Source organism: Candidatus Limnocylindrales bacterium (genome assembly GCA_035571835.1).
Taxonomy (GTDB): domain Bacteria; phylum Desulfobacterota; class Binatia; order UBA1149; family CAITLU01; genus DATNBU01.
The window spans coordinates 115,343-173,013 of record DATNBU010000027.1; the positions used below are offsets into that span (position 1 = coordinate 115,343).

Annotated in this window: 33 protein-coding genes (2 of these 33 running past the window's edge); 16 read left to right on the forward strand and 17 right to left on the reverse strand. The window is 63.1% G+C overall.

Annotated features, from left to right (window positions below):
• The 7 genes from VN634_11150 to VN634_11180 form a co-directional block, all read right to left on the reverse strand.
• Positions 1-1,461, reverse strand: partial view of a hypothetical protein gene (locus VN634_11150; GenBank protein HXC51433.1) — the 5' portion only. Its footprint begins 120 nt before the window's first position; 1,461 of the gene's 1,581 nt are visible here — the first part of the coding sequence; the start codon lies at positions 1,459-1,461; its stop codon lies beyond the left edge, outside the window.
• Positions 1,462-1,490: 29 nt separating this feature from the next.
• Complete coding sequence (locus VN634_11155) at positions 1,491-2,357, reverse strand: hypothetical protein (protein HXC51434.1); 867 nt, start codon at positions 2,355-2,357, stop codon at positions 1,491-1,493.
• Entirely contained in the window at positions 2,354-3,391 is a 1,038-nt protein-coding gene (locus VN634_11160; protein ID HXC51435.1) for a hypothetical protein, read from the reverse strand. Before VN634_11160 ends, VN634_11155 begins: the two co-directional genes overlap by 4 nt.
• A gap of 2,659 nt (positions 3,392-6,050) precedes the next feature.
• Complete coding sequence (locus VN634_11165) at positions 6,051-10,859, reverse strand: GMC oxidoreductase (GenBank protein HXC51436.1); 4,809 nt, start codon at positions 10,857-10,859, stop codon at positions 6,051-6,053.
• Between the two features lie 174 nt (positions 10,860-11,033).
• A complete protein-coding gene (locus VN634_11170) occupies positions 11,034-14,447 on the reverse strand; it encodes a hypothetical protein (protein HXC51437.1) in 3,414 nt (1,137 codons plus the stop codon).
• 67 nt (positions 14,448-14,514) lie between these two features.
• Positions 14,515-15,639 carry a hypothetical protein gene (locus VN634_11175; GenBank protein ID HXC51438.1) on the reverse strand — a complete coding sequence of 375 codons (1,125 nt, stop codon included), beginning with the start codon at positions 15,637-15,639 and terminating at the stop codon, positions 14,515-14,517.
• Positions 15,640-15,655: 16 nt separating this feature from the next.
• A complete protein-coding gene (locus tag VN634_11180) occupies positions 15,656-17,362 on the reverse strand; it encodes an alkaline phosphatase D family protein (GenBank protein ID HXC51439.1) in 1,707 nt (568 codons plus the stop codon).
• Between the two features lie 494 nt (positions 17,363-17,856).
• Here VN634_11180 and VN634_11185 point away from each other — a divergent pair, with 494 nt between their 5' ends.
• The 6 genes from VN634_11185 to VN634_11210 all read left to right on the forward strand — a co-directional run bounded on the left by VN634_11185 (position 17,857) and on the right by VN634_11210 (position 25,055).
• Positions 17,857-18,843 carry a M12 family metallopeptidase gene (locus tag VN634_11185; protein ID HXC51440.1) on the forward strand — a complete coding sequence of 329 codons (987 nt, stop codon included), beginning with the start codon at positions 17,857-17,859 and terminating at the stop codon, positions 18,841-18,843.
• 142 nt (positions 18,844-18,985) lie between these two features.
• Positions 18,986-20,611 (forward strand): MFS transporter, encoded by a 1,626-nt coding sequence (locus VN634_11190; GenBank protein ID HXC51441.1) that lies wholly within the window; start codon positions 18,986-18,988, stop codon positions 20,609-20,611.
• 206 nt (positions 20,612-20,817) lie between these two features.
• A complete protein-coding gene (locus VN634_11195) occupies positions 20,818-21,741 on the forward strand; it encodes a hypothetical protein (GenBank protein ID HXC51442.1) in 924 nt (307 codons plus the stop codon).
• A gap of 132 nt (positions 21,742-21,873) precedes the next feature.
• Positions 21,874-22,320, forward strand: a complete 447-nt coding sequence (locus VN634_11200) for a hypothetical protein (GenBank protein HXC51443.1) — start codon at positions 21,874-21,876, stop codon at positions 22,318-22,320.
• 170 nt (positions 22,321-22,490) lie between these two features.
• Positions 22,491-24,329, forward strand: coding sequence for a hypothetical protein (locus tag VN634_11205; GenBank protein ID HXC51444.1), 1,839 nt, complete (start codon positions 22,491-22,493; stop codon positions 24,327-24,329).
• 33 nt (positions 24,330-24,362) lie between these two features.
• Complete coding sequence (locus VN634_11210; protein ID HXC51445.1) at positions 24,363-25,055, forward strand: NUDIX hydrolase; 693 nt, start codon at positions 24,363-24,365, stop codon at positions 25,053-25,055.
• Between the two features lie 18 nt (positions 25,056-25,073).
• Here VN634_11210 and VN634_11215 read toward each other — a convergent pair whose 3' ends face one another.
• Positions 25,074-26,360 (reverse strand): cytochrome P450, encoded by a 1,287-nt coding sequence (locus VN634_11215; GenBank protein HXC51446.1) that lies wholly within the window; start codon positions 26,358-26,360, stop codon positions 25,074-25,076.
• 94 nt (positions 26,361-26,454) lie between these two features.
• Positions 26,455-27,375: an SDR family NAD(P)-dependent oxidoreductase gene (locus VN634_11220; protein HXC51447.1), complete on the reverse strand. Its 921-nt coding sequence runs from the start codon at positions 27,373-27,375 to the stop codon at positions 26,455-26,457.
• A gap of 174 nt (positions 27,376-27,549) precedes the next feature.
• Between VN634_11220 and VN634_11225 the strand changes: the two genes are divergently transcribed.
• A complete protein-coding gene (locus VN634_11225) occupies positions 27,550-28,701 on the forward strand; it encodes a hypothetical protein (protein ID HXC51448.1) in 1,152 nt (383 codons plus the stop codon).
• A gap of 39 nt (positions 28,702-28,740) precedes the next feature.
• Here the strand turns inward: VN634_11225 and VN634_11230 are convergent, their stop codons facing one another.
• The 4 genes from VN634_11230 to VN634_11245 all read right to left on the reverse strand — a co-directional run bounded on the left by VN634_11230 (position 28,741) and on the right by VN634_11245 (position 34,606).
• Complete coding sequence (locus VN634_11230) at positions 28,741-30,663, reverse strand: PQQ-dependent sugar dehydrogenase (GenBank protein ID HXC51449.1); 1,923 nt, start codon at positions 30,661-30,663, stop codon at positions 28,741-28,743.
• Positions 30,664-30,755: 92 nt separating this feature from the next.
• Positions 30,756-31,433 (reverse strand): DUF3047 domain-containing protein, encoded by a 678-nt coding sequence (locus tag VN634_11235; GenBank protein ID HXC51450.1) that lies wholly within the window; start codon positions 31,431-31,433, stop codon positions 30,756-30,758.
• A 58-nt stretch (positions 31,434-31,491) separates the two neighbouring features.
• Positions 31,492-33,417 (reverse strand): ATP-dependent zinc metalloprotease FtsH, encoded by a 1,926-nt coding sequence (gene ftsH / locus VN634_11240; protein ID HXC51451.1) that lies wholly within the window; start codon positions 33,415-33,417, stop codon positions 31,492-31,494.
• 166 nt (positions 33,418-33,583) lie between these two features.
• Positions 33,584-34,606 carry an AraC family transcriptional regulator gene (locus tag VN634_11245; GenBank protein HXC51452.1) on the reverse strand — a complete coding sequence of 341 codons (1,023 nt, stop codon included), beginning with the start codon at positions 34,604-34,606 and terminating at the stop codon, positions 33,584-33,586.
• Positions 34,607-34,972: 366 nt separating this feature from the next.
• On the opposite strand from VN634_11245, the gene VN634_11250 reads away from it, so the two are divergent.
• From VN634_11250 to pbpC, 4 genes are all read left to right on the forward strand, one after another.
• Positions 34,973-35,794 carry a fatty acid desaturase gene (locus VN634_11250; protein ID HXC51453.1) on the forward strand — a complete coding sequence of 274 codons (822 nt, stop codon included), beginning with the start codon at positions 34,973-34,975 and terminating at the stop codon, positions 35,792-35,794.
• Positions 35,795-36,388: 594 nt separating this feature from the next.
• Positions 36,389-37,699 carry a hypothetical protein gene (locus VN634_11255; GenBank protein HXC51454.1) on the forward strand — a complete coding sequence of 437 codons (1,311 nt, stop codon included), beginning with the start codon at positions 36,389-36,391 and terminating at the stop codon, positions 37,697-37,699.
• Positions 37,700-38,141: 442 nt separating this feature from the next.
• The gene (locus VN634_11260) at positions 38,142-44,747 is read left to right on the forward strand and encodes an MG2 domain-containing protein (GenBank protein ID HXC51455.1); all 6,606 of its coding nucleotides are present in this window, start codon (positions 38,142-38,144) and stop codon (positions 44,745-44,747) included.
• Complete coding sequence (pbpC, locus tag VN634_11265) at positions 44,744-47,113, forward strand: penicillin-binding protein 1C (protein HXC51456.1); 2,370 nt, start codon at positions 44,744-44,746, stop codon at positions 47,111-47,113. The genes VN634_11260 and pbpC overlap by 4 nt, the downstream gene beginning before the upstream one ends.
• 61 nt (positions 47,114-47,174) lie before the next feature.
• On the opposite strand, the gene VN634_11270 is transcribed toward pbpC, so the two are convergent.
• From VN634_11270 to VN634_11280, 3 genes are all read right to left on the reverse strand, one after another.
• Positions 47,175-49,502: a DUF11 domain-containing protein gene (locus VN634_11270; GenBank protein HXC51457.1), complete on the reverse strand. Its 2,328-nt coding sequence runs from the start codon at positions 49,500-49,502 to the stop codon at positions 47,175-47,177.
• Positions 49,503-49,660: 158 nt separating this feature from the next.
• Positions 49,661-50,005 carry a hypothetical protein gene (locus tag VN634_11275; GenBank protein HXC51458.1) on the reverse strand — a complete coding sequence of 115 codons (345 nt, stop codon included), beginning with the start codon at positions 50,003-50,005 and terminating at the stop codon, positions 49,661-49,663.
• Positions 50,006-50,026: 21 nt separating this feature from the next.
• The gene (locus VN634_11280; GenBank protein HXC51459.1) at positions 50,027-50,899 is read right to left on the reverse strand and encodes a ferritin-like domain-containing protein; all 873 of its coding nucleotides are present in this window, start codon (positions 50,897-50,899) and stop codon (positions 50,027-50,029) included.
• A gap of 235 nt (positions 50,900-51,134) precedes the next feature.
• Here VN634_11280 and VN634_11285 point away from each other — a divergent pair, with 235 nt between their 5' ends.
• From VN634_11285 to VN634_11305, 5 genes are all read left to right on the forward strand, one after another.
• Positions 51,135-51,659 (forward strand): VOC family protein, encoded by a 525-nt coding sequence (locus VN634_11285; GenBank protein ID HXC51460.1) that lies wholly within the window; start codon positions 51,135-51,137, stop codon positions 51,657-51,659.
• A 57-nt stretch (positions 51,660-51,716) separates the two neighbouring features.
• On the forward strand, positions 51,717-52,178 hold the full coding sequence (locus tag VN634_11290) for a hypothetical protein (GenBank protein HXC51461.1): 462 nt from the start codon (positions 51,717-51,719) through the stop codon (positions 52,176-52,178).
• A 160-nt stretch (positions 52,179-52,338) separates the two neighbouring features.
• Positions 52,339-54,492, forward strand: a complete 2,154-nt coding sequence (gene ligD, locus VN634_11295) for a non-homologous end-joining DNA ligase (protein HXC51462.1) — start codon at positions 52,339-52,341, stop codon at positions 54,490-54,492.
• Positions 54,493-54,591: 99 nt separating this feature from the next.
• Positions 54,592-56,493 (forward strand): ATP-binding protein, encoded by a 1,902-nt coding sequence (locus VN634_11300; protein ID HXC51463.1) that lies wholly within the window; start codon positions 54,592-54,594, stop codon positions 56,491-56,493.
• 60 nt (positions 56,494-56,553) lie between these two features.
• A complete protein-coding gene (locus VN634_11305; protein ID HXC51464.1) occupies positions 56,554-57,264 on the forward strand; it encodes an SDR family NAD(P)-dependent oxidoreductase in 711 nt (236 codons plus the stop codon).
• Between the two features lie 99 nt (positions 57,265-57,363).
• Here VN634_11305 and VN634_11310 read toward each other — a convergent pair whose 3' ends face one another.
• Positions 57,364-57,671: the end of an ATP-binding protein gene (locus VN634_11310; protein ID HXC51465.1), read on the reverse strand. It continues 826 nt past the right edge of the window; 308 of the gene's 1,134 nt are visible here — the last part of the coding sequence; its start codon lies beyond the right edge, outside the window; the stop codon is at positions 57,364-57,366.

Sequence of the window (57,671 nt, forward strand, 5' to 3'; positions counted from 1 at the left end):
GCCCTTCGCGATGTATTTCTCGGCAGCTTCGACGCGAATCTTGACGCTATCGTCGGCGGCCCCCGTCTTAAGATAGCCTTCGGACAGCAGCGAGATGGCCTGTGGCGGCAACTCGAGCTTCTGAGAAGCCGGTGCTGTTCTGTTGTACTCGGAAGCCTTTTCCTCGGCGTGTTTCAGTTGCCAGACCGCGCCGGCGGGTGGGAACTGCGGGTCCGACCACTTGCCGAGATAGCCGTACATGACGCCGAGCGCCACGTGGAACTGATAGATCTCGGGTATGTATCTTCGATCGTACGCAGTCGCCTTTCCGTTGAAAAGCGCTTTCTCGTACTGCTCGCTGATCCTGCGGAGCTCGTCGCTACGACCGGTGTTGGCAAGGATCGTCGCCAGCGACAGGAATGCTCGTGGATCTGCGGTTGCGCCGGTGAAATCGATTGCGAACCGATAGTAGGCCTCGGCGCAATCGTACATGTCGGAGCCGGCGGCGTTGCAGCGATCCCCCAGAGCGCGGGACAGATCGAGAAGTGCCGCCGCACGCGTACCGGGTCGGGACACTTCATGTTCGTCGAAATCGCGTCTCCACCAGAGGAACGACTTCGGGTCCTGCGGTTTGGCATAAAGACCGAGAAGCTCCCGTACCCCTGCGCCGATATCCGCTTCTTCTTTCTGTTTCTCGAGCCTCTGCGCAATGGACCCCTTGGCGAAGTCAGCTGCCGAATCTCCGACAACTGGATTGGCGAGTGATTCCACCAGCGCGACCAGGACGGGCTCACGTCCACTACGGCGCGACTCGATTTCCGCAAGCGCTGTTTCCTGCGCGCGCTGGACGAAGCCGGCATTGTTCAGGTCGCGAACATACTGGACGAGCTCGCCGGTTCCGGTCTGATTACGCAATAGATCCACAGTGACCACGTGCGCGGCCTCGTTGCTCTGATCCTTCAGCGCGATTGCTCGGCTCACCTGTAGCGCTTCTGATGGCCGGCCCTGATCCGCGAGGAGCTTTGCGCGATTGATCTCGTAGACGTCGGTACGCCCATCTCGAAGCTTCACGGCTCGATCCAGCAACTCTTTCGCTTTGGCGCGCGACGAAGGATCTGTCTGGTAAAGTTGCGCGAGGTTGTTGAGAACGCCCCCGGAAGTCGGGTTTGCTGCGAGGAAGGTTTCATACGAACGAATGGCTGCGAGTCGTGCGGCGCTGCGCGTCGCTTCGTCGAGCGAACCGTCTTCGGAGCGCTTCTGTTCCATCAACGCCGAATAGAAGAGAAGCTGGCTCTTCAGCTTCTCGTCGTCCTCGGATCCTGGCGCAATCCCATCCAACGCCTGTTTGGCGGCCTGCCAGTCGCCTCGGACAAGCGCTGTACGAGCCTCTTCGATTGCAATCGTCATTTTGGACTGATCCGCCGATGCCGTCGGCAGGAGCGCAAGATCCGGCGCCAGGCAGACGGCGAGAACGACGAGCATTCGCGATGCGATTCTACGAATTCCCGCACTCATGGTGTCACCGCCGTTCCATCGCGCGATGCCAGTCCGGCATGGGCATCGAATATGTATTTTTTGACTCGCACAGAGAGGGGTGGCGGGTTGGCAGCGAGCAGAATGCCGACGCACTTGTTCCAGACGACATCGCTCGAAACGGATGTTCCATCCTCGAAGCAGTCGGACGGTTTGCATTGTGTATTGCCTGGCATCGGCGGGCCCCGCCGCTCAGAGACCCCGTCGAGTTTGATCCGGAATCCCGCTGGGGGAGTTGCCGTTGCGAACTCGAGTTGAAACTCCGTATCGTCGCCAAGCATGGCTCGCTTCCATTCCAACGGGATGACGATTGCTCTCGTTGTGCTGTCGAATTCGACCTTGTCTGCGAATGAGACCTGGGTAACGAAATCCTGATGCAGCTTGGCTTGACCCGCATCCGTCTGAATCCAGGCCGAAAGCTTCGCGTTTACATCCCGGATGAGTTGTTCGGGATTGTGGTATGGTCTGTCGAGCGCACTGGCTCCGTAGACGCCGATGGTATCGAGATGGGGAGTCGAGACGAGAGTATTTCCGATGCGTGCGCTCCACTGGATCTTGATCTCGGGAATTGGCGTCCCTTCCTCGACCAGGATGGCGCTAAGCGAGCCCGATTCCGGAGTCGATGGCGCCGTCAACCAATCGAGAAGAGGAAACGGCGCCTGCAACTGCACGGCAAGCCTGCCGGCAAGATCTTCCTCCACCCGTTGCCGGGCGGTGCCCAGGCCGCGTTGGAATTCGGATGACGCGATCGTGAAATTCACGCGGATCTGTCCTGGCGCCGCCGCCGCGGTGGACGCCGACGCGATGAGTGCGAGGACGAAGCAAACTGCTCCTCGCCTGGTCATGCACATTTTTTCTCTCCAGGGCCGACCATGAAAGTGTGCCGATCCGCGACGGCATTCGGGATCTTTATGCTGCATCTGGTCTCCATCGTGTGACCCGTGGAAGATTCGTCCAGTACACCGATCTCCACTTCGACGACGTCGCCTGCTTTGAGCTCGGGCGAGGCGACTCCCATCGGCGGCGCATCCATGAGTGATGCAACAGCGTTGGCGTCGGAGAAGTAATCGCTGACTTCCTGCCGCAGCAGAAAATTGCGGGCGATGGCCGTGTCTCCCGGCAGGTCGGGAGAGGTCACCCCTGTGACCATGATTCCCCTGTATACGTCTTTATACTGTGCTTCGGTCCCGTTGGACCGCACCGTGAGATAATAGCGGTCGCCAACGGATTCGCCCTGCTTCGGAAGCCTCGTATACCAGAGCTTCCCGGGCACGAGGTACAGATAGTGAAGATTTTTGCGCTGGAAGTCGCCGGGGACTTTGTATTTGTGTGCGCCCCACGGTGCGAGCTTGGCATCGATGGGCCGGAAGCCGCTCGGAGAGGCGATTTCGTAACGCAGCGGTTCGTTGCCGAAACGGAAGAACATCGGATAGGCGACGTTCTTGTCGGGCGTAACATCGAATGGGCCTAGAAATATCTCGTCTCCGCTCATGACACGGACAGTGAACGACTCTCCGTCGCCGGAGCGCGCGCCTCCATATCGGAGAGTGATCGAAGACGTGCAAACATGCAGCGCCAGCACAACGAATGCCGCAAACGTCAATGCTCGCAGCGAGTCACGATGACCAAGGAGCCTTCGCGTAAGACCCGCGCGCTTCTCGCCGCTTGCGTCTTCGTACATGGACCAGCCAAGCTTCCACAGACCCCAGAGGCTCATCGTGCCGCCGATGATCAGCGTTTCGTTGACGAACGGCTCGATGTGGCGTTGGAACCAGAAAACCACGGCCGCTGCGACGACGGCGAACAGCAGAAGCGTCGCACGATAACGTCGAGGCCCCGCGATCGGCGGGATCTCGCCAACCGGCGCGTTTCCCATCACGATTGGGACACGTCCCGAAGATCGCGCCGCGCGATACTGTCGGGGTCGTTCCGGTCCCGGCGCCAGACCGGATGGTGGAAGTGGATCACGAAATCGCCATTGTACGACGCCGCGGCTTCATGGAAGACCAGCTTGCCGATAACGGTCCACTCCTGGCCTGTGACCTTCTGAAACAAAGTGCGTTTTCCGGACTCGGATACTTCTATGGTAAATTCGAGATCACGCTGTTTCTCCCGGTTGCCGGCGTCGTACATCATGCCCAGGATTTCATTCCGAAAATCAACCCCTTCGTCTCCATAATCCTTGGAAGGTGCGACGAGCTGCAATCGCATGAATCGCGGACACACCGTAGGCTCACCCTCTGGCTTTCCGAGTTCGGCGACTTCGTACAACTGCCGCTCGGCCGGTTCCTTGTCCGCTGTCATGAGCGCAGCGATCACTGGAATGAACGCGAACAGGCCACTTCCGCGTTTGTGCAACGTCACGGGCGGGGCGTTGGTGAGAATGGCCTCCGTAACGGAGTTCGTGAATGCTCCACCAAGGTCTTCCTGCGTAATGAAATGCGCCCGTCGTGTGGAACCATCCACCGCGTCCGAGAGCGGAAACAGTTTCCCTGCAAGGCCGAGCGAGCGATTGTGTCCGCCTTCGGTCTGATTGCCGCCGAGTGAGTAACGGGCGATGACACGGCCTTCCGCACCAGGCTGAAAATACCCGGTGTAATCCTTGTATGGCGAGTTTTCTTCGATCTTCCACGTTCCCGCCAGACACACACCCATCGGATGAACCAGCCGACGGAAGCCGTTGCGGTCGGCTCCCCAGCGCAGATCGCCGTGAGTCCTCACGGTACGGCGCGCCGCACGCAGCATGGCGAATTCTTTCCCGCTCAGGCTCAGCAGGCCGGCGGTGACGCTTGCGAAAGTGGTCTTGTAGATGGGCAGGTGCGTCCCTTTCGCGCCGTTCCAGACGTCGTAGTAGGGGCGGCTCACTGCGGGAACGAACAGCGCAGTATGGATCTCTTTGTAACTCGATTCCTTGAAGTCATTCGAGATCGGGCCTTGGCGATCACGTGGGAAAGCCTGCTGCGGCACCGCGGATCTCGTGCCCCAACGATGGCCGAGAGCGAAAACCAGTCCGATTGCATATGTGACGATCAGACCCAGCCCGAACACGAGTCGATGGATCTTCGCATTCGGCTGCATGAGATCCGTCGCCTGGTTTTCCTTGTAGACATCCCAGAGAAAAACGAGGCTGATGGCTGTAACAACTACGATTGCACCCCGAAGCCGGTTCGACGGGACTGCAAAGAGGAGTGCGAGGGTCAGCAGCGCGATGGCGACAACCTCGAGCCAGAACAATTTGCGCCACACCGAATTGTCCAGATTCGGCGGCGAGACTGCAGCTCCGTCTGCCGCGCGGGGGACGCGGAACGGCGATTGCAGCGCGGAGCCATTCGCCGCAGTCAGGACACTGCCGGCGGGCTCGGCTGCCTTGACCTCGTCGGCTGTCCACGGATCGGCGAGATACGGAAAGTTGCCGCGAAACGGTTTGTCGTTGGTCGTAGCTCTCGGGAATTCGCGTGATTCTGCGTACGACAGCTCCAGAAGCAGCGTCTCTCCGGCATCGGCGAGCGTCTTGGACACATCGTCCTCGAGCCACCGGCCGTTCGGGAAGCGAGCCGGTTTGCGTAGATCGTAGATCATCACGTCCGGGACAGAGTCGTAGTGACGATGGGCGAAGAGCGGCGCAACGGCGCTTCCCAGAAATGCTTCCATGATCGTCGGTTCGGCATGGACGCGGGTGATCGCTCGAACGTGCTCCGACGGAGGCTTGTCGTTGAGATGGCCGAAACGCGGAAGCTGCGTACGAAGAGAGCGGCCGACGTGATCGATCTGCCTGTTTCCGTCGTGGGTCGTGGCCCAGAGAAGAATCGGCGCCGGACCGTCGCCGGGCGGCGTCGGCATCAGATTCGACATGGGAATGCTCGTGACGACTCCGACGACGTTGCGCCGGAAGAATCGCGGAAAAATGAACGGGTCGTCGAATAGCCCGGTCGTGATGCGGATCGATGACGGAGATGACGGCTTCTGGTCCTTTGCCAGAACCTCGAAGCTGGTCGGTCCGCGCAGTCCCCACGCCGTCTTGTCCGCCAGTTCTATGTACGGTTCCTTGTCCGCGTTCGCGAGGTTGAGCTCGAACTCGAGCACCGCCGTCTCGACGATATCTTCGGGATGGGTGATGATTCCTCCGTACAGGCTTTGCATCGAGAGGTCTGTCTGCGCTTTCGCGAGCGCATCTTTTTCTTTTCCGTCAATGACGTGCGGATCGACGAAACGTACCTGCGGCGCCAGATCGAGGTGCACGCGAAACGTGAATTTCTTCAGATCCAGGCTCTTCTCCTGGCCGGGGCGCAGCGCGCGGCGCACGCAAAGACTGATGACCAGCCGGTTGCCCGCCGCGAAGGCGTCGCCGCCGGTAAACAGCTTGCCGTCGCCATCGACCACGAACGCGTGCAGGTCGGTGATGTTGGCCTCCGGGTCCGGCTGGACCGCGAAGACATTTGCACTCATCGGATCCGCATGATCGGACGCGCTGCTCGGTGCGTGGGGCAGCACCAGAGACAGGATCGCGGACAGGAAGCCCCAGCAGATTCGTGACCGAGTCATCGTGCTCTCCTTTGCAACACCCGCAGACCGATCTGCTGACCGAGCGCGCGGTAGCTCTCCCATTGTTTGTCGTCGAAGACCTGATCGAACGTCGAGTCCTGGGGGAACGCTTCGCTTGAAGCCGCGTGGTTGCTGATGTCCTGCGACAACCCGTGCCCGAGGCTCGGTTTGATCATGAGGATCCAGCAGACATCGCTTCCCTTCGCATAGCGGACACGCGCGAATGCGGCGGGATAGGATCCTGAGCGTTGTATGCCGGTGATCGGGCCGATGGCGGACGGGTCCCTGATCCAATTCTGGATCCAGTCCGGAAGATCATACGGAAGTCTTCCAGGTTCCGACTTGCACCACTCGATGTCCGCGCCAAAGTCGAGGCGCACCTGCTGGGTGAGCTGCGCCAGATCGCCGAACGTGTAGTCCGGATCCTCTCCGCCATCGCTCAGGATTACGAATGGAACGCGCCGCCGGAGCAGCTCGTAGAGTCCCGTTACCTCGAAATGACCCCCGTCGCTCAGATACCAGAACCATTCTCCAGGTCCGCGGAAGAGGCCCCACCACTCGGCAAACAGCATGCTTTGCATTCCGAACACCTGTGCAGGCAGCCGCTTCAGTTTTCGCCAGAGCGGCAATGGATAGCGGCCAGGTCGCTCGGACCGGAGAATCCCCGAGTCCCACCAGTAGCCAAGGCGAATGTTCGTCAGGCCCATGAAGAGCGCGAGCGGAAGTGTAGTTCCACGACCTGTGCCGGTGGTGAACGCCGCTCCCGAAATTGAAGTCCAGGTGGCGAGAGAGAGCGGTTCGACCTCGGCGCTTTCGCTGCTCTTCGATTTCAGGACATGGAAGGCATTTGGATCACTCGCCGTGCAGATCGCCTTGAGGGCGGTGCGTCGGTGCCCTGACGCGTCGTCTGCATCGATCCCTTGAAGCCATCGTCGAAGCTTTTGCCAGCGCGGCAGTGAGTCCGGGGATGACCATTCCGCGAAGTGGCGGCGACCGACGATGACGCCATGCGGTGTGACACACATCGAAATGCCCTTGCGCTCACGGATCTCGCGTTCGGAAGCGGCGTCAATCGTCTCGTTGACGCAGACATTGATGAGATGAAGCGGGCCGCCGTGGTATTCGGGATGGTACTTGTCGTGAGGTAGATCATCCTCCGAATGTGCGGACTGTACGTCCTGGTTGTCTTCGTTTGATGCGCTGAAGACGCGCGCAGGGTTCGATGCGCCAAGGAACGTCCGCGACAGCCGTGAGGAGTATGTCGCGCGTAACGACGAGAGATTGAGAAAGTCGAACGCGCGCCCGAGCACGACGGCAAAAAGCGCGCTCAGAGGAATCAGCAGGTGCGCTTCGCCGGGATAGTCGAGCAGAAGTCGATGCGCGAGAACATCGATTACGAACAGCAGCAGGATCGCCAAGGGAATCGCAATCAGCTTGGCGATGCGGATCAGCGACGATCCTTTGGCGCCAGCGGCCGAGATCTGGTGAAGTGCGCCGGTTCCAACGTAGCGGAGGACTGGCAGAGCCGGAGCAAAGGCGACCATGAGAGTGGTAATCGCGCCATTGCCCGGCTGTTTTGCGAACAGATACGAGAAGGTGTCGAGCACTACGAACGCGAGAAGCCATCCGAAAATTGTGAGTGTCTCGCCAAGTGCACGCGTCATTCGGTTGCGCACGATCGTCCCCAGAAGCTGTCGCGTCGCAGCTTCCTTGCGCCACAGCTCCTGCTTCTCCGCATCGGTAAGCGGCCTGCGTCTCGAAACTTGGCGGAAATGTTTGCGCAATGCCTGAAGTTCTTTGTCGGGCGCTGCTCCCCATCGTGCAACGTCCTGCCAGAGCCACGCCAGCAGTACGACCAGCAATGCGGCGCCGGCAAAGGGACGGCCGTGGGGCAATTGGAGCATCCAGAAGGCCGCCGACAGCATGACGACCCATGCGATCAATGCGTGGTATGGATAGGGCCGATAGGATCCAGCCTTAGGTGAAAGCCAGTACGCGATGGTCGCGGGCAGCACGCCCAGGACAAGCGCAGTCGCCGGCATCCACCACCACGGCGATAAATCTATCCCGAATTTCTGGACTGGATATGAGATCGGCCAGCCAGCCAGGCATGCAAGCGCCGAGAAGGTCGCGAACAAAAGCGTTCCGGCGATGACATGGACACTAAGGATGTTGCGCCAGAAGACGGCCAGGTTCTCACGGAGATCGACAGACCCGTTGGCGAAGATGTAGTTCGCCTGTCGCCGGAGCCAAAGGAGCGGTCCGGAGCGCGCGTTCGTCAGAATCTCCTGCACCCTTCCGACGGGATCTTCGGACTCGGTCACCATGTCTCGCGTGAAAAGCCGGCCGAGAAAACTTCCGATGAAACCGCCGCCCGACACTGTGGAAAGAAAATCTACGTCCCGCAGACGGTCGCGTTCCGCGATTGCCTGGAGAAGACCGAGACCAAAGGTTGCGCTCCGAATTCCGCCGCCCGAGATGGCAAGACCGACCGTGCCGCGATCGGAAGCGGCTTCGACATCGTGCCAGTGGGCCCTTGCGCGACGCACCTCGACGGCTGCCGTTTCCTTCGCACGAAACGTCGGCACGTAGACCTCGTCTCCGCAATCCTCCAGCACCACATCCGCGGCTTTCTCGCTGATCATCAGGATCGGTGTGAGAATGAAGTAGCCGGGTATCCTGGGGAACACCGAAGCATCGACGATGCGAAGGCCAGCGACTCCATGAACCCGGAAACGGCTGTCGACAACCGCAGAACGGTCGTGGAGCAGCGACGGATCGGACTGCCAGGTGTCGGATCCCATTCGGCAGGTGCAAGACGCATGATGGCCCCACGCCTGCGTGCGGATCCACTCTTCGAGCTCAGCGGACTTGTTTGCGAGATGCGATCCCGGCTGGATCTCGCGGACGAACTTCTGCGGGTTGCGTGCGTTGACGTCGCGTATGAACTCGACGGCGTCCATGAGGGCAAGGAGGTCCCGCTTGCCATCGGTGCGGATCCTCTCGATGTCGGCGATTCTGGACGCAAGATCGGCGGGCAGCTGTTCCCCCGAATCGCGATACGGTTTCGCCAGCGCCCCGAGCTCTGCCGCGTCCCGCTCGGCTTTCTCATTGAAAGAATCGAAACAGATCTCCGGTTGAGCGAACGGATCCGATGAGCGAATCGTGACCTTTCCGCTGTTGTTCCGAGTGTACGCTTTGAGGATGATCCAGCTCCAGAGATTGCGCTGGTCCGTGGGTGCGCCGAGGGTCCGTCTCAGGAGCTCTTGCGACCATCGCCAATAGTATCCGCGAAATGCGGCCGGGGCACCGAACGCAAAAAGATCCGGCTCAGGCCAGTCCGCAGGAAGCGCCTTCGAGCGTTTCAGAATCGCGAGGGTTCCACCGTTGGTGCGATAGAGACCGTCACCGGTATTCATCCATTCCGTTCGCACCGGGTCATTCGCGTCGCCGGGTGTGAAGGTTGCCCCACGGAGCGTCGCGAATTCTTCGTCGAGCTCACTGATGACGCTTACCTCGTATCGGTCCTGCAGATTGCAGCCGACGCCCGGGAGGTTGATGCGTCGCGCGGATCCGTCCTCTGTGCGAAGGGGCAGACCATCATGCCCGTGGAGTACGCATTCTTCGTCGCCGCGCGCTCCATCGCCGTTGCGAGCTGTCGCCTTGGCGAGATCCTGCACGTTTCCGATGCCGGAGAGATTCAACAGTTGCGGCGTATTGAACGCGCCTCCGCACAGGATGACTTCACGCCTGGCAAAGTATCGGACTCGCGCGGAAGGCGGCGCCACCTGGAGAGGGCTTGCTTCGTAGAGATGAACGCCCTCGGCGGCTTCTATCCCGATCGCCCTGGGTTCCGAGTCCGTTTCCTTTTCCTCGAACAGCACGCGCGTCACGTGCGTTCGCATCTTGATCACAAGGCGGTCCGGATACTCGTCACGTGTTTTCAGCACGAATTCCCGAACGCCTGCACGTCGACCTTTCACGCGAACGTCGGGTCGATCCGGGCTGTCTTCTGCGTCAATCCCGGTCGGAATCAGAAATGCACCTTCGGGGCTGGTTCTGCGCGTATTGGAGTCGTTGGGATCGATATGCTGAACGATGCGCAACGCCAGTAGCGAGCGCTTGAGCATGCCAACCAGCCGGTTGTCGCTGTGGAGGACGGCAAGCGCGGATTTCATCAGTAGTGAGACGAAATCCCGGTCGGTCTTCTGGATGCCTTCGATCAGCGTGGGATCGATGAAGCTCGTCGGCTGCCAGCCCTTGGAGCCGTGGCCGCCTTCATCCAGCACAGCCTTCGGATCGAACAGGAGCACGATCCATTGCCAGAGATAGTAGATCGGCCCGAGCAGACGCTGGAACCACTTCTTGTAGTCGCGAACGTAGAGGCAACGCTCGAGGCGCGCGAAATACCCGCGCATGTTGCTCGCGCGCCACGATTCGTCGCCGGTAAGATCTGCAATGTAGTCCCAGTCGCGGTCGTTCGGGACTGCGACGATCATCGCGTGATGCGACGTGCAACCCCCCAGCGACGCGCTGCGCGGGTAGAGGATTCCCCCTTTGCCTCGTGCGCCCTGCGACTCTGGATCGAGAAAGCGTTTATCAGCGTTTAGTTTGTTGTATTTCTCATCTTTCTGCTGGCGCTGCGTATCGGAATAGTGCCGCACCGAGAACTGCCACGACACGGCCGGGTCTTCCGTCGCGGCGGCGTGGTACCCGGGGCAGCTGTATACTTCGCCGGGCTTGGCTTCGGGGTAGAGCGTGGACTTCTCGTGCGCGGGATCGGTGCCGGCCTCGATCAGAAGCACGCTCCGTCCGCCGAGTACCAGGCGAGCAGCGAGTGGTCCACCGCCCGCACCGGATCCGACGATTACGTAGTCGAACGGGGTTTCCTGCGCGCTGCCCGCAAGACGAAGCAGTCTTTCGTTTTCGTTCTCCGTCGGCGGAGAGTTGGTATCCGTCTGTCCGTCGATCATGGAAGCTCAGATCGTTTCCAGGAATGCGATCAGGGCATTCTTCTGGTCGTCGCTCAGTTTCTCGCCGAAGTAGTGCCCACGGTCGACGACGAAATCCGGCACTTTGCTTGCAGCCATCAGTGGTGCCCCGGCGATGTCGCTGAATACTTTGTATGCCTTGTCGCCCGTGAGGCCTTGCTTCCTGACCTCCGACATTCCACGTACGAGCGCCACGATTGCTGCGGGGAGCTTGTCGGTCTTTTCCGGGTCGATGTTCATCAGAAGGTTGACGGGTGTCCCACGCGGTAGTGGGCCGATTTTGATGCCGTCGTATTGTCCGTTGAGAAATCCGTGTACGAAGATGCCGGCGGCGAGTGTGGCCACCGAGAGCGTCGCGAAGACGCCTCGCGTAAAGACTCTCCATTCCTGACTCGTCAGCAGTAACCAGAGTCCGACGACGAGAAGCACGCCCACGGCAACCCACAGCCACAAGGACGACATCGACAGCAGCGTTTCCGCTCCGAGCATCATGATCGCCCCAGCCGTCGTACCGCCGTAACCGCCGGCCCCCGTCACACCGAGAACGACCGCCAGAACGATCGCGAGGGAAAGGACGAGTATGCCGACATGGCGAGCGCGGCCGCGCATCACGCCAACCACGAAAAATGCCGCCAGTGCGAGCCAGAGTCCCCAGCTCAGAAACCCGAATGCGATGCATCCGCCGACGCGACCGAGATACCCGGAAAGAATCCCGACGATCAGCGGACGGATGAACGGCGGAGCGAACGAAATCTCGCTGTCGTTTGGCAATCTGTAAATGAATCCCGGATCGCCCGCCGCCGGTTGAGGCACGCCGCCTTTGCCGCTCGTGTCGTCGTCAGAACGCAGGTCGCCAGGGCGCCGGTATGGATCACCGGGCTTCGATGCACGTTCCTTGTTCCAGAGGAGCTTGCGAATGCCATCGTGGAACGCTTCGAGCCGACCTTTGACGGACGGATCGTGAGTGTAGATGCCCAGCTCGTTGTTGTGGAAATACGGAGCCGTGGCCCAGACACTGATCAGTGACGGTGGACGCAGATATCCCGGCCCGCCCATTGTCCGGCCGTCGCTGTAGGTCGCGTTGTTCCCATACTCGTCGATCGCTGCTGCCGTGCTGTAAGGGTTGTAGTAACGAATTGCACCGACCGAAGGCAGTGCCTTGAACGAATCCGAGGAGAAATTGTCCCAGACCTGGCCGCTCATGGCGTTGGTGGCCATCGCGCGACCGGAATACGTGCCGACGAGCGTGATGGGAACGCGCAGCTCGTTCGACAGGTAGTTGTCCTTGAGGAATGGATCGGTCGCTTCGATACTTCCGTCGGGTGCAGGTTTCAGCAGGTCATCGATCTGACGCAGCTGCCTGACGTAGTCATGGTAAGCCGGGCTGCGTTTGAACTTCTCCCAGTCGGCATAGTCCGACGGGAGTGTGTAGTGAAGGCGTGCCGGACCGTCGCCAGGAACGGGCGCTTTGTCCCACTCCACGTCGATCTTGCGACTGAAACCGAGGTCGAATCCCCTCGGTTGCTTGCTCGAGTGACAGATCGCGCAATGGTCGATGAATACTTCGCGACCATTCCGGCGTCGCTCGTCGTCCGGCCCGAGCTCTGCGATGCCGGCATCACCTGCGTGCCGGAGAAGCATCGGTGCCGTGCTTTTTGGCCGGATGCCCTTGCTGCCGACCTGGAAGAAGTCCGCCATGTATTTGACGCGGTAACGGTCGTTTACGTTCCAGTTGACCGAGTTGCTCAGGTTCGAAGCGACACTGAAGGGCCGCTGCGGCGTGAACCCGATGACGGGATTGTCGATTCGCAGCCACTGCTCGCCGAACAGGCCGATGTTCAGCGGTACTCGCGCGAGCGCCCCGAAGACGCCGACAGAGTCCTCGCCGGGAAATAAAACCGTCGCAAAATGCCGGTCTTTACTCGTGCTGCCGTTGTCCTCGAGGCTGCGCAGAAGGAGATTCGCGTCGCTCTGGCGCTCGGTAGGCTTCTCGAGCGCACGCTTCAGTCGCGCGGGAACGTCGAACACCGCGTTGATCACGTTCGTGTTGTTGATCTGGTCCGTACTGACGAGAGACGTGTCGATCGTCCCGGGCGCCTGGCTCCGAAGGAAGTGATACAGGAAGTTCGATCTCTGCAGGAGCGTGGCAAACGCCGGTTGTGGATCCCAGTACTGCCCGCCGATGATTCCGGACAGATTCTCCCATTCGGGATGTTCCGGATCCGCGGGCGGGTTGAGAGGATGTGGCCCGATGTGGCAGAAACCGCACGACATGCTGACGCGGAAGGGACGCACCAGGCTCGGATCGGAACTGAGTGTCGAATCTATGTAGTACCGGTCGTTGGTGTCCTCGACTTTCTGCTTCCAATACTTGCGCGCCTCTTCAGCCGCTTCGGTATTCGCGAAGAAATCGGGATTGAGGAAAAGCCGCAATCCGAAAATGCCGCTCGGATAGCCGTAAACGGAGGGATCGAAACCGTCCTGTACGAGCTGTTTTCTTACGCGGTCCGGAATGTAGTTGTCGAAGGGCTTCGGGTTGGACGGGTCGGCCTCCTTCTCGGTCTTCCACGGAGTGAAGAGCGGAGTGGGGTACTGTCCCGAATGCACCGGGCGTGGGACCGGCTCCCGCAACTCCCGGCCACGCGCATCGTAACGCTCGGCCTCGGCCTCCGATTGGTACGGATCGTACTGCGTCGACGGCTGGTAAGCTTGAGCATTGGTGGACGCGTCGTACGGCTTGTATCGGTTCGTTTCCGAATCCGCTTCCCGGTTGGGGTCGTATGGCTTGAGCAGCGCGGAGCCGGGCTTCTGCTCCTGGTCCAGATAGAGGCCGAGGATTTTCTTCTGCTTCTCCGTGGTGGACTTGAATCCTGGCTGATTGATCAGGCCCGTTCTTTTGAAACGAGTATCGCGCTGCCGCGAATCCAGCAGGATCATCAGATCTGTAAGCCCGTACCCCTCCTGCTGCAGCCAGTTCCAGAACACCTCGTCGCCTGCACCCCACACCAGCCACGTGTTGCGCCCGCGGATCGCGTTGCGTTCCTCGTTGTCGACAACGCCATCGCCATTCTCGTCGAAATCGATCGGCTCGAGCTTACCCTCTTTGGGATCCCAGACCTGATCCATCTGCCAGAGCAGATCGCGGGGCTCGGCTGGAAACGTCGCAACCAGCTTGTCCATGACCTCCTTCGGATCGTCACCGGACGCCTTGATCCCTCGCTGCGTGACGGGAGTACCGTGAAGTGTCTTCTGCGAGAGTAGCTCGTCCCTGGCGTCGTCCGGCCCGCATCCGTAAAGCGTGAAGACAAACAGAAGCACGAACGCCTGTTTTCCGAGGCCGCAGATGTTCTGTCGCCGGCTGCGAGTTGTGCTGCGTCCCGATGTTTCCTGACTACGCTTCATTGTTGATTGTTCTCCGCATCTCGCTCGTTGGTCCGTGGTCTGGGCCGGTCGGGCGGCCGCCAGCCGTTCACAACTCCGAGAGCCGATCGAACAGCCGCCGATAGAAGCGCCGCTGTGGTTTGATCTGATCAGGCTCGGGGAAAAGTACGATGTCTCCGTGGTCGGTGTGTTCGACAATCTCGTGATACCAGCGACCTGGAGACGTGCTCGAGAGATCGCTGATCGGGCCGCCAACCGGATGATTGCCGCTGATGCGTGGGTAGAGCTGCGAATAGACCGAAACGAGCCCGTCGTTGTGCCACCAGTCGCTGGCGCGGAACTCCGGATAGAACGGATGCGCATACGACGCCCGACCCATGTAGAAAGCGGTCGGGAACAGGAAAGGATTCATCCAGAATTCCGGATGATGGTACCCGCCGAACAAGCCCTCCGCGGTCTGCTCCGTGGCGTAGGAGAAGTAGAATGTGTCTGGATTTGTCCGGCACACGGCGTTCTGCTCGAGCAATGCCTGGATGGTCAGGCTGTATGCGCCGTGATCCCTGCCTCGAAACATGGGAGAGCGTGCGAGCTGAGCCATCAGCCGATCGAGCGGCTGGCCCGAATCGATGCCCCATTGATCGAGCTGGAAATCGTAAAGACGGTCGAAGAGGTCTCCCGCCACTCGCACCTGCAGCTCGATCGCACTCGACAGGAAGTGCCCGATGCTGAAATCGTGCAGCAGACCGGTTCGCTCGTCTGCCCCGAAGAAGTAGGTAGCCGTGCTGCCGTTCAATACTCCCGAAATGCTGGTGAGCGACTTGACCCAGTTCGCATTCGATCCCCAGCCGAAAAAATCGCTTGCGAGCAGATGCTGCAGCAGCCAGATCGTCGGCGCACCCATGCTGTGTCCGACCAGGTGCACCGGGTTGCTTTCGGACCACTGCGGATGAAACGGCGTGGAGTATGTGCGTCCGAACTGGGAATGTCCCTCGGTGCGCGCGTGGGCGCTTCCAAAATCGACTCGTCCGCCTTTGATCTGATAGGCGAGCTCGCATGCCCGGTCGTGTGAGCTGCTGACGGGGCCGAGCATCGCGACGAACTTCCGGAGCGTAGTGTTCAGCTTCTGTGCGACGCCCCAGTACGGGAGACCGAAGAGCTCGTCCGGGCCCCAGCCAAGCAACCCAGGTACCAGAATGACGGGATGATCGTTCATCGTCGGCGTTCCGCGGCTACCATCGGGCGAGAGGCAGGACGTTCGTATCCGTGTAACCTTCGTCTTTCCCTGTAACGCCGAGAAGTTTTCCGTTCCTGTCGAAGTATTGGACGGTCAGCGCGCTCGTAGGCCGATCGACGTAGATGCGGCAGAAGTTGTCCTCCTGCGTATAGGCCCACGACGTGTAATGCATCTCGCCATCGTTCAGAGGAAAGACGTCGAACTGACCCGGAGCCCGCGAATCGTGGACGTAGTTGTTCGGATCGCCGTCGGCAAAGGGAAATGGCCAGTAAAACGCGGACGAGGTTATGTCGTACAGATGTAACCCAAGCGACCTGGCTGCAGGCTGTTTCGCATTCACCTCGATTTCCATGCGCGCAATGTTTGCGCAGTGAATGTCTCCGGTCAGAAAAACGACATTCTCGATGTGATTGTCGACGATGTGCTGCAGGATGGCCTGTCGTGTGCGCGGATACGCCGGCCACGAATCGCTGTCTCCCCTGCGCTTTTCATTTCCTCTGAAAAGATTTGGAACGCCCTCGCCCGAAAGGCGCTCGTCCATCGCGTTTGGAGCGAAGACGCTCGAGGAGCCGATGAACTTCGGAACATTACCGCGCAGCTTCTGCTGGTCGCTCAGCCAGTTGAGCAGCTGCTGCAGCTGACCAAGATGCTGCCGGTCGATTTGCGGCCGGCCAAGCATGTGGTTGTCTTCGAGTCCCTCGGCATCATCCTTGAAGCGCTGCGTTCGGGTATCGAGTACAAAGAACGGATAACCTCCACAGTCGAATTTGTAATAGAGAAGCCGTCCCCACGTACGAGGGCTGTGACTCCACTCGTAGCTCATGTAGGCGCCGATCGCGTAGTTGAAAAGACGATGCTTCCCGGCATCCCGCAGTTGATCCTGCGTCCAGTTGTCTTCGATCTCGTGGTCGTCGAGCATCATGTATGTCGGAGATGTGCGCAGCAGACGCCGCATGTTCGGCGAGCCGAATGCGGTCTGGTAGCGCTCCTGGAATTCCTCGTACGTATCGGCGCGCCCGACGGGTAACAGGCGGTTGAGCGTATCTGCGTACACCTGATCGCCGATCATCAGTGTGAAGCGCGCGGCGTCCGGTCCGCTGTCGAAATGCGACAGCATCGGTCCGAAAATGCGGTCGGCTTCCTTTATCTTCCAGAGCAGACCCGGGTACCTGCACGAACCCAGAAGGAACGAGACCTTGTCCTGGATACTGTCTTTGTCGGGGAAAGTGCGGAACGTGACTTCGTAGTCGTCCAGTTCCTTGCCGAGGAGCATGTCCTGGATGTTCTCGATGTCGGGAAGACGCTTTGCGATCTCCGCATCGCTCGGCGAGTCGTCGTCCGGCCTCGGATCGTCGACCGAGAGAGTAGCCATGCGGACGACATACTCGCTATCCGGCCTGAGCTTGTACGGCTTGTCTATCTCGGCGGGCGCGACTCCGTCACTCTCGTGACGACCGAGCGCAACGTCCTCTCCGAGCGTAAATATACCAGTACGATCGAACTCGCGCTGCAGCCGAAAATAGTAAGCCTTGAGGATTTTCCTCTCACCAGAGAGCAGGCCAATGACACCGACAGTGCGCCGATCCGCAGCAGCGCTGCGTGCCAGATCCATTGGATTGTTCGCCTGGATCCACAGACGGCAGGAGCTCTCGGTCGTATGTCCGACGATGGGGCCGAGTCCCGGTGGGCGAAGTGCTGACATTCGGAGGTCTCGCTTCTGGTTGTCTCGAGAGCGCAGAAAAGAAACGCGGTATTCCCCTCGAGCGGCGCAACCGTGAGAGAACGAACTACCTCTGTCAAGAAAACGGACGGCGTGGAGCGTTCGCGAGGTGACGACGATCACGCGACACGCATTGGCATCGTGAGCGCGTTGCGGAAAAGACCTGGCTTCAAGAGCCGTCGCGCATTGTGCATGGGCGACGCCCACGGTGCATCAAACAGAGCGCGAACCGTGCCGGGAACAGTGACCGCGCTTACCCACGTCGACAAACTTTTGTAATCGACGATGGCGATTCGTTGACACGCTTTCGGGAGAAGTCCTACGATTCGCAGCGCAGTCCCAAGTATGGTGGAGGACCTTTTATGGCGCGCCCCCGAAAAAAAACGACCGTCAGAAAGGCCACTCGAAAGAAGAACGCGATGAAGCCGCTTTGCGGGAATGCCGCCCGGGCCACACCGCAGCTATCGGATTCTGTAATGATGGATCCGCGTCGTGCCGCGGCCATCCTGTCGACGCGATCGAAATGGGCCAACGGAACTGTACTGCACTACTGCTTCTTTACCGGCAGCTCGCGTTACGCAGTTCCCAAGACTCAGGCGGATGCGGTTCGACAGGCGTTTGCCGTCTGGAAGTCCGCCGGCATCGGTCTGGATTTTCAAGAAGTAAAAAAACTGAGCGAAGCCGAGGTACGAATTGGCTATTCGACTGCCGACGGAAGCTCTGCATCCGCGGTGGGCCGCGATGTTCTCGACGTCCCTCTCAATCAGCCAACCACGGTCTACGGATGGGATCTGACTACTCCGTACGGCAGAGGAACTGCGCTCCACGAGTTAGGACACGTGCTTGGCATGGAGCACGAGCACCAGAATCCGTTCGCCGGGATCACGTGGCACGAGGAAGCCGTGTACACCTCGCTTGCGCAGCCGCCGAACAGCTGGTCGCGTGAGAAGACCTTTCACAACATCCTCGAAAAGCTGAGCACGCAGCAGGTGCAGGGCTCAACATGGGATCCGGATTCGATCATGGAATACGAATTCGAGCCCGGTCTGATTGACGAGCCCCAGCAATACGATGAGAAGGGCCTCTATCCGCCGGGCAAGCTTTCGAATGCCGACAAGTCCTGGGCGCAGAAATGGTACCCCGGCGCCACGTCGCAGCCATCCGTTCTCGAGCCGTTCCAGTCGGCCGCCATCGAGCTTGCAGCGGGCCAGCAGGTCGATTTCGTGATTCGTCCGCAGGAATCGCGCAAGTATACGATCGCGACCAAAGGAGCTTCCGACACTCTGCTTGCGCTCTTTGAGGAAATTTCGGGCCAGCCTCGATATCTTACGGCTGACGATGACAGCGGCGAAAATCGCAACGCGAGCATCTGTTACAAGCTGTTCGCGGGTCGCACCTACTATGTACGCCTCCGGCTGTACTATCCGGGACAATCGGGAATGACTTCCGTATTGGTCTCATAGCCGCGCGCCATCGGTTTCCAGCGGCGTCTGTTCGTAAAGCCGTTGCCGCGTAGCTCGCCACTGTCGCCCAGCAGAGGTTCGAAACGGGAGTGAGTACGCCCGCGCTTGCCTTCCGCACGGCCACGGCCAACCGTTGGGCTTGATGCCCCCCGGACTAAGCGACCCCGCGCCCGTCGATGCGCTGACACCCTCCGCGCCAACCCTCTGGACTCCGCTCGGCCACACGCTCTTCCGCTGGCTCTGGATCGCCACCGTCGTCTCCAACATCGGAACATGGATGCAGGACGTCGGCGCGTCGTGGCTGATGACGTCGCTTGCGCCTTCACCGCTGTGGGTTGCGATGGTCCAGGTCGCGACGACGCTGCCGGTCCTGCTCCTGTCGATCCCGGCCGGCGCACTCGCCGATGTCGTCGACCGAAGAAAGCTGCTGCTGACAACCCAGACGGCAATGGTTGCCACCGCGCTGGCGCTTGCCGCGATCACGATGTCGGGCGCGATGACGCCAGCATTGCTTCTTGCGCTGACGTTCCTCATCGGCACCGGAGGCGCGCTCACGGCTCCAGCTTTTCAGGCGATCGTGCCGGATGTCGTGCCGCGCGCCGAGTTGCTCTCGGCGATTTCGCTGAACGCGATGGGATTCCACCTGTCGCGAGCCATCGGTCCGGCGCTCGGCGGCATCGTCGTTGCTGCCGCCGGGCCGGGCTTCAACTTCCTGCTCAATGCGGCATCGTTCCTCGGCACGATCGTCGTGCTGTCGCGTTGGCACGCGGCGGAACGCGAAAGCCTGCTTCCGCCGGAGGACCTTCGCGGCGCGATGCGCGCGGGTCTTCGCTACGCCCGCCACGCGCCGGCACTGCATGCGGTGATGGCGCGCGGCGCGGCGTTCACATTCGGCGCGAGCGTAGTGTGGGCGCTGCTTCCACTGCTCGCCCGCGAACAGCTCCATCTCGGCCCGCACGGATATGGTCTTCTTCTCGGGAGCATGGGGCTCGGCTCGGTCGGCGGTGCCCTGATCCTTCCGAAGATCCGCAACCGCGTCACGCCGGATTCGATCGTCATCGCCGCAAGCCTCGTCTTCGCGCTCAGCTGCTTTGCGATTGCGCACGTGACGAAGCCGCTTGCGGTCGGTTTGCTGCTTCTGCCGGCCGGCATGGCCTGGATTGCAGCGGCGTCTACCGTGAACGTCTCGGCGCAGAATTCTGTTCCGGCCTGGGTTCGCGCACGCGCACTGTCGCTCAATCTTCTGTGCATCTTCGGCGGCATTGCCACCGGCAGCATCTGCTGGGGATGGCTCGCAGGAAGAGTCGGCGTGCCGCTTGCGCTCGATGCCGCGGCCGTGAGCCTCATCGGCAGCCTTGCCGTTGGCAGATTCGTGCGTCTTCCCGACGCAGGGCCGATCGACCTGAGGCCCGCACCTACAGCATGGGTCTCCGATTTCGCCGAAGAACCGTCACCCAACGACGGCCCCGTGCTCGTCACGATCGAGTACCGGATCGATCCCGCCAATACGCGCGACTTCGTGCGGAGCATGGCGAGTCTTCGCCGCATTCGCCGCCGCGATGGTGCGATTCGCTGGGCGCTGTGGTCGGATCCTGCGCACCCGGGAAATTATCTGGAAAGTTTCGTCGTGGCTTCGTGGATCGAGCACATGCGCCAGCACGAGCGAATGACCAAAGCCGATCGCGAGGTGCAGGCAGTCGCGACTGCATTTCATCTCGGCCCCGGTGCACCGCTCGTCATGCACCGCATTCACGCGATAATGGGTTGAAACCTCATAAGACGCTGCGCTTACAGACGAATTGCAGAAGCTGCCGGCAGCAGCAACGATATCGACCATGCGTTCGTGGAGATCGTGGCGCGCTACGCCGTCGCCGAGACAAAGCAAGCCGGATGGACACCGGAGCAAGTTGAGAGGACAACGTAGGGATGCTTACACCTACCCCGAGATCTGCAGCGACCCCCAAAACTTTAGTGATGAGACTGGAAAGCCAACCGGGCTGGGGCGCAGGTCTCGTGGTGCGCGACCTGCCGCTGCACTGGGAGATGTACTTCGAGCACGGCGGTGAGCGAAAGTTCGTCAAGAGCCTGGCAACGACTCTGGTGCCCGTGACGCTTTCGCCGTCGGATCTGACCGCGCTCGAGATCAAGGCGTTCGCACGCCACTCCAGATCCGACCTTCGGACGACGAGCGTCGCACGCGTTCGCACTCCTGCGGCAGCCAAGGCGCGATTCGCGTCGATCGACGAACAGATCGCGTTCTTCGAGAAGATTTTTCCCGGCGGTTTCCTCGGTGACGTCTTCACGACCGAAGAGCGTGGAGTTCTCGGGGCAAAGGGAAAATTCGGCTACAAGGAAGCGGCCATCGCCCTCGCGCAGCAGGAGCTTTCTCTCGAGCGCTTCGAAACTGTCGAAGCGGCGGCGCTGTTCGACAGCGCAAAGAAGGTCCTGCAGGCAACGAGCATCGTGTTCCCGATGGAAGGCCCCATTCCGTTCGCGGCCATGGATGACGAGAATCGGGCATCGACAGTGACCGCCCTGAAGGATCTGCTGTACGGCGAAGGCGAGTACGGCAGCCGCCTGCAGGCGTTCGTCGGCGCAATCCACATGAAGGACAAGAAAGGCGAGCCGAAGGCGGCGTCGTGGCCGCTGGCGACGATCTTCGCGGCGTATGTGCGGCCGAACGAATGCGTCTGCGTAAAGCCCACAGCTTTTGCGACCCAGTCGGCCACTCTCGGCATGTCGGTCGAAAAATCGCAGCCGGTGACCGCTTCCGGATATCGCGACTTCGCCGAGGTCGCCACGAGGACTCGCGATGCGCTGACGGCAGCCGGTCAGGAGCCTCGCGATCTCATGGACGTATATTCGTTCATCTGGCGGACACACGCCGAGAAGGCGTAGCCCTCGACGAACGAACAGTCACCGGCAAGCGCCTGGTGCTGAAACCGGGCCGGCCCCGGTTTCAGCACACCTGCGTCATTGCCGATGCGTCGCTGCCGCTGCACGATCGCGGCTTCCCGAGAGAGGAAGCACGTGACGACCGACGAACAGCGGCTCATCGAAAAACTTCGGCGCATCGAGGCGCTGTTCTCGCGGCCCGGGACCGACGGCGAACGCGACGCGGCAGCCCATGCGCGCGACCGCATCCTGAAACGCCTCGGCGAATCGATTGCGCATGCGTCGATCTACGAGGATCCGCCCGTCGAATACCGGTTCTCGCTCGCGGATCCGTGGTCCCAGCGTCTGCTCTTCGCGCTGCTGCGGCACCACGGAATCGCGCCTTACCGGCGCCGCGGCCAGCGACGCAACGTCATTACCGCACGGGTCTCCCGGCGTTTCGCCGATGAAGTCCTCTGGCCGCAGTTCCGCGAGTTCGAACGCGAGCTGCGAGAGTACTTCGATCAATGCACGGACCGCATCATCGATCAGGCGCTGAGCAGCGCGAGAAGTGGGCGAAGTACCGCATCGGGTGGGCGCTGAGAAATGTCGATCCCGTTCTGGCGCACCTTTCCTTTGCAAGTGTGAAGGAGGTCGCGTCGCTGAGACTGCAGATTGCAGGCCCGGAATGCGATTCCGCACTGGACTGAACCCCGGCAACTCCCTAGAACCCGCGCAGCGAACAAGACGTCCGTTCTCTGGGAGGATCACTCATGAAGATCTCGAAGCGGAACATCTGGCTGCACTCTGCCATCCTCGGCGCTTCTTTGTGGACGACATCGGCGGTCATCGCCGGGCCGAGCAGCACGACCTGCGTCGTCGACAACACGCTCGATACCAACGCGAGCCTGCCACCGGTGGCAGGCTCGCTTCGCGACTGCATGACGCGGGTCATCGCCGGCGACACGATTACGTTCGACCCGGACGTCTTCGATCTCACGAATTCAAATGCTGAGACCACGATCAACGTGCAGGATCCGCTTCCCGCCCTCGACGACGGAAACGTCACGATCGATGCGTCCGACCGCCGGGTGACCATCAACGGCTCAGCGGCAGGCAGCTCGGTGGGCATCGACATGACATCGAGCAACAACCAGGTCCTGGGTCTGACCATCGTCGGATTCAGCAGCTCGGGAATCCGGATCACCGATGCGGCATCGAACACGATCGGCGGACCACGTTCGACCGGCATCGGACCGAACGGGCAGGGAATGCGCATCTCCGCATGCGGCTCGTTCGGCATCGAGATCTCGGGCGGCGGCAGCACCGGCAACACCGTAAAGGGCTGCTGGATCGGTCTGGACGCGTCCGGCGCGGCGCCGATGCCGAACGTTGCGGGCATGATCGTTCAAGGCGGCGCCCATGCCAATACGATCGGCAGCGTGGTCGCCGCGGAAGCCAACGTGATCAGCGGCAACACGTTCGAAGGGATTACGCTTTCCGACGCCGGCACCGACGACAACGTCGTCATTGGAAACGTGATCGGTACGACGGGTGCAATCGACGGCCCGATCCCGGGTCGCACTTCGACCGCCGGCAATGGCAGCGCCGGTGTCTTCCTGTCGCGCGGTACGCAAAGCACCAAGGTAGGCGGTGACAGTTCGGGCGAGTCGAATGTCATCGGGTTCAACGGCGGCAACGGCGTCGAGGTTCGTGCGACGGGAAGCAGACGCAATTCGGTGCAAGGCAACCGGATAGGCAAGAACATCCGCGGCGGAATCGCGCTCTTCGACGGCAGCAACGATGCGGTCCGGCCGCCCAACATCACCAGCGTCCAGGAAATCGGCGCCGGCTCGACCGGTTCGGGAGTAGCGCTTCGACTCACGGGGACGACGCCGGCCAATGGCGGCATCGAGGTCTTCAATGATCCGTCCGATCAGGGCGGGGCGTTTCTCGGGCGCAAGGATGTGCTGAGCGGCGCCTGGACTACCGATGTCGATGGCACGAGCGGGGAGAATCTGTCGGCAACCCTGACCGACGATCTCGGCAACACTTCGCGCTTCGGGGTCTTCGGCCTCACGTCGCTCGATACCGACGACGACGGCGTGTCCGACGTGATCGAAACGCTCGCGGAGACGGATCCCGCCGACCCTGCGGATACGCCCACGCTGCTCCACGAAGCACTGAGTGTGAGCAAGATGTCGATCAGGCTGAATTTCAAGAGCAGCGGCCGCGACTCCCTCAAGTTTGCGGGCGGCCTCACGTTGCCGTCCGGCTTCACGCCGGACAGCTCGAGGCTGGGCGTTTACGTTGCCGGTCACTCCGACCATCTCAATCTCGATAGCGGTGGACACGGCTCCTCGGCGAACAGCAAGGTGTTGTTCAAGACGTCGTCGATGACGGGTCCTGTCGTCAAGTACGGGATCAAGCTGGCTCCGCTCAACGGCGGGTTGGAGACGAGCGGGATCTCTGAGAAGACGACTACGGGTGATGGAGAGCGATGGGTACTTCCGGTTGCTGTAACGCTTGGGAGCTCGGTTGCGTACGGCACTGTCACGGTGACGTACAAGGCGACGCAGGGAAAGTCGGGCAAGGCTTCGATGTCGAAGTGACGCGCTCAGGGGCGGCGTCGTGAAGAGCAGATGATGTCCGAGTCGCGTCCTGCTTCCGAGCCGAAAGAAAAACCTGCGCGTACGATTCGCCCGAGAGACGCGGCCACGCTGATCCTGGTCCGCAGCGACGGAGCGAAGCCGCGAATCCTGATGGGCCAGCGCTCGCGCGGCCACGTGTTCATGCCGGATAAATGGGTTTTCCCGGGCGGGCGCGTCGATCGCGCCGACCTGCGCGCACCGGCAGCAAGCGAGCTTCGTCCGGAGATCGCACAGCAACTTTCCGCGGGAAGAGTTCGAAGGCATCCGCGTGCGCTCGCACTGGCTGCGGTGCGAGAGACGTTCGAGGAAACCGGGCTCGTTGTCGGCAGGGCCGGCGCGCTGCAAGGGCGCGTGCCGCCGGCATGGTCCGACTACGCGAGCCACGGCGCGGCGCCCGATCTCGCGCAATTTAACTTCGTGGGCCGTGCGATCACGCCGCCGGGAAGGCCGCGGCGCTTCGATGCACGCTTCTTTCTTGCCGAAGCCGAAAAGGTGCTGCTCGACGAGAGGCCGCACGCGAGCGGCGAAGAGCTGCTGCACGTCGAATGGTTCGAGCTCGAACAGGCCGAAGAGCTCGACCTGCCGATGGTCACGCGCTTCGTGATCGGGGAGGTGCGGCGCCGGCTTGCCGGCGAGAACGTGGACGCGCCGTTCCTGCGCTGGTCGCGTCGCCCGGTCCGCGACTGAAGCGGGCGAGCTGCGGCTTCAGGCCACCCTGGCCACACGCCCCGGCGTGAACTCGCACGGCATCCGCTTGATGCCGTTGATGAAGTACGAGACCAGCCGGTTCGGCTCGCCGGTGATCTCGAGATCCGGCAGCCTGCGGAAAATCTCGCGGAACATCACGAGGATCTCGCGGCGGGCCAGGTTCGCCCCGAGGCAGAAATGCGGCCCGGGCCCGCCGAATCCGACGTGCTCGTTCGGCGTGCGCCCGACGTCGAACCGGTACGGATCGCGGAAAACGGCGTCGTCCCTGTTCGCCGAGTTGTACCAGAGCACGACCTTGTCACCGGCAGCCATCTTCTGGCCGCCGACCACCGTGTCCTGCGTGCACGTACGCCGCATGTGAATCACCGGGCTCGCCCAGCGGATGATCTCTTCGACTGCGGTCTTTGCCATGCCGTCGAAGTCCGCGGCCCAGCGCGCGCGCTCGTCCGGATAGTCGCAAAGCGCCTTCATGCCGTGGCTGATCGAGTTTCGCGTGGTCTCGTTGCCGGCGACCACGAGCAGGATGAAGAACGAGCACAATTCTTCGTCGGTCAGCGCGCCGTCTTCCTGGCTGGCGTCGAGAAGCGCCGACGTCAGGTCGTCTTTCGGCCGGCGCCGATGCTCTTCGGCCAGATCGCGCATCAGCTGGGCCAGGTTCGCGCCCGCGCCCATGATCGCCATCATCGCGTCCTCGCCGTTGGAGGTGAATTCGGGATCGCCGATGCCGAGGATGATGTTGGTCTGCTCGAAGACCATCGCCGAGAGGTCGGCCGGAATTCCCATCAGGTCGCAGATGATTTCGAGCGGAAGCGGCGCCGCGATGTCGGCTACGAAGTCGCACGCGCCTTTCTCGATCACGCGATCGATGATGGTGGCCGCTCGAGACTGGACGCTGGCTTCGAGCCGTGCGAGCGCGCGCGGCGTGAAACCTCGCGAGACGATCCGGCGCTGGCGCGCGTGCCGCGGGTCGTCCATGTTGATCATGCCGCCGAAAAACTCGTTGAAGTCCGACGGAAGGTCCGGGATCGACGTGGCGCCGCGCGCCGAGCTGAAGATCTCCGGAGTGCGGCTGGCGAGCAGCACGTGCTCGTGGCGCGTCAGGCACCAGAAGCCGGGACCGGTCTCAATAGGGAAACCCGGGATCTCGTGCTCGCGAAAGAACGGTATCGGTCGCTCCTCGCGAAGCGTATGGAAAGCGCCCTCGCGATCTTCGAGGGGCATTGCCCAGAACAGGAGGTCGTCGAGGTCGATCTGGTCGGCAGTAAGACTTTTTCTGATGTTCACTGTTTGTCTCGCTGAAATTTGTTCGGGCCGCGCTTGCGGCGCGCGAACATGCTCCAGATCGATTGCGAACGAAAATACGCGACGGGATGGCGCTTCAGAGCTTCGCGACGATCTCCTCGGTGACCGACCACAGGCGGTCCGCCATCGCGGCGTCGCGTCCATGACGCGAGGATTTCCCAATGTTGCAATCGTAGAAATACTCGCCCGAAACGCCGGCCAGCGACGGATGAGCAGTTACGAAGCACTGGGTGGCGGCGCCTTCCGGAATGCTCTTGAGCGCGATCGCCGAAGCCAGGCCGAGGGCAGTGCGCGCGATGACGTTCATGTGGCGGCCGAGGTTGGTTGCGATCACGCCGGGGTGCAGTGCATTGGCCGTCTGTTTCGTGCCGGCGAAGCGGCGCGCCAGGGATCGCGCGAACAGGAGATTCGCGAGCTTGGATTGCCCGTAGGCTCTCCATGGCCGGTAGCCCTTCTCGAACGTAAGATCATCGAACTGGATACCGGTCGCGGGCGCCATGGTGTGCGCGTCGCTCGAAAGCATCACGACTCGCCCCGCCGGCGCAAGCCGGCCGACGAGGCCCGTCACGAGCAGGAAATGACCGATGTGGTTGGTGAAGAACTGCAGCTCCTGTCCGTAGTGAAGCTCTCGTTTCGGCAGCGCCATGATTCCCGCGTTGCACAGAATCGCATCGAGCTTTGCGCCCGTGCCCTTGACGGTTTCGACGCATGCACGGACCGAGTCGGGATCGGAAAGCTCGCAGGCGAGCGGCACAGCGTTCTTTCCGAACGCGCGGCACGCCTCCTCCGCCTTCGCAGGGCTGCGCGCGGCGCCGAAGATCGTTGCACCGCGCATTGCCAGCACGCGGGCGCTTTCCTGTCCGAGACCCGAGCCGACGCCGGTGATGAGGATGTTCTGCCCGCGCAGGTCGAGGCCGTCGGTGACTTCCTCTGCGGTCGAAGCATAACCGAAGCCGTTGGCGCCGCGCCGGCCTTTGATTGTCGAGAGCAGGGACATCTTGATTCCTCCGTGCAGCGGTACGCGCCGCTACGTTTTGCTCGACACGGCTCCGTCGTTTCAGTGATGAAAAACGGCGGTCGCGGACAGCGGCAGCTTGCAGGGGAAATGGTGTGATCGCCAACGGCGGTTGAGCCGCTTCGCTGCATCGCATAGCCGTTCACGATGGCGGTCTTGCGGAGAGCCGGAACGACCGGCGGCGGCCGGCAGGGTGGCGCCGAAGACACACCCGCGTCGCCGGGATCCTCCGATCTCACGATCCGTCCGGCGGCAGACAAACCACTCTCTAAGGACGAGCGCGCCTTCAATCGTCTGACGGCGCGCATCGGCGAGCTCGAACGAGACATCGCCGCCGAGCGCGCGAAGCTCGAGAGCTTCCTCGACCGATACAACGAAAAGGTCCTGCCGCTCGAGCAGGCCCTGGCACGCAGGCAGGTTGAGCTTGCGCGTGCGCTGGCTGACGCCGCCGAACGGCTGGCACTTCGAAACAAACAGAAAGACGCGCTGCGCGAGATGCTGGTCGACCTTTGCCGCGAAGCATTCGACGTCGAGAAACCGGATGCCGGGACCGAAGCGTTCTACGACGAATGGTCCGAGGTTCGCTACCGCGAGGAGCTGCGCCGGGAGGCTGACGACCTGAAGCACGAGCTGGCCGACGACCTGCGGTCGCGCTTCGGCATCGACGTCGACGTTCCCGAAGGCACGTCGCCGGAGGCGATGGCGCGGTTCTTCCACGAATTGAAACAGAGAGAACGAGCAGCAGCCCAGTCGTCCCCTGAAGAAAACACAAAGCGGGCAGGGCGCGCGGCGCGCCGTGGACGCGGCGCGGCCACGGCTCGCAGCCTGCGCGAGATCTATCTTTCGCTGGCGAAGGTTCTTCATCCCGACGTTGTCGCGGGCGACGAAGGTAAACTCCGGGAAGAGTCGATGAAGCGGGCGATCACGGCCTACCGCGACTTCGACGTGACCGCACTACTTGACCTCGAGCTGCGTTGGCTGGCCAGGGACAGTGCGCGCGGAGCACTCCCGGACGATGCGCTCCGGCGCTACATCCCCGCGCTCAGGCAGCAGGCGGCGCGTCTGGAGCAATCGCTCGAGGAAGAGAGTCGCGATCCCCGCTACGGGGCGATTCACTTCGTCGCATTCATGGACGAACGCTGGGGTCTGGCCGAGCTGAAGAAGCATGCCCAGGAATTGCGCGAGGCAACCGAGAGCGTCGAGCAGATGCTGCGGTACGTGAAACGGTGCGAGGCAAAAACGGAGCTGCTGCGGCTGGTCGCCGAATATCGCGAAGGCATGCGCCGCGAAATCGGGGACAGACACTGATTTCGCAGTCCTGCGAAATCAGTGTCTGTCCCCGAATTCCTACTGCGGCTCCATGCGGTAGATGCTGTTGTTGCCGTTGATGATGTAGATCTCGCCGCGCGCATCCTGGCCCCACGAAACCACGCCGACGAACGTAGCCCCCGCCGACTTTGCGTCATTCGTTCGATCGGTGACGTTCGTCGCCGCTCCCCCGGCAATCTCGAACGTGTGGATGAACGCGCCGCACAGGTCCGAGAAAAAGTAGGTTCCCTGAAGGTCCGGCATCGAGCAGCCGCGGTAGACATAGCCGCCCATCACGGCGCAACCGCTGGCATGCGTGTATTCATGGACCGGAAACGTGAAGCCCGTCGGCGGGTCCGGGCACGGCGGGCTGTGGCAGGTGGACGCTTCGAAAATGTTCCAGCCGTAGTTTTCACCGCCGATGCTCGACGCCGGAGAGTAGTCAACTTCCTCGACGGATCCGGCGCCGACGTCGCCGATGTAAAGATCACCAGTCATGCGGTCGAAGCTGAAGCGCCACGGATTGCGCAGGCCCTTCGCCCAGATGTACTCGAGCTCGCTGGCGCCGCCCGCGTAGTGCGGGTTGGTCGCCGGCACGGTGACGAACGGCGCAGAGTCGTGGTCGACGTCGAGGCGCAGGAGCTTGCCGAGCATCGAAGCGTCGTCTTGCGCGTTCACGCCGGATCCTCCGTCGCCCATGCTCCAGTACAGGTAGCCGTCGCTGCCGAACTGCAGCTGCCCGCCGTTGTGGTTGGCCGCGCCCGGATGCGGCACGAGCACGAGCTCCTTCCTCGTCGATTCGTCGGCGGTGTTCGGATCGGAAACCTCGTAGCGAGCCAGCACGAGATCGCCCGAGGTGTTGGTGTAGCTGATGAAGAAACGCCCATTGCTCTCGTAGTCGGGATCGAACGCCATGCTGAACAGGCCGCGCTCGCCGCCGTTGGTCGTCAGGTCGCTGATGTCGAGGAACGGCGTCGGATCGATCGAGTTGTCCACGAGGTTGAGGATGCGAATGAGGCCGCCCCGTTCGACGACGAACACTCGCCTCGCATCGAGACGCGGCGCCGTGAGGAAAATCGGGGCGATGAAGTCGCTGCTGACCAGAATCGCGTCGATCGAAGTACCGGCGGTCGTTTCGACACCGGTACAGAGCGCGCTCGCATTCTCGAGCTGGCACAGCGCCGAGCAGCCGTCTCCGTCGGTGAGGTTCCCGTCGTCGCATTCCTCGGGCAGCTCCGCGACGCCGTCTCCGCACTCGGGAGGAATGACGCAGATGCAGCTCTGGCTGCACAGGCCCGGACAATTCCCGTCGTCACCGATCTCGCACTCCTGAGTCGGGCCCTTGATCGCGTCGCCGCAAACCGGCGACAACGCCTGCACTACACTGCGGGCAGCGTCTTCGTCGAGATCACGAACGGCGTCGAGCTCGCCCGTCGTCGTGCATCCCCCGCGGGTCTCCGCGCTGGAGAACGCCGAGACCAGGCGCTCGTAAGCCATCTCGAGGCATTCGTCGTTCGGACCGAAGCCGCGCGCGGCGGGCTTTCCGTAACACGCCAGCCGGCCGCTGAGATAGCGGCCGGCGCCTTGCAGCTTGGTTGCCGCGCAGGCGCGCGCCTCGTCGGTTGGATCGGGAGTCAGTAGCGCATCAATCGAGGTGCGCGTGTCGTCCACGATGCCCTGGGCAATGGTCTCGTCGTCCGTCGTGACGCAGCCGCCGAGGAGCTCGGCCTTGTTGAAAGCCGATGCGAGCTTGCTTGCGGCGCGCGACGTGCACTCGGGATCGACCGCCTCGCCGCTTCTCAGCGCGGAGGCGTGGCACGCAAAGAACGACTTGGCGTACCTCGCGGCACCTTTCGTCTTGGAACCGCCGCAGCGATTGGCTGCGGGGTCGGCGGCAGACTGGCCGGCGCAAGCCAGGACGAGCGCGGCGATGAAGGCTGCAACGATGCGGCCCTTGTTCATGTGTTTCCCCTCCCGTGCGGCGTCCCCCGTCGCACGGCCCCTGTTTATCGCGACCATGGCCGCGGAGGCCAGCCGTTTTTGACCGGAGATGCTTACTTTCGACAGGCCCGGAAGTCGGCGTAGTCGCCCGTCGCGCTCGAGCTGGTCTCGTCCGCATCGGTAAGCACGGCGATTCCGCCGGGTTTCGGCGCGGCTTCGAGCTCGAATGCCGACAGGAAGTCCGATCGGACGTCGACCCGCTCGTCGGTCCACGTGCCTTTGCCGTCGGTCCCGCTGCGCAGCACGCGTACCTTGGTCAGTCCCATGTTCGATTCGAGGCGTGTCCCGGTCGGAACCTTCTCGCTCCAGATGTACTTGACCGCGCGCGGACCGCGAATGGTCGAGTACGGCACCAGCAGGTAGACGGCGAGCACGCTGTCGTTGCGCGACGATTCGCGTTCGTCGCCGTTCTTCGGGAACTCCATGGGCCGCCAGCGCCATGCGAGGATCGGGTATTCGTCGAGGTTCCACTCGAAGGACCTGGCAGCCTGCTGGCCGAGGCCCACCGAGTGCGCGCGAAGGAATCGCGAACCGGATTCCTCCTGGACGGTGTAGGTCTTCTTCGCCTCGTCCTTGCGCACTTTCCAGCCGGCGGGGAACTCTCCGACTTTTGCGGCGGAGAAATTTTCGATCGGGATGCAGTCGTCGGCGCGAGCCGGCGGAGCGGCGATGGCCATCGAAACGGCGAGGATTGCGGATGGCAATGACAGAAGGCGGCGCGGGTTCCGCATGGATCCGATCTTCTATCTGGGCGAAACCAACGCAATCGTCGTCGTGGCGCAGTCAGGACTACGACGACTCCGGTCCGTCCTCTTTCGAGGGGAGGATTGCAGTGCCCACGTTCGAATCATCCGTGGAAACGGCTGCGAGGCCGGTGATCTCGCGGATCTCGCTCGCATCGAGCGACTCGGCCTTGAGGAGCGCATGGGCCAGAGCATCGAGTTTGTCGCGGTTGGCGGCCAGCAGACGGTCGGCCTCGCCGTGACACTCCTCGACGATCCGACGAACCTCGGCGTCGATCAGCTCGGACGTGGCCTCGCTGTAGGGTTGATGCTGGAAAGCCGCCGGCAGGCCTTCATCCTGCGGCGCGACGAAGCTGATCGGCCCGAGCTTGTCGCTCATTCCCCAGCGGAGAACCATGTGGCGTGCGATCTCGGTGACCTGCTTCAGGTCATTCTCTGCGCCGGTCGTTGCGATGCCGTAGACGAGCATCTCCGCGGAACGCCCGGCCAGCGAGCTGGTGATGCGCGCGCGAAGATAATCTTCCGAGTAACTCGTGCGGTCGTCGATCGGCAGCTGCCAGGTCACGCCGAGCGCCATGCCGCGCGGAACGATCGATACCCGGTGCACCGGGTCGCTGCCCGGCGTCAGCAGTGCAACGAGCGCATGGCCGGATTCGTGGTACGCGGTGCGTTCGCGATCGGCCGGCTGCAGCAGGATGTGGCGAGCCGGTCCCAGCGTGATCTTCTGCAACGCCTCCGCAAAGTCCTTCGCGCTGACCGCCGACATTTCCTTGCGTGCTGCAAGCAGCGCCGCCTCGTTGACGAGGTTTCGCAAGTCTGCGCCGACGAGGCCCGGCGTTTCCGATGCAATCCTCGCGAGCGAAACATCGGGATCGAGCGGGACTTTTCGGGTGTGCACCTTGAGAATCGCTTCGCGTCCAGCCCGGTCCGGACGCTGGACGACGACACGGCGATCGAAGCGTCCGGGCCTGAGCAACGCCTGGTCGAGCACATCGGCACGGTTGGTGGCGGCCAGGACGATGACTCCTTCTCGTGAGTCGAAGCCGTCCATCTCGGTAAGAATCTGGTTCAGAGTCTGTTCGCGCTCGTCATGTCCGCCGAGCTGCGCGCCGCTGCCGCGCGTGCGACCGATCGCATCGAGCTCATCGATGAATATGATCGCAGGTGCTGCCTCGCGAGCCATGCGAAAGAGGTCGCGCACGCGGGCCGCGCCGACACCTACGATCATCTCGACGAACTCGGACGCGCTGAGGCTGAAGAACGGAACCTCTGCCTGGCCGGCGATCGCGCGGGCCAGCAGCGTCTTGCCAGTCCCCGGCGCGCCGACGAGCAGCACGCCCTTCGGCATCGTTCCTCCAAGCTTCTGGTACTTCTGAGGGTTCTTCAGGAAGTCGACGATCTCGAGCAGCTCGTTCTCGGCTTCGTCGATGCCGGCGACGTCGTCGAACGTGACCTGCGGCTTTTCCTCGCTGTATCGTTTGGCGCCGCTGCGGCCGAGGCCAAACAGACCGCCGCCGGCCGCTGCCGCCCGGCGACTCATCCATACGAAGGCCGCAATCAGCAGCAGAGTCGGACCGAAGCTGAGCAGCAGCCTGAGCCATGACGGGCCTTCGACGTCGACGGCCTCGACGACCACATGCTTGTCGTCGAGGAGCTCTTCGAGTCCGGGATCGGCAAAGGCGGGCCGCTGCGTCCTGAAATGTGCCGAGCCCTTCGGTTTGACGGCGCTCGCCGGTTCGCCGCCGGCAGGAGGCGACGCGGGCTCGGGCGTGTAGACCACCTCGGTCTTGAAATCTCCCGTGATCGTATCGCCCACGGCGACGATGCGCGTGACGTTTCCGGCGACGACCTGCTGCTTGAAGAACGTGTATGGAACTTCGATCGATGCGGGCTCCGGAAAGAAGGCAAGCCGCACGAGATAGTTGACGAGCATCACGACGAGAAAGACCAGCCACCAGGGTTGGGGCTGCATCGAGCGCCCGCGGGTTGGCGTTCTCGATCCGCTGGCCGCGGCGCTGTCCGGTCGCTTTGCGGCCGGAGTCGTAGTGGAGCGGTCGGGCATGCGTATTGTGTTCTAGGAGGGGCACGCGATGCATGCGAATTGCCGGCAGCGCCGCCAAATGGACGGGCGTTCGTCGTCAGCCGCGAAACCGCGAGGGCGTCTGTCCCGTCCACTTGCGAAACGCACGTGAGAAGCTGCTGGCTTCGCGAAATCCGAGCGAGAACGCGATCTCGGTGATCGACCAGCGGCCCTCGCGCAGCAGGTTGCGGGCCATCTCTTCGCGTGTTCGCGCGACAATCTCCGCGAACGGCAGGCCCTCCTCGGCCAGTCGGCGCTGCAGGGTTCGAGCGCCGATCCCGAGCGCCTTCGCGATTTCCTCCTGAGACGGCTCGCCGGCAGGCAGCCTGTCGCGGATGAGCGCGTTCACTTTTGAAGCGAGGCCGGCCTCACCGCGCTCGGCGATTTCCCGGGCCATCACTTCATCGCTTCGCAGCGCCAGTTCCGCGTGAGCCGCCGGGAGTGCGGCGTCGATCAACGCCCGATCGAATTCGAGCACGTTCCCGTCGGCGCCGAACGTGACCGGGGCGCGAAAGAAGCGGTCGAACGCATCCGACGGAGACGGTCGAGGACGCTTCAGCGTTACCGAGAGCGGACCGCAGCGACGGTCTCCGTGCAGCGTGCGGAGCGTTCTCACTTTGAGCGACACGATTGCATCGACCGACTCGTTTTCCAGGCGTGCGTCGGGTGCGATGCTGATGATGAGGCGGCAGCGGTCGCCGTCGTCGTCGAGGCGATACTCCGCGGCATCGCTGACGATGCGGCTGTAGCGCACGAGGCGGGTGAACGCATCGCGCGCCGAAGCGCTCGCCAGAATCGCGACGCCGAGCGCAGGGAACGCAGGGAAAGAAAGATAGCGCGATGCGAACAATCCGAAGCAGGGGTCGCCGGTAGCGGCGACGGCCAGCCGCCAGAGGCGACCCGTAGCCGTAACCGGCGCGCGGCCGGCTGGATCGCGAAGGGATTGCTCGTCGATTCCGGCCTGGCGAGCCAGGCTGCGACCGTCGGTACCGCGGTCGTCGAGCGCGGCGACGATGGCCCGCGCCCACGATGTGAGCACCGAAGGTGCGCGCGGCGAAGTCCTGTTGTCGTTTGCGGACAATCGATTGTCGTTCACGGACGAGTGGCCCTGCGGCGGTCCTGTTAGCGTACCCCGTCGGTCGCGAGGACCGAGGAGGTACTCATGCAACGCGCAGTTTGCCCGAACCCCGCTCTTTCCGCACGTGTCAATGCGGTTTCTGCAGCGACAAGGAACGTTCTCCCATCGCCGGGTGCGCGAGCCGGTCTCGATGACGGCGCGCGCCGCATCCGCGACGGAGTACGGGCGTGTAGCCGGGCCTGGCGCCAACGCTATCCCGTCCTCGAGCAATGGCAGAGCGCCATCGGTCTCGCCCTGCAGCTGTTCGCGCTGTTCGGCATGACGGGCTGCGCGCTTCTGTACGCTCGCGGGATCCTCGGTGCGGTCGTCGTGGTGCCGCTTGCGGCCTTCTTCGCGTCCGTTGCGCACGAGATCGAGCACGATCTCATCCACAAGTGCTACTTCCCGACGCGGCGACGGGTAGCCGACGCCATGCTCGCGATCGGCTGGCTGATGAGGCCGAGCACGATCAATCCCTGGATTCGACGTCGCCTGCACCTGGAGCACCATCGCATTTCCGGAACCGCGGGCGATGTGGAGGAGCGCGCGATCACCAACGGCATGCCGATGGGAGTCCGTCGCATTGCAGTGATGATCGACGGGCTTTTCGCGGGGTCGCTGCTCAGGCCCGTTCCCGCGGGGCAGAGGAGGCGAACGATCGTGCGAACGTTTGCGGCCTATTTCCCGCTCGGGCTGCTGCATTACGGAATCTTCTATCTATGGGTGGTGGTACACGGCTTTCTGGGGCTGGCTTCCGTAGTCGGCCACGTCGTGCACGTTCCCGGCTGGATGAGCGGTGTCGACTTCCTCTTTGTGGTCTGCGTCGCGCCGAACGTGCTGCGGACGTTCGCTCTCCATTTCGTGAGCTCGAACCTGCACTACTACGGCGACATTGCCGTGGGCGATGTGCTCCGCCAGGTGCAGGTGCTCGACCGCGGCGTGTTCCTGCCGCTGCAGATCTTTTGCGCGAACTTTGGCAGCACGCATGCCATCCACCACTTCTACGTGCCGGATCCGTTTTACATGCGACAGCTGACCGCGCCGGTCGCGCATCGATTGATGCGGGAGGAAGGGGTTCGGTTCAATGACGTCGCGGCGATTGGGAGGGCGAATCGGTATGGAGCGTGGGGGCCGGAGGAGGTGGGAGCGTAGTCAGCAGTCCGGCGGCTCCCGGATCCTGCGGTTCGTATCGACCGCTCGTGTCGATGACGCTACCGGCGATGGACTTGGTGTTGCGATGCGCAGCACGGCCAGCGCGCTATGCCGCTACCGCACCAACATTCCGCGGGGAATGTGACCCAGGCTTCGTCTGACGCATCAGCGCTCAGAGTGATCGGTGTCTTGAGGACCAGCAACGAGATGGGCGGTGGCGACCGATCCGAACGGTTCGTCGGATCATACACGCGCGGCGTCGGACTCAGATACGCGCGGCGTCGGACTCAGATACGCGGGCGGCTATGAGTCTGAAAAGTTCGTCGAAAAACACGCGCCGCGTCGAACGCGGATCACGGCCGGCCATACCACTTCTGTTATCGAAGCATTGTCGCGATGTCGATTTCGCTTGACGCGATTATTGGCCGCTTCACGTCGCCTACAGCGAAGCAAAACAGAGCGCATCCTTTTTTTCGCCGACTTCGCGCGTTGCGCCGCTCGGACCTCGCGCCTCACTGCCACAGACGCATGCTGGATGGTGGTCGCATCCTTGCGGAGAACGACGCCTGAAAAACCCGTGTTACAAGGATCGTCATGACGACATCCTTCGACAGCGTTGCAAAGCTCTCCGAACAGGAACTGCTCGATCACTTCGAGTGCCTCGTCGCTCGCGACCGTCGTACGACTGCGGCGCTACTCGTTGCGATCGCCGAGATCGATGAGCGCAAGCTCTGGGCCAGACATGCCTGCTCCTCCATGTTCAGCTTCTGCATGGAGCGCTTTCACATGTCGGAGCAGGTAACGGCCAAGCGGATCTGGGCTGCGCGCACGGCGCGTCGCTTTCCGGTCGTGCTGGACTTCGTCGCACGCGGCGAGCTGCATCTCAGCGCGATCCATCTGCTGGCGAAGCATCTGACCACCGAGAACCACCTGCAAGTGCTCGAACGCGCCACGCACAAGAGCTCGCGCGAGGTCGAGCGGCTGGTTGCCGAGCTGGCGCCGCGACCGGATGTGGCGTCGCGTGTCCGTGCGATGCCCGGGCGTCGCGGTGCGGACGCGGCGAACGATGGGACGGCGGTTGCGGCCGATGGGACTTCGATGGATTGCCGACCGGCCGTCGGTGCGAGCGATCAGCGCACTTCGACAGACCGCGAGTCCGTCGGTTGCTTGAGCAATCGGCCGGCCTCCAGAGACTCCGAGGTCATCGGCGCCGCCATCGCTCCACCGTCACCGCAGCCGGCAAAAGTGACCAAGCCGGTCGTTCCGCTCAGCCCTCGCCGCTACAAGATCGAGATCACCGTAGACCAAGAAACGCACGACAAGCTTCGGTCGCTACAGGATCTGCTCGGCCGCTCGGCGACCGGTCGCGACGCGGCCGCGATCATCAGTCGTGCGATCGACGTGCTCCTCGTCCGGACACTCGCGCGCAAGGCCGGTTGCACGGATCGACCGAAGTCGACGACGCCGACGAACGCGGGATGCACCGATCGACCGAAGTCGACGACGCCGGCGAACGCGGAATGCACCGGCCGGCCGGACTCAATGGCGCCCGCCGCCGATAGAGCCGCTTCGCAGCGAGCACAGCGATCCCGGACCATCCCGGCGGCGGTGCGGCGCGAGGTATGGCGACGCGACTCGGGACGCTGCTGCTACGTAGACGGCCGAGGACGTCGCTGCCGCGAGACCAGCAACATCGAGTTCCACCACAGAGCTCCCTTCGCGATGGGCGGACCTCCTACGCTCGAGAACATCGAGCTGCGCTGCGCGGCACACAACCAGTATCAGGCGGACCTCGACTTCGGCCGCGCCTTCATGGACGCGAGGCGCGGCAATCTCACCGACGCGCGAACATTCCCCGCGGAATGTCTGGCCGTCGACCGGGCGGCGACGGCGGCCGCGCCGTGAGTCGTCGTCGGGAGTTCGGATGTTCCCGGTGCGACGGCGAGGTGCGACGCGGCATCCGCAGGCCGTCCCAGGTTTGCCGGTTACGTTTCGGCTGCCGCCGAAGGTGATCGAGAAGGTGCGACGGCAGGCCAAGACCACGGAGCAAACAATGTCTGAGTACTTGGCTGAGAAGCGGCCATAGCCCGAACAGTCCGGGCACGTCGATCGTGCGACAGTCGTGTCCAACCATCTGTGAATCGTTGAATGGCGGCTGCCCGATTTTCTCCGCACACAATTCGCAATTTCCCGAAAAATTCCCCTCGCTGATTTGAAAAACTTTCCGTATGATCGCCGCCATTCCATGACACCCCAGCGCGCGTTCGTTCGTTTCCCCTGAGTCAAAAACCTGAGAGTCGCCTCGGCGGCCCTCTCCATCGTCTGCTTGTCGGAGTGCTCCAACTTTATGGCGTTCTTCTCCCCATCCGTGAACACGTCGTTCGCTGCATCGTTTCTGCTGGCACTGCTGGCATCGGCCGGTTGCGACTCGCCGCCGCCGAACCTCGCAGGCCGGCCTTCGCCGGCGCCGAACCCGGCAACCGAGGCTGTGGCGCCGCAAGCTGCCGCGAAGCGCGCCGACATCCGCGCCGATCTCGCTCCGTTCGACAGGTATCCGTCGGGCGAAACCTTCCCGCTTGTGTTCCGGTTCACGCAGCCGCTGGCACCGGCCGATCGCAGTGCTCCGTCCAACTTCTCGCAGATTCACGTCAATCCTGCTCGCTACGGCGCGTGGCGCTGGCTGTCGGATTCCGAGCTGGCGTTCGACCCGAAGGAAGCCTGGCATCCCGACGAGCAGGTCGACGTTTCGCTTCATGGACTGGTTACGTCCGACGGCACCCAGGCGGCCGGTCCGTCGTTTTCTCCGGAGAGCTTCCGTGTACGCCTGCCGGCGGCGGCGGTAAGCCTTGAAAGCTGTGAATTCTCGATTCGCAATCGCGCTCCGCTCATCCAGTTCCCCGTCGTGCGGCTGCGATTCAATTATGCTGCGGCTCCGAAACGCTCTGCGGAGTTCGTCCACCTGACTCTGAAGAAGGGCGGGAACGAAGAAGCCCTGCAGACGACGGTGGCTGCGTGGGGAACGACGATGCAGATCATGGGGCCGGACCTGTTTCGCCCGGAGCTTCCGAGCGTGGTCCGCTTCGACCTTGAAAAAGGCCTGCCGTTCCTCGGCGGCGGCGCGCTCGAAAAAGGAATCGACTGCGTTCTGGCGACCGATCCGGACGCATGGGACAAGGCCGCGGAAGCGCAGAAGCCGGTGGCACCGCCGCCGCCGCTGGTCGTCGTCGTAGCCGACGAGCCCGCGCACTCGTACGGCGCAAGCGGCGACCGGCGCGAGCCGCTCGTCGTAAGATTCAGCGACGCGTGGGTAAGGCAGTATGTACCCCACGGAAAACCGAAGGGCCTCACTCTCGACAAGGGCCTGACGCTGGACCCGGCGATCCCCGGCGTCTGGAAGACCGACGCGAGCAACGAAGACGCGATCGATTTCGTTCCGACCTCGCCGTGGCCGATCGGCCAGCAGGTGAGCGTGACGGTCGACGAGAACGTATTTCCCGCCGTCAAGTTCAAAAACCCGCGGGCAACGTTCGAGACGCCGCGATTCTGGGCGAGCATTTCGAGTACCGAGCTTTACACCGATCCCGAAAATCCTTCCGTACGGCAAGTCACGGCCACGCTGGAGTTCTCGCATCCGACCGAAATCGGCGAGGTCGAACGCCGGTTGTCGCTTCAGATGCGCATCGAGCCTCAGAAGGACTTTACCGCGGCAGCGAGCCTTGGGTTCAAGCTGGAACCCGATCCGAAGATGCCGCTGGTCTACTATATAAGGAGCAGCAGCATCGACCTGCCCGAAGAGAGGGGCGAGGTGCTGGTCGAGCTGGCGCCCGGAGTGCCGCCCGCCGAAGGCGGCACGCCGACCAATCACCCGACCTCGTCGCGGGTCAGGATTCCGTCCAGGCGCGAGATCTTCCGCATCGATTCGACGTCACTGTCGGTCGTGAAGCGGGACGCCGAAACCAGCCAGCGCATTCTTACGATCGACGTTTCGGAACCGACGGCGCTCGCCGACCTGCAGAGAAACCTCGAGCTCTACCTGCTTCCCGATTGCCGAGATGAGCATCTCCGGGAGCTCTGCCGCAACCGCGAGCAGTTCGGCGACGAAGGTCTCGTCACCGAAGCGGTATTGTCGCAATCGGTGCCGGTCGCGCTCGCGCCTGTTCCCCGCGACGAGACCACGTTGCCGAAGACGTTTCTGTTTTCGTTCGAGGCGCCCGGAAAGCGTGAGCTTTTCGTGCGGGTGAAGACGGGCCTTCAGTCCCGGACGCAGTTCCAGCTCGCCCGCGAGTACCGCTCGATTCAGTACGCGCAGGCTTTTCCGCGGGACCTTCGCGTGATGCACGAGGGGGCGCTGCTCAGCCTGTCGGGGTCGCGCCAGCTCGGGATCTCGCTGTGCGGCGTGCCGAAGGTCGAGTACGAGCTCGCGCGCATCCTGCCGCGCGACGTCCATCATCTTATAACCGTCACGTCGGGCAGCTTCGCCCGGCCGACCTTCAAGTCGTCGCACATCGCGCTCGACCAGCTCGCCGAGCGTTTCAACTACACCGAGGATTTCCCGGACCCGGAAAGCGGCAAGACCTACTACTCGAGCGTCGACTTCGGACGCTTCCTGTCGACCGGCGCTTCGCCGCACGGCCTGTTCGTTCTGACGGTCCGGGAGAAGAAGGACGAACCCAAAAAGGAAGGAGTCAGCCAGGACGACTCGGAGGACGACTCGCAAGGTGACTCGGAAGACGCCTCGGACGAATCCTCGGGCAACTGCAAGGGCGAGGAGGACTGCAGCGGGGAGGACGAAGGCGAGTATGACGACTACGACGGCGGCGACTCGGAGCCTTCGAGCGCGCTGTCCGACAGCCGGCTCATCCTGCTGACCGACCTTGGACTGCTCGTAAAGGATACGCTGGCCGGCGAGCACACGGTTTTCGTGGTGTCGTTTCGCAGCGGCGAGCCGGTCGAAGGGGCGACCGTAAAGCTGCTCGGCCAGAACGGCGTGCCGGTCTTCACCGCCACCAGCTCGGCCGATGGCCAGGTGCATTTCCCTGCGACCCGCGACCTGCGCAACGAGAAGGTTCCTCTCGTCTACGTGGTCGAGAAGGGCGACGACTACTCGTTCCTTCCGTTCGGTCGCAACGATCGCCAGCTCAACTTCTCGCGCTTCGAGACCGGCGGCGTGTTCAACAGCGACGAAGCCGAAGGCCTGCGGGCGATGGTCTTCTCCGACCGCGGCATCTACCGCCCGGGCGAGGAGTCGCGTTTCGGCATCATCGTGCGCCGCCGCAACCTCGACGCGGCCGGCACCAACCTGCCGTTGGAAATCAGCCTGCGCGATCCGCGCGGCATCGAGATCCTGCGCCGCAAGTTTGCGCTCACCGACTTCGGCTTTGAGGATTTCCGCTGGAAGACCGAGGGCGCGCTGACCGGAACCTATTCGCTCGCGGTCTATCTGGTGCGCGGAAGAAAAGAGGACAAGCAGGCGCTGCTCGGTTCCACGTCGTTCCGGGTCGACGAGTTCCAGCCCGACAAGCTGGCCGTCACTTCGCGCTACATCGAAGACAAACCCGTCGCTCCCGCTTCGGCTACAGCGCCGGCAGCGATGCCCGGCTGGGTTTCGCCGCACGGCAAGTTCGATGTGAAGGTGCAGAACCTGTTCGGCACGGCGGCGGTCGCCAACAACGTCAAGGGAACCTTGCTCGTCAGGCCGTGGGGCGGAACGTTCAGCGAGTTCCCGCAGTACAACTTCTACTCGCGCGACAGCGTCTCCGACCTTCCCACGCAGAGCGAAGACCTGGGCGAGCTCACCACCGGCACCGACGGGCTCGTGCATTTCGTTCCCGACCTGACGCGTTATTCCGAGCAGGCCTTCCGCCTGGAGTTTGCTGCCGAAGCTTTCGAGAAGGGATCGGGCCGCTCGGTGGTCAGCACCGCCGAGGCGCTCGTGTCGTCGTCGCCGCACTTCCTCGGCTTCAAGGCCGACGGAAGCCTCGACTTCATCGCGAAAGGCGCCGGCCGGAAAGTTTCGCTGATCGCCGTCGGCCCGGATCTCAAGGCTACCAGGCTCGCGGGCGCCAGACTGAAGCTCGAGCGGACGACGAGAATCTCGGCGCTGGTCAAGCTGCCGAACGGATCGCTCGAGTATCAGCTGACTCCCAAGGTCACGACGGTCAGTGAGAGCACGCTCGACGTCGATGCGGCCGGCAGTGATCTCCTTCTGAACACCGACGAACCCGGTGACTACAGGCTGCACATCGCCGACGCGTCGGGCGCCGAGCTGGCGGTGGTGCGGTACCTCGTCCACGGCGATGGAAACACGACGTTCCTTGCCGACCGTTCCGCCGAGGTCGGAATCCGCCTGAGCAAGACCTCGCTCGAACCGGACGAGGAGCTCGAGGTTTCCATCGACACCCCCTACGTCGGCTCCGGCCTGCTGACGATCGAACGCGACAAGGTCTACGCTGCGCAGTGGTTCAAGACCGACACGCTCTCGTCCGTGCAGCGCATCAAGGTGCCGAAGGGCATCGTCGGCAACGCCTATGTGAGCGTCGCGTTCGTGCGCTCGCTGGAATCGCGCGACATCTTCGCGCCGCCGCTCAGCTACGGCGTTCGGCCATTTTCGATCGCGCGCTCGGAGTACACGACGACGATCGACCTGACGGTGCCGCCCGAGGCCAAGCCCGGGCGCGACATGGAGGTAGGATACAAGACCAGCAACGCCGGGCGCGTGCTGGTCTATGCGGTCGACGAAGGGATTCTTCAGTTCGCGCGCTACAAGGTTCCGGCGCCGGTCTCGAGTTTCGTGCCGAAGCGGGCGCTCGAGGTCGATACCTACCAGATCCTCGACCTGCTGCTGCCCGATCACAAGATCGTCGAGGAGCTGTCGTCGCCGGGTGGTGACGAGGACGTCGGCCTCGGCAAGTTCAAGAATCCGTTCGCACGCAAGAAGCGCCAGCCGATGGCGTTCTGGTCGGGGATTCTCCCGGCGGGTGCGGAAGGAACCGTGAAGATTCCGATCCCGGAGGATTTCAACGGAACGGTCCGCGTTATTGCCGTGCAGGTCGGCGCCGGAAAGCTCGGCGTCGCCACCACGCAGACGGTCGCGCAGCACGACTTCGTGATCGAGCCGCAGGCGCCGTACTTCGTCTCGCCCGGCGACGAGTTCGAAATCGGAGCAACCGTGGCGAACACCGTCAAGGGCTCGGGCAAGGACGTCAAGGTTGCTCTGGCGGTGACGCCGTCGTCGGGATTCGAGATCGTCGGCAGCAACGACGTCGAGCTCGTCATCCCCGAAGGCGAAGACCGCTCGTTCCGCATGCGGATGCGCGCGCGCGACGTGCTCGGGCCGCAGGACTTCCGCATCGACGCCAGCGGGATCGACCGCAAGGAAACGGCGACCGAGACGGTCAGCCTTCGCCCTCCGCAGGCACTGCGCACGTCGCTGCAAGGCGGCATCTACCGGCCGAACAAGGACGGCGACAACGCCGAGAAGACCATCGCAGGCCTGCGGCCGCTGTACGCCGAGCATCGCGAGGTGTCGGCTACGATCTCGTCGTCACCGCTGACCGTCGGGCAGGGCCTCGTCACCTATCTCAAGCAGTATCCTTACGGCTGCACCGAGCAGCTGGTCAGCAGTGCTTTCCCGGCCGTGATTTACGGAGCGGATCCGGAGATCGGTCTCAGCCAGCAGGATGTCGAGCGCTTCACGCGGCGCGCGTTCCAGTCGCTGAGCAGCCGCCAGCGCGCCGACGGCTCGTTCGGTCTGTGGGACGCAACCTCGTATTCGGACGTCCTGTTCTCCGTCTACGCGGTTCACTTCCTGCTCGAAGCCAAAGAGCGGTCGCTCGAGATTCCCGAAGCCGTCTACACGCGTGCCATCGACTGGCTGGCGACGCTCAACAAGCAGACGTCGTACTCCGCTTACGAGCAGCTCGCCCAGGCCTACGCACTGTACCTGAGGGCGCGCACCGGCGAGCGCGTGACGACGCAGGCGCAGGCTCTCGTCGCCGAGCTCGATCGCCAGTGGCAGGCGTCGTGGCGCGAGACGACGATCGCGATGTTCCTGGCCGCCACGTTCCGTCAGCTGCAGATGGACACTGAAGCGAACTCGCTGCTGAAGAAGCCGGGACAGGTCTGGCACAGCCAGGGCTTCCCGTGGCCGCTGTCGGACGCGAGCGTGCACGGGTCGATTTATGCGTGGCTCTCGTCGAAGCACTTCGGCAAGGAAACCTGGATGTCTTCGCTCGACACGGTGCTCGGCGTGTCGGCGATGATCGACGACCAGAGCTTCACGTCGTTCTCGAGCTCGTTTGCCATGCTCGGGCTGGCGACAACCGGACAGGCTCTGAGCGTGGATCAGCGCGAGCGCCTCAAGATCGAGGCGAAAACCGCCGCCGGCACGTCCGTGCTCGATCTGACCGGCGAAAGGATTCTCAAGGCCGACGTGCCGATCGATGCGAACGAGCTCGTCTATAAAGGACAAAGCGGCCAGATGTATTTCTACGGCCTCAGCCAGACCGGGTTCGATCACGTTGCCGCCGAGCCGTACGAAGCCGGCCTCGCGATCGAGCGCGAGCTGCGCAGCGACAAGGGCGACAAGAAGGATGCGTTCGATCTCGAGGACAAGCTCGAGGTCACGCTGTTTCTCAAGGCTTCCGAGCCGCTGACGAGAATGGCCGTGCTCGAGCTGATCCCGGGCGGCTTCGAGATTGATCTCGGCGACGAAGGCCTCGCGTCGCGGCACTCGCTGCATCCCGGTGCGAACACGTGGGAGCCGCAGTTCATCGACGTGCAGGAGGACCGCATTGTCTTCTTCGGCGACCTGCCCGCTGACACCGCGACGTTCACGTATCGCCTCAAGCCGCTGAGTCGCGGCAAGTACACATTTGCCGCCCCATACGCCGAGGGAATGTACGATCCGACCAGGCGCTTTCTCGGCCGGCCGAGCATGGTGGAGGTGCGGTGAGCGCGAGCCTCCAGCACATGCTTCGCATGCTGCGGCGGCTCGCTGTCGCAGCGCTTGGCGGCGCGGGAATCGTCGCGCTCGCGTGGCTCGCGCTCGCGCTCGTGCCGCCGCCGGCGCTCCGAAATCGGGGACAGACACCGATTTCCGGTAGTCAGGGTCTGTCCCCGATTTCCGACGTGCTGTTCGACAGCCGTGGCGATTTGCTGTCGCTCAGCCTGTCGTACGACGAGCGCTACCGCGTGCCGATCTCGTATGCGGAGCTGCCGAAGGAGGTCGTGCAGGCGACCGTTCTTTACGAGGACCGGCACTTCTTCGATCACTTCGGCGTCAATCCGTTCTCGCTCGCACGCGGCGCGCTGATGACGGTGGTCGCACCGAAGCGACCGATCGGCGGCTCGACGATCACGATGCAGCTTGCACGCATGCAGCTTGGTCTCAGCACCCGCAGCATCTACGGCAAGCTGTCGCAGATGTTCTGGGCGCTCGTGCTCGAACGGCACTACACCAAGCAGCAGATTCTCGAAGCGTACCTCAACGAGGCTCCGTACGGCGCGAACATCGAAGGCATCGGTGCGGCGAGCCTCGTCTACTTCCGCAAACCTGCCGGCCACCTGTCCGCCGGCGAGGCCGTCACGTTGGCGGTCCTGCCGCAGAATCCGAGCCTGCGCTGGAAAGCCATCGGTGCGCACGACCTCGATGCTGCACGGCAGTTGCTCGTCGCGCGACTCGACGCGAACGGCGCAGCGGGCGTTGTCGCCAGAGACTTCCTCTATTCTCCGGCCGACATCCCGGCGGGCGCGCCTCACTTCTTCCAGCGCGTGCGCGAGCTGTTCCCCGATCGCACCCAGTTCACGAGCAACATCGACCCGGTTCTGCAGCGCGACGCCGAAGACGTGCTGCGGTCGACGCTGGCAAGTTTCTCGGAGTACGGAGTCCGTAACGGAACCATTCTTGTCGCCGAGCTTCCGGACATGAAGGTCCGTGCGTACGTCGGGTCGGCCGGCTATCTGCGGCCGGAGATCTCAGGCTACGTCAACGGCCTTGCGGCTCAGCGCTCGCCCGGCTCCCTGCTCAAGCCGTTTCTTTACGGCCTGGCTCTCGATCAGGGCATCATCGCGCCGGAAACGATGCTGCGCGACGTCCCGATCCGGCTGTCGTCGTACGTTCCGGAAAACTTCGAGCACAATTTCCTCGGGCCGATCTCTGCCAGCGATGCGCTGGTGCGAAGCCGCAACATCCCGGCGCTCGAGCTGTTCCGCGCGCTGGCGCCGGGTTCGCTCTACCATCTTCTCGGCGATGCCGGCGTAACCAGGCTCAAGTCCGAGGAATACTACGGCATCGCGCTCGTGCTCGGCGGTCTCGGCACGACGTCGGAAGAGATCGCGCAGCTCTACGGGGTTCTCGGCAACGGCGGCGTGATGCAGCCGCTTCGCTTCCTGGACGGCGCGGCGACGGGCAGCGAGGGCAGGAAAGTGCTGTCACCCGAAGCGGCCTTCCTCGTCACCGACATGCTGTCGCGCAATCCGCCGGCGCTCGGAAAATTCCGCGAGCAGCACATCCCGTGGAAGACCGGGACTTCCTACGGATCGAGAGACGCATGGGCAGTCGGTCTCGTCGGCACGCACGTGGTTGCGGTCTGGCTCGGCGAGTTCGACGGAAAGCCGAATCCGAATCTGGTCGGTCGCGACGTTGCCGGGCCGGTCTTCTTTTCCGTCGTCGACCGACTGCGCACGCACGGCATCGTTCCGGTTCCTCCGGATCCTGCTGCGCTCAATCTCAAGAAGGTCGAGGTGTGCGCTCTGTCCGGCGCCCTTCCGGGTCCGGACTGTCCGCACCGCAAGCAGAGCTGGTTCATTCCCGGAGTGTCACCGATCGCAAGCTGCCGGATCCATCGCAAGGTCGAAGTGGACGAGGCGAGCGGCCTTCGCGTCTGTCCGGGCGAGCGCGGCGGAACGGGCCGCGTCTACGAGTTCTGGGACAGCGCAATGCAAAAGCTGTTCGTGCAGGCCGGCCTGCGGCGCGCAACGCCGCCGGCTTACGAGCCGCGCTGCGGGATTCCGGCTTCGGATGCCGAGGAGATCCGCATCGTCAGTCCGGAACAGCATGTGGAGTACCGGCTCGAGCCGCATCGCGGCCTGGAGCTGGAGCTTGTGGCGTCGGTTCCGGCGGATGCGAAGCAGCTTTACTGGTTCGCCGGCGACGAGCTGATCGGCCAGGTCGATCCTTCGCGCTCGCTTCACTGGAAAGCGAGGGTCGGGACGTTCCTTTTCCGTGCCGTCGACGATCGCGGGCGTGCGAGCTCGGTGCGGGTTCGCGTGCTGCCGCAGACAGGAGACGACGCGACCGGGTTTACGCCGCCGGCGTAAACTCGCGCGGCGGGCGCCATTGGCCATGGCGCCCGCCGCCCAGCACTCGCGCTGGTGGTCGTCAGAACTTGCCCTTGACCGACAACGTACTCGAAGCGACGTTGTCGTACGGGTAATCGTAGAACATGCCGTCGGCGCTGACGGATACGTTGTTGGTGACGGAAGAGCATTTCTTGCACGTCAGCTGGACCGTGAACGTGAAGAACTGCGTCACGCCCGGATCGAGCTGGCCGATCGAGCACACGACCGTCCCGCCGAACAAATCGCAGCCGGAATCCGCTGAAACGAACGTCGTTCCGGGCGGCAGGTTGTCGGTGAGCTCGACGTTGCTCAGCGAGGACGGTCCGCTGTTCCCACCGCCGATCGTGTAGTCGATCAGCTTCTTTCCCTTGACGCGCATCTTCGTCGCGGTTTTCGACGCGGACAGGCTGGCCAGTGTCACGTCGGCGGTCGAGAATGCGAGTCCTCTCGACTGGTGCGACATCGAACCGAGGAACGACGAATCGGACGGGCTGCCTGCGCCCGGGATGGTCACGCGATACAACTCACCGAAGGATGCAACGAGCAGCGTGATCGTGCCGCCGACGTCGGATTCCACTGCCACGCCCGTTGGTTCCCTGTACAGAATCGACGTGTCGACGGTCGTGCCGCCGCACGGATCGCTCGCGCTTCCCGGGAACTGGGACGGATCGATGATCTGTACCTGGATAAAGCAGTCGTTCGGGCAGATCTCCGTCGTCATGTAGATGAGCCCGCCTGAGAACGTCATCGCGCCACCGAAACCCTCGGGCAGCGTGCATACGGCGGTCATCGTGGCGTCGGTCGGATCGACGGTGAACAGCGTGCGGAAGTTGGGGCCGCTGTTGCCGGTTCTGGCGTAAAGCGTGTCCTGGTCGGCGCCGAACGTGATCGAGGAGACGCGGTAGTCACCGAAGCTGCCGATGAGCGTCGCCTCGCCCGTCGCCGGGTCGATCGTCGCGAGCAGACGGCCCTGCGAAGAATCGAGCCCTGCGAACATCGTCCCGGTCTCCGGCTGCACGGTGAGGCCGTTGCCGCCGGTCAGATCGTACCCGTCGAGGGTTATGCTCATGGCCATGTCGATCAGGAAGAACGTGGGATCGACCACCCAGAGCCGGTTCGTGTCGCGATCGAGCGAAAAGAGCTTGGGAACGAGTACGTCGGGCGTGAGTGCGGCGTAGGTGTCACCGGCCTCGTCGCCCGAGCCCGGCACGGAATCGGGATCGTAGGAATCCGACGTGGCGACTTCGGCAACGTTCGTGTACTGACCGGGCGCGTTGAGGACGGTTGCCGTAATGTCGATCGTCGCAAACGCGCCCCCGCTGGCGATCGTTCCGATCGTCCAGACGCCCGTGCCGTCGTCGTAAGTGCCGTCGCCGCTGCTCGAAACGTAGGAGTAGCCGGCCGGTAGAAGATCGGAGACGGTCACGTTGTCCGCCGCATCGGGGCCGTCGTTCGTCACCGTGAGCGTGAAGACGACGTCGGTGCCGATGACCGGGTTCGGAACATCGACGTCCTTGCTCAGGCTGAGGTCGGATACCGGCGGCGGAGTCAGGACGCCGCGATCGAACGTGATCGCGCCCATGTTGGGGACGGTGTTCGATCCGATGAAGGTCGCCTGGCCGCTCGTCGGGTCGATTGTGTACAGAAAGAAGCCCTGCGAGTTGCGGTCACCCGAGAACATCACGTCGTTCTGGTCGAACGCGAGGAAGTTTTTCAGATCCTCCAGGATATCGACGAAGCCGAAGGATTTCGCGGTGTACTGATTGATGCGGTAAAGCTCGTTCGTCATCTTCAGATACAGATGACCTTTCGAGTCGGACGCGAGGCCGGTCCGGAACGTGCTGAGATCTCCGAAGTCCACGCGCGTACCCGTGCCGGTTGTCGTGTCGATGATCCACAGGCTGTCGCCGTCGAATTCGTTCCAGGCATACAGCGTTCCAAACGGATCGAACGTGATGTCGGGGAACTGGCCGCTGATGCTGCCCTGCGTGCCCACGACGGTTGCTGCCCCTGTAGCCGGGTCGATCGTCAGCAGCGTTGCGTCGCCTTCGTCCGAGCATGCCGTATCGACTCCGTTCATCACCGCGTACATCACACCGGTGGACGGATGCACGGCAAGACCCGTGATGTGCCGTGCCTGCGTGCCTCCAATCATGACGGGACCGACGAGCGTCGCTGCGCCTGTGGTCGGGTCGAGCGTGTACAGGGCGGATAGTGTCCCGCCGCAGGATCCCTGCGCCGCCGGTCCGGCGCCGGTGACCCCATAAAGCGTCCCGACGGCTGCATGCGCCCGTCCGCTGAATGCGAAAGTGGAAAGGATGGCGACTGCGGCCACGGCCATTTGTGAGAAGCGTCGCGTGTTCATCATTGGAGTCTCCGTTGGGTTAAAGAAAATTCCCGCCAACGGGAGCCGTTTAGATGCCCGAATCACGCGAGTCAATAATTTCGGGCGTCGTGCCGTCACGTACGACGCGATCGGGTATGACCACGGACCGAACCGAATTTCGGGAACGTCTTCCGCCGTATTCAGAACCGCGACGTCGCCTCCAGCTTGCCGCTTTTTCCAACCACGACGGTCAGCTTGGTCATGCACGGAAGACAGAACACGCGGTCGCCCGGCTGCAGCTCCTGGGTAGATCGAATCACCACTTTGCAGACAGGGCAGAGGACTTCGTTCGGCGCGAGCACGTCTGTTTGGCCGCCCCACTTTCGATAGAAACGGCGCATCTTCTTCGGCACTTCGTTAAAGCCCGTGTCTTCGAGGACATAGCGGCGCCGTTCGCCTTCATGGACGAGCGTCAGCAGCGGCTCGCCGCCGCACAGGAGCGTGAACGCGCGCTCCTGGGTTGCCAGGCTCGGATTCGGTTCCATGGCTCTTCTCCCTCTTTACGCTTACGGGCGCGGCGGCGACTGGTAGTCGAGACCGATGCGCGCGAGCCGCGTCTTGAACTCACCGAGCACCGTATCGGCGAGCAGGCCTTCCATCTGTTCCGGCGACATGACGCCGAGGTCCGCGCCCTGGTACGACGAATGGCTTCGCTCGCGGCCGATGCGGTCGAGCTCCTCGGCCGTGCGGTTGCCGCGGAACGCGTCGGCAAAGGTCGCGAGCATGTACCACGACATGTCGCGCTGCATGTTTTCGATTTCGCGCTTCTTTTCGGGGTGCTGCTTGAGCAGCGATCCGATGCGGTTCTCGCCGAAGCCGACGTGACGGCGCTCGTCGGCGATCGTCCCGGTAAGAACGTGCGCGAACTTGGGATTCATTTCCTTGTTCATGGCCTGCATCATCTCGAACACGCTGAAGGCCATGCCCTCGAGGACGATGTTCTGGCCGACGACGCCGGCGATGAAATCCCGGCGATGGACCTTGTCGAGAAGCACTTCGGCGAATTTGATGAGGTTCGGATTGGCGAAGTGCAGGATCGTCGATTCGAGATCGGCTCTTTTTACGCCGAGGTCATAGAGCCGCTGCGTGAAGACCTCGACATGGCGGGCTTCGTCGAGGGTCTGGGTGGCCAGGAAACGCTTGCTCGCTTCGTCGGGCGCCGCGTTGATCAGGCCGGACGACGCGGCAAGGGCGCAGCGCTCGCCGACGACGAGCTGTACGGTGCTGCGGATCGCGTCTTCGCGCAGCACGTCGTTTTCGAGCAGGAACTCCGGCTCGGTCTCGCCGTCCGGATGACCGAACACCGTGTCCTCGAGGTAGCCCTGGGGACAGGACTCGAGCCATCGCTGGATGGAGTAGCCGCTCAGAAAATCGCTCATTGGAAGGCTCCCGGCATACGGTTGGGCCGCCGGCGATCGGCGACATCTGCCGGTGATTTGCAAAGGTCATTCCGCTGCGATTTGCGCGGTGGATGCGGGGCGGCGCCCGGGCGTCGTTCCCGCCAGTGCGAAAGGATTCGGGGCGGGTTTGCAGGTTCGCGAAATCGATTGGAGTCGGCGCCCCGAGGCTGAACGGTTGTGCCGGCGCGGCACCCTCTTCCAGGAGAAGACCACGATGAGCCGTATTTTTGGTGCAATCCGTCAGAACGGTTACGTGGTGCGGGACATCCGTGGCGCCATGGACCACTGGGTCAACGTGATGGGCGTCGGTCCCTGGTTCTATTTCGATCGGGTGAAGGTCGACTATTTCCGGCATCACGGCCGGCCGTCGGACGTCGAGATGAGTATCGCGCTCGCCAACTCCGGCGACCTTCAGATCGAGCTCATCCAGCAGAGAAACGACGCGCCGTCGATGTACAGGGAATTCCTCGACTCCGGCCGCGAAGGGCTTCAGCACGTCGCGTACTGGACGAAAGACTATCAGGCGCTTTACGACCGCGCGTTATCTCTCGGTTACAAGGTCGGGCACGAAGGCCAGATCGGCGGCGAGCTCGGTCGCTTTGCGTACTTCGACACGCAGCTTCATCCGGGCACCGTCGTCGAGCTGTCCGACATCAGCGGACCCAAGGGTGCGTTCTTCGACCTCGTGCGGCAGATGTCGATTGACTGGGACGGCTCGCAGCCGGTCCGGCCGATGTGAAGCGACGAGAAGTTCGTTGCGGTCCGTTCGCAGGAGGCCCGTCGTCGGGTAACAGGCATGCCGGGTATCAGGACATTCGCGATCGTCTGCGCGACATCGCTCGTTGCGATGATCGCTATGGGTCCGATCACGGCTCTGATCGGCATCTCGCTGGAAAGCGGCCGTCCTCAGCTGGTCGGGATCGCAATTCTGTTTACCTTGTTCGTCGTGTTCGGCCTGAGCGCAGTCGCGCTCATGGTCAAGCTCGTGCTCTCGGCTCATGTTGCGGCCGGCAACGCCGACTCCCCGCTTGTTCGCGCGCTTCGAAATCACGAGACGGGCGTGATCGTGGCGTTCTGGAGCCTGATCGTTGTGGGACTCGCGCTTGCGGTTCCGGCAGCGATCCTCGACGGCGCGATGGGTCCCGAACCGGCGCGCCGACTTCACGAGTGGCTGCCGCCGGCCACCCGCCGAACATCCGGCAATGATCGACCCGCCGATTCCAGAGTCACGGCGAGCGCGCGAAGAATGTCTGCTTAGTGCCGCACGAACGGATGCTCCGCGTGCGAGGTTTCGGGGTAGAGGCGCCGATCGCGTCGCCGCCAGGAAATTCGCGGCATCCCCCGGGACAGTGGCAATCCGTTCGATACCCTCGTCTGCGATCGAATGTTGTGCCGCATGACGACGGTCCAAGCGCGACATGAAGAAGACCGACGAGCTGGATGTCGGCGGCCGCCGCATCGCACTGTCGAACCTCGACAAGGTCCTCTACCCCGGCGGCAGGTTCCGCAAAGGGGAGGTCATCGACTTCTACATCCGGATAGCCGACTGGATTCTTCCGCATCTGAAAGGCCGACCGGTAACGCTCAAGCGGTTTCCAGACGGCGTCACCGGTGAGGCGTTCTATGAAAAGGACGCACCGGGATTCACGCCGCAATGGGTCCGGGTCGTTCCGGTCCCGCGTCGCGGCGGCGGGTCGCCGATCCGCTACATCGTCATCGACGACCTTGCGACGCTCGTCTGGATCGCAAACCTCGCGTGCCTCGAGATCCATCCGTTTCTCCACTGCGCCGGGAACCTCGAAAATCCGACGCACGTGGTGTTCGACCTCGACCCGGGCGAAGGCGCCGACATGCTCGCGTGTGCGCGAGTAGCGCTCGAGCTCCGCGAGCTGCTCGCCACGCTCGGGCTCGAATCGTTCGCGAAAGTGTCGGGCTCCAAGGGGCTCCAGGTCTACGTCCCGCTCAACCGCAGCGTTTCGTACGCAGTCACGGGTTCGTTCGCGAGAGCGGTAGCGAGACTGCTGCACGAGCGCATGCCGAAGCTGGTCGTCGCGGAGATGTCGAAGTCGCTGCGCACGAACAAGGTGTTCATCGACTGGAGCCAGAACACCGACTACAAGACGACCGTCGGCGTGTATTCACTGCGCGCGAAGAGCCATTCGCCTTACGTGTCGATGCCCGTGCGGTGGGACGAACTGGTCGCTGCGGAAAAGTCGCGCGACGTGGCTGGGCTCGTATTTTCTCCGGAAGCCGCGCTCGAGCGTCTGGCGTCGACCGGCGACCTGTTCGCGCCGGTGCTCGAAAAGACGCAGGAGCTTCCCCAGGAGATCATGCAGGCGTTCGCGGAGCGCCGCGCACCGACCCCGCGCCGCGCATCGTCGCTCGAGAAGTACCGCTCCATGCGCGACTTCTCGAAGACGAGCGAGCCGTCCGGCGACTCCTCGCACGATCGCGCACTCCCGCGTGGAAGCCGGCAGGGAAGCCGCCGCCGGTTCGTCGTGCAGAAACACGCCGCCAGTCATCTGCACTACGACTTCCGCCTGGAGATGCACGGAGCGCTCAAGTCGTGGGCCGTGCCGAAGGGACCGTCCTGTACGAAAGACGAAGCGCGGCTCGCGCGCGCAACCGAAGATCATCCACTCGAGTATTTCGACTTCGAAGGCATCATCCCGAAAGGCCAGTACGGCGGCGGCACGGTGATGGTATGGGACATCGGGACTTACGACCTCATCGAAGGGAATTACTACCGGGGATTTCTCCGCATCCATCTCGACGGGCACAAGCTGAAGGGCGAGTGGACGCTCAAGTCGGACGCGGACGACCGCCAGACGTGGCGGCTGATTCGCAGTGGTCCGTCCGCCTCGCCGGTAAGCGCCAGCTCCGACGACGAGTCGGTGCTGACCGGCCGGTCGATGCGTGAGATTGCCTCCGCCGCGGATGCCGTCTGGCAGAGCAATCGCTCGAGTGACATCAGCAGCGTCGCCGCGAAGCCTTCGCGATCCGTCAATGGCAATCGACGCAGGAGGAAGGGCGGCGCTCCGGCGATGCAGCTGGACTCGCTTCCTGCTGCATCGATCGCATTCGTCGCCAAGCAGAAGGCGAGTACCTACGAATCCGGCCGGCGGTCGGGAGCGTGGGTGAAGCACAAGACGAGCCAGAGCCAGGAGCTCGTCGTCGGCGGCTATATTCCGGGCCCGGACGGTTTCGAGTCGCTGCTCGTCGGCCATTTCGAAGATCGAAAGCTCGTCTTCGACGGCAAGATCCGCAACGGGTTCGTGCCCGAGCTGCGCCGGAAAGTCTCACGCCAGTTCGCGCGTCGCGAAACTTCGGAGTGTCCGTTTGCGAACCTGCCGGAGCCGAAGAGCGCGCGCCGGGGGGAAGCCCTCACCAGCGATGTGATGAAACGCTGCCGCTGGCTTCGTCCGGACCTCGTCGCACAGATCCAGTTCACCGAGTGGACGCGCGGCGGCCACCTTCGCCACGCACGCTTCGCGGGGCTCCGCGACGACAAGGATGCGCGCGACGTGGTGCGTGAAGTCGCGACGACGGCGCGACGATCGCGCAGTCGATGAGCGTGGATCCGGCCGCGGCCGGTCGAGCCATCCGAGTCCGGCTCGACTCCGTTTCGCACGCGCGTTCCCTGGCGATAAGGTCCAGCCGGGAGGAGCCGGATGACGGCTTTCGGGCAGACCCTCAAAAGCTCCAACGGTGTACCGACCGCGCTGCTGATCGCGGCGGTTGCGACGACGGCGATCGTCGTCATGCGCTGGCTGCTCGATCCCTGGCTCCCTGGCCAGTTTCCATTCGTGACGACCTTCTCTGCCGTTGCAGCGGCGGCCTACTACGGCGGGTGGCTGCCGGCGTTGCTGTCGGCGGTGTTCGGCTTCATTGCTTGCGGGCTGCTGTTCACGCCGCTCGCCCAGGCGACGCCGGTGCAGCAGCAGCTAGTGGGATTCGGCGTGTACGCCGTGACCTGCTCGGTACTGATCATCCTTGCGGAAGCCACGCGCAACGCACAGCGAGTCATGCACGCCGAGCACGAGCGGCTCAGCACGACGCTGGCAAGCATTGGCGACGGCGTGATCACGACGGACGCCGATGCGCGCGTCATCTACCTCAACGGTGTGGCCGAGGCACTTACCGGCTGGACGCAGGCGGACGCCGCGGCTCAGCCGCTCGAAGACGTGTTCGCCGTCATCAACGAGCACACGCAGCAGAGGATCGACAACCCGGCGACGAGCGCGCTGCGCGAAGGCGCAATCATGGGACTCGCAAACCATACTGTGCTGCTGTCGAAAGATGGCCGTTCGATCCCGATCGATGACAGCGCCGCGCCGATCCGCGACCGCAGCGGCCGGGTGGTCGGCTGCGTGCTGATCTTCCGCGACGTCGCCGAAAAAAGGCGCGCCGACCGCGAGCTCGCCGAATCGCGGGCCAATCTGCAGGCGGCCGACCGGCGCAAGGACGAATTCCTGGCCACGCTCGCGCACGAGCTACGCAATCCGCTTGCGCCCATCCGCAACTCGCTGCAGATCATGCGGCTTGCGGGCGATGACAAGCCTGTCGTCGAACAGGCCGTTGCAACCATGGAGCGACAGGTCGACCAGATGGTGCACCTGGTCGACGATCTGCTCGACGTGGCCAGGATCAGCCGCGGCAAGATCGAGCTCCGGCGTGAGCGTGTCGAGCTTGCCGGAATCGTTCAGCAGGCCGTCGATCTTTGCCGGCCGCTGGCGGAGAACATGCGGCACGAGATCCGCGTATCGCTGCCGGCCGAGCCGCTCCACTTGCAGGCGGACGCGGTGCGCCTTTCGCAGGTACTCGGCAATCTGATCCACAACGCGTGCAAGTACACGGAGCGCGGTGGCCGGATCGAGCTCGTCGCGGAGCCTCACGACGGCGAGCTCGTCGTCGCCATCAAGGATACCGGCATCGGAATTCCGCCCGACATGTTGCCTCGCGTCTTCGAGATGTTCACGCAGGTCGACCAGACCCGCGAGCGTGCTCAAGGCGGGCTCGGCATCGGTCTTACGCTTGCGAAAGAGCTCGTCGAGATGCACGGCGGCACCATCGAGGTGCATAGCGAAGGTCGCGGGCGTGGAACCGAGGTCGTCGTACGGCTTCCGCTGATGGTCGAGCACCAATCGGGCCGCGAGCGTGTGCCGTCACAGCCGGGGCACACGTCGCCGGTCTGGCGCATTCTCGTCGTCGACGACAACGAGGACAGCGCGGAATCGTTGTCGATGCTGCTCAGGCTGCAGGGGCACGATTCGAGCACCGCGCACGACGGGCCGAGGGCCATCGAGCTTGCCGAGCAGATCCGGCCGGAGCTCGTGCTCCTCGATATCGGGCTTCCGCGCATGAACGGGCTCGAGGTGTGCCGCCGGATTCGCGAGCAGGCCTGGGGCAGGACGATGATCGTCGTCGCGCTCACCGGCTGGGGGCAGGAGGAAGATCGCCTCCGGTCGAAAGAAGCAGGGTTTGATCATCACCTGGTCAAGCCGGTGCAGTTTGCGGAGCTGACCAGGATGATCGCGTCGCTGGCAGTGGCGCCGTGCACGCCGCCGGGGTAACCGTCTGCCGAGCCGCGTCTGCGCGACGAAGCGCGGCGCGCAACCCTCGAAGGAATCCTCATGACACAAGCCCTCCCCGTAGCGCTGGTCAGTGGCGTCGGACCCGGAACAGGAGCGGCGATCGCGCGCCGCTTCGCACGCGGCGGCTACGCCGTCGCAATGCTCGCGCGCAACAAGGAGCGGCTCGTCGCGCTCGAGCACGAGATCGACAATGCGCGTGGATACGCATGCGACGTGACGGACGAAGCACAGGTCGAAGCCACGCTGCAACAGGTTGCGAGCGAGCTCGGTGCTCCGAAGGTGCTCGTTCACAATGCCGTCGGCGGTGCCTTCGGAACGTTTCTCGAGATCGAGCCGGACGTTCTGAACCAGAACTTTCAGGTCAATACGATGGCGCTTCTCCATCTTGCAAGAAGGACCGCGCCGGCGATGATCGAGGCAGGCGAAGGCGCCATCATCGTGACCGGAAATACGTCGGCGCTGCGAGGGCGGCAGAAGTTCGCCGGCTTTGCACCGACCAAGGCGGCGCAGCGGATCCTGGCCGAAACGATGGCGCGCGACCTCGGCCCGAAAGGAGTGCACGTGGCCTACGTCGTCATCGATGCAGTGATCGACGTCGAGTGGACGCGCGCAATGCTGTCGAAGCCCGAGGGGGATCCGTTCTTCGCGCAGCCGTCCGCGATCGCCGAGGAGGTGTGGCACGTCGCGCACCAGGACCGGTCATGCTGGTCGTTCCACGTCGAGGTGCGGCCGTTCGGCGAGAGCTGGTGACGCATGGAAGGGAATTCACCAGACGTAACGATGAACTGATGTCGTTCGAGATCTCGGAACGCCGACGCTCGTCGTGAGTGGTGACGGAGCGACGCCCTGTCAATCGGCAGCCGGAAACGCGATGTCGAACGTCGTTCCGTGCCCGCCGGACCGTACGCGGATGCTGCCGCCGTGGCTCTCGACGATCGCCTTGACCGTGGCGAGCCCGAGCCCGTGACCACCCGGCTTGGTCGAGATTCCGACGTCGAAGATGCGTGTCAGGATCGCGTCGCTGATGCCGGTGCCCGTATCCGTGACGCGCAGATGCACATGGCGCACGACACTTCCGTCTTCATGCTGCATGGTCACGCCGGGGTCCGACACGAGGTCGGTCTCGATGACGAGCGCTCCGCCCGTCGGCATCGCCT

Bases quoted from the DNA above. Each gene is read 5' to 3' on its own strand.
- VN634_11155 (HXC51434.1), bottom strand. From the start codon at position 2,357: ATGACCAGGCGAGGAGCAGTTTGCTTCGTCCTCGCACTCATCGCGTCG.
- VN634_11170 (HXC51437.1), bottom strand. From the start codon at position 14,447: ATGAAGCGTAGTCAGGAAACATCGGGACGCAGCACAACTCGCAGCCGG.
- VN634_11175 (HXC51438.1), bottom strand. From the start codon at position 15,639: ATGAACGATCATCCCGTCATTCTGGTACCTGGGTTGCTTGGCTGGGGC.
- VN634_11180 (HXC51439.1), bottom strand. From the start codon at position 17,362: ATGTCAGCACTTCGCCCACCGGGACTCGGCCCCATCGTCGGACATACG.
- VN634_11185 (HXC51440.1), top strand. From the start codon at position 17,857: ATGATGGATCCGCGTCGTGCCGCGGCCATCCTGTCGACGCGATCGAAA.
- VN634_11190 (HXC51441.1), top strand. From the start codon at position 18,986: ATGCCCCCCGGACTAAGCGACCCCGCGCCCGTCGATGCGCTGACACCC.
- VN634_11195 (HXC51442.1), top strand. From the start codon at position 20,818: ATGAGACTGGAAAGCCAACCGGGCTGGGGCGCAGGTCTCGTGGTGCGC.
- VN634_11205 (HXC51444.1), top strand. From the start codon at position 22,491: ATGAAGATCTCGAAGCGGAACATCTGGCTGCACTCTGCCATCCTCGGC.
- VN634_11210 (HXC51445.1), top strand. From the start codon at position 24,363: ATGTCCGAGTCGCGTCCTGCTTCCGAGCCGAAAGAAAAACCTGCGCGT.
- VN634_11220 (HXC51447.1), bottom strand. From the start codon at position 27,375: ATGTCCCTGCTCTCGACAATCAAAGGCCGGCGCGGCGCCAACGGCTTC.
- VN634_11230 (HXC51449.1), bottom strand. From the start codon at position 30,663: ATGAACAAGGGCCGCATCGTTGCAGCCTTCATCGCCGCGCTCGTCCTG.
- VN634_11235 (HXC51450.1), bottom strand. From the start codon at position 31,433: ATGCGGAACCCGCGCCGCCTTCTGTCATTGCCATCCGCAATCCTCGCC.
- ftsH (HXC51451.1), bottom strand. From the start codon at position 33,417: ATGCAGCCCCAACCCTGGTGGCTGGTCTTTCTCGTCGTGATGCTCGTC.
- VN634_11255 (HXC51454.1), top strand. From the start codon at position 36,389: ATGACGACATCCTTCGACAGCGTTGCAAAGCTCTCCGAACAGGAACTG.
- VN634_11260 (HXC51455.1), top strand. From the start codon at position 38,142: ATGGCGTTCTTCTCCCCATCCGTGAACACGTCGTTCGCTGCATCGTTT.
- VN634_11270 (HXC51457.1), bottom strand. From the start codon at position 49,502: ATGATGAACACGCGACGCTTCTCACAAATGGCCGTGGCCGCAGTCGCC.
- VN634_11275 (HXC51458.1), bottom strand. From the start codon at position 50,005: ATGGAACCGAATCCGAGCCTGGCAACCCAGGAGCGCGCGTTCACGCTC.
- VN634_11280 (HXC51459.1), bottom strand. From the start codon at position 50,899: ATGAGCGATTTTCTGAGCGGCTACTCCATCCAGCGATGGCTCGAGTCC.
- VN634_11285 (HXC51460.1), top strand. From the start codon at position 51,135: ATGAGCCGTATTTTTGGTGCAATCCGTCAGAACGGTTACGTGGTGCGG.
- VN634_11290 (HXC51461.1), top strand. From the start codon at position 51,717: ATGCCGGGTATCAGGACATTCGCGATCGTCTGCGCGACATCGCTCGTT.
- ligD (HXC51462.1), top strand. From the start codon at position 52,339: ATGAAGAAGACCGACGAGCTGGATGTCGGCGGCCGCCGCATCGCACTG.
- VN634_11300 (HXC51463.1), top strand. From the start codon at position 54,592: ATGACGGCTTTCGGGCAGACCCTCAAAAGCTCCAACGGTGTACCGACC.
- VN634_11305 (HXC51464.1), top strand. From the start codon at position 56,554: ATGACACAAGCCCTCCCCGTAGCGCTGGTCAGTGGCGTCGGACCCGGA.